The sequence below is a fragment of the Comamonas sp. FG99 genome, assembly GCF_057808605.1.
In genome coordinates this window covers 112,426-169,164 of record NZ_JBMDII010000002.1, presented here as the reverse complement: position 1 = coordinate 169,164, position 56,739 = coordinate 112,426, and the positions used below count along the sequence as shown (strand labels likewise).

At 67.4% G+C, this 56,739-nt stretch carries 50 protein-coding genes (2 of these 50 cut by a window edge); 26 read left to right on the top strand and 24 right to left on the bottom strand.

The features are described from left to right. The 3 genes in view from ACODRX_RS02220 to ACODRX_RS02210 are tightly spaced (at most 11 nt apart) and all read left to right on the top strand, a layout consistent with a single transcriptional unit that may run on beyond the window. A protein-coding gene (locus ACODRX_RS02220; protein WP_488869403.1) for a porin crosses the window boundary here: on the top strand, positions 1–380 show its 3' portion. The gene continues 631 nt to the left of window position 1, outside the view; 380 of the gene's 1,011 nt are visible here — the last part of the coding sequence; the start codon falls outside the window, past its left edge; the stop codon is at positions 378–380. A gap of 11 nt (positions 381–391) precedes the next feature. Beyond that, positions 392–1,366 carry a Bug family tripartite tricarboxylate transporter substrate binding protein gene (locus ACODRX_RS02215; protein ID WP_488869402.1) on the top strand — a complete coding sequence of 325 codons (975 nt, stop codon included), beginning with the start codon at positions 392–394 and terminating at the stop codon, positions 1,364–1,366. Further along, positions 1,363–3,759 (top strand): molybdopterin-dependent oxidoreductase, encoded by a 2,397-nt coding sequence (locus ACODRX_RS02210; protein WP_488869401.1) that lies wholly within the window; start codon positions 1,363–1,365, stop codon positions 3,757–3,759. Before ACODRX_RS02215 ends, ACODRX_RS02210 begins: the two co-directional genes overlap by 4 nt. 16 nt (positions 3,760–3,775) lie before the next feature. On the opposite strand, the gene ACODRX_RS02205 is transcribed toward ACODRX_RS02210, so the two are convergent. Further along, positions 3,776–4,444: a GntR family transcriptional regulator gene (locus tag ACODRX_RS02205; RefSeq protein WP_488869400.1), complete on the bottom strand. Its 669-nt coding sequence runs from the start codon at positions 4,442–4,444 to the stop codon at positions 3,776–3,778. 120 nt (positions 4,445–4,564) lie between these two features. Here ACODRX_RS02205 and ACODRX_RS02200 point away from each other — a divergent pair, with 120 nt between their 5' ends. The 3 genes from ACODRX_RS02200 to ACODRX_RS02190 are packed head-to-tail and all read left to right on the top strand — an operon-like array spanning position 4,565 to position 7,556. Continuing rightward, on the top strand, positions 4,565–5,749 hold the full coding sequence (locus ACODRX_RS02200; protein WP_488869399.1) for an acyl-CoA dehydrogenase family protein: 1,185 nt from the start codon (positions 4,565–4,567) through the stop codon (positions 5,747–5,749). Then, positions 5,746–6,516 (top strand): SDR family NAD(P)-dependent oxidoreductase, encoded by a 771-nt coding sequence (locus ACODRX_RS02195; protein ID WP_488869398.1) that lies wholly within the window; start codon positions 5,746–5,748, stop codon positions 6,514–6,516. Before ACODRX_RS02200 ends, ACODRX_RS02195 begins: the two co-directional genes overlap by 4 nt. Next, positions 6,513–7,556 (top strand): phosphotransferase family protein, encoded by a 1,044-nt coding sequence (locus tag ACODRX_RS02190; protein WP_488869397.1) that lies wholly within the window; start codon positions 6,513–6,515, stop codon positions 7,554–7,556. The genes ACODRX_RS02195 and ACODRX_RS02190 overlap by 4 nt, the downstream gene beginning before the upstream one ends. Before the next feature lie 3 nt (positions 7,557–7,559). Here the strand turns inward: ACODRX_RS02190 and ACODRX_RS02185 are convergent, their stop codons facing one another. The 4 genes from ACODRX_RS02185 to ACODRX_RS02170 all read right to left on the bottom strand — a co-directional run bounded on the left by ACODRX_RS02185 (position 7,560) and on the right by ACODRX_RS02170 (position 13,298). After that, the gene (locus ACODRX_RS02185) at positions 7,560–8,531 is read right to left on the bottom strand and encodes an AEC family transporter (RefSeq protein WP_488869396.1); all 972 of its coding nucleotides are present in this window, start codon (positions 8,529–8,531) and stop codon (positions 7,560–7,562) included. A gap of 63 nt (positions 8,532–8,594) precedes the next feature. Further along, on the bottom strand, positions 8,595–10,331 hold the full coding sequence (locus ACODRX_RS02180; RefSeq protein WP_488869395.1) for a thiamine pyrophosphate-binding protein: 1,737 nt from the start codon (positions 10,329–10,331) through the stop codon (positions 8,595–8,597). A 55-nt stretch (positions 10,332–10,386) separates the two neighbouring features. Next, positions 10,387–12,267, bottom strand: coding sequence for a TRAP transporter large permease (locus ACODRX_RS02175; RefSeq protein ID WP_488869394.1), 1,881 nt, complete (start codon positions 12,265–12,267; stop codon positions 10,387–10,389). 11 nt (positions 12,268–12,278) lie between these two features. Next, complete coding sequence (locus tag ACODRX_RS02170) at positions 12,279–13,298, bottom strand: TRAP transporter substrate-binding protein (protein WP_488869393.1); 1,020 nt, start codon at positions 13,296–13,298, stop codon at positions 12,279–12,281. A 188-nt stretch (positions 13,299–13,486) separates the two neighbouring features. On the opposite strand from ACODRX_RS02170, the gene ACODRX_RS02165 reads away from it, so the two are divergent. From ACODRX_RS02165 to ACODRX_RS02155, 3 genes are all read left to right on the top strand, one after another. Further along, positions 13,487–15,052: a class I adenylate-forming enzyme family protein gene (locus ACODRX_RS02165; protein ID WP_488869392.1), complete on the top strand. Its 1,566-nt coding sequence runs from the start codon at positions 13,487–13,489 to the stop codon at positions 15,050–15,052. A 1-nt stretch (position 15,053) separates the two neighbouring features. Next, positions 15,054–15,737, top strand: coding sequence for a GntR family transcriptional regulator (locus tag ACODRX_RS02160; protein ID WP_488869391.1), 684 nt, complete (start codon positions 15,054–15,056; stop codon positions 15,735–15,737). Positions 15,738–15,815: 78 nt separating this feature from the next. Then, on the top strand, positions 15,816–16,496 hold the full coding sequence (locus ACODRX_RS02155) for a GntR family transcriptional regulator (protein ID WP_488869390.1): 681 nt from the start codon (positions 15,816–15,818) through the stop codon (positions 16,494–16,496). Here ACODRX_RS02155 and ACODRX_RS02150 read toward each other — a convergent pair. The 9 genes from ACODRX_RS02150 to ACODRX_RS02110 form a co-directional block, all read right to left on the bottom strand. Further along, positions 16,444–17,616, bottom strand: a complete 1,173-nt coding sequence (locus tag ACODRX_RS02150) for an SDR family oxidoreductase (RefSeq protein ID WP_488869389.1) — start codon at positions 17,614–17,616, stop codon at positions 16,444–16,446. The two genes, ACODRX_RS02155 and ACODRX_RS02150, sit on opposite strands and share 53 nt — an antisense overlap. Positions 17,617–17,622: 6 nt before the next feature. Next, positions 17,623–18,870, bottom strand: a complete 1,248-nt coding sequence (locus tag ACODRX_RS02145) for an ABC transporter substrate-binding protein (RefSeq protein WP_488869388.1) — start codon at positions 18,868–18,870, stop codon at positions 17,623–17,625. Between the two features lie 59 nt (positions 18,871–18,929). After that, positions 18,930–20,003: a cyclase family protein gene (locus ACODRX_RS02140; RefSeq protein ID WP_488869387.1), complete on the bottom strand. Its 1,074-nt coding sequence runs from the start codon at positions 20,001–20,003 to the stop codon at positions 18,930–18,932. A gap of 69 nt (positions 20,004–20,072) precedes the next feature. After that, positions 20,073–22,202: an acetate--CoA ligase family protein gene (locus tag ACODRX_RS02135; RefSeq protein ID WP_488869386.1), complete on the bottom strand. Its 2,130-nt coding sequence runs from the start codon at positions 22,200–22,202 to the stop codon at positions 20,073–20,075. A gap of 31 nt (positions 22,203–22,233) precedes the next feature. Next, the gene (locus tag ACODRX_RS02130) at positions 22,234–23,238 is read right to left on the bottom strand and encodes a tripartite tricarboxylate transporter substrate binding protein (RefSeq protein ID WP_488869385.1); all 1,005 of its coding nucleotides are present in this window, start codon (positions 23,236–23,238) and stop codon (positions 22,234–22,236) included. Between the two features lie 50 nt (positions 23,239–23,288). Continuing rightward, complete coding sequence (locus ACODRX_RS02125) at positions 23,289–23,663, bottom strand: Zn-ribbon domain-containing OB-fold protein (protein ID WP_488869384.1); 375 nt, start codon at positions 23,661–23,663, stop codon at positions 23,289–23,291. A 7-nt stretch (positions 23,664–23,670) separates the two neighbouring features. Next, on the bottom strand, positions 23,671–24,825 hold the full coding sequence (locus tag ACODRX_RS02120) for a thiolase family protein (protein ID WP_488869383.1): 1,155 nt from the start codon (positions 24,823–24,825) through the stop codon (positions 23,671–23,673). 65 nt (positions 24,826–24,890) lie between these two features. Continuing rightward, entirely contained in the window at positions 24,891–25,751 is an 861-nt protein-coding gene (locus ACODRX_RS02115; protein ID WP_488869382.1) for an IclR family transcriptional regulator, read from the bottom strand. 81 nt (positions 25,752–25,832) lie between these two features. Further along, on the bottom strand, positions 25,833–26,756 hold the full coding sequence (locus ACODRX_RS02110; protein WP_488869381.1) for a LysR family transcriptional regulator: 924 nt from the start codon (positions 26,754–26,756) through the stop codon (positions 25,833–25,835). Positions 26,757–26,941: 185 nt separating this feature from the next. Here ACODRX_RS02110 and ACODRX_RS02105 point away from each other — a divergent pair, with 185 nt between their 5' ends. The 3 genes from ACODRX_RS02105 to ACODRX_RS02095 all read left to right on the top strand — a co-directional run bounded on the left by ACODRX_RS02105 (position 26,942) and on the right by ACODRX_RS02095 (position 29,815). Then, positions 26,942–28,315, top strand: coding sequence for an acyclic terpene utilization AtuA family protein (locus tag ACODRX_RS02105; RefSeq protein ID WP_488869380.1), 1,374 nt, complete (start codon positions 26,942–26,944; stop codon positions 28,313–28,315). Positions 28,316–28,352: 37 nt separating this feature from the next. Next, positions 28,353–28,721 (top strand): AtuA-related protein, encoded by a 369-nt coding sequence (locus tag ACODRX_RS02100; protein ID WP_488869379.1) that lies wholly within the window; start codon positions 28,353–28,355, stop codon positions 28,719–28,721. An 89-nt stretch (positions 28,722–28,810) separates the two neighbouring features. Then, entirely contained in the window at positions 28,811–29,815 is a 1,005-nt protein-coding gene (locus tag ACODRX_RS02095; RefSeq protein WP_488869378.1) for a Bug family tripartite tricarboxylate transporter substrate binding protein, read from the top strand. A 19-nt stretch (positions 29,816–29,834) separates the two neighbouring features. On the opposite strand, the gene ACODRX_RS02090 is transcribed toward ACODRX_RS02095, so the two are convergent. Both ACODRX_RS02090 and ACODRX_RS02085 read right to left on the bottom strand, forming a co-directional pair. Further along, entirely contained in the window at positions 29,835–32,645 is a 2,811-nt protein-coding gene (locus tag ACODRX_RS02090) for a glycoside hydrolase family 19 protein (protein WP_488869377.1), read from the bottom strand. 131 nt (positions 32,646–32,776) lie between these two features. Then, positions 32,777–34,291 carry a beta strand repeat-containing protein gene (locus ACODRX_RS02085; RefSeq protein ID WP_488869376.1) on the bottom strand — a complete coding sequence of 505 codons (1,515 nt, stop codon included), beginning with the start codon at positions 34,289–34,291 and terminating at the stop codon, positions 32,777–32,779. A gap of 237 nt (positions 34,292–34,528) precedes the next feature. On the opposite strand from ACODRX_RS02085, the gene ACODRX_RS02080 reads away from it, so the two are divergent. The 13 genes from ACODRX_RS02080 (at position 34,529) to ACODRX_RS02020 (ending at position 47,219) form a co-directional block, all read left to right on the top strand. Next, positions 34,529–36,103, top strand: coding sequence for a GntT/GntP/DsdX family permease (locus tag ACODRX_RS02080; RefSeq protein ID WP_488869375.1), 1,575 nt, complete (start codon positions 34,529–34,531; stop codon positions 36,101–36,103). Positions 36,104–36,135: 32 nt separating this feature from the next. After that, a complete protein-coding gene (gene dsdA, locus ACODRX_RS02075; RefSeq protein WP_488869374.1) occupies positions 36,136–37,488 on the top strand; it encodes a D-serine ammonia-lyase in 1,353 nt (450 codons plus the stop codon). Positions 37,489–37,509: 21 nt separating this feature from the next. Beyond that, entirely contained in the window at positions 37,510–38,460 is a 951-nt protein-coding gene (gene dsdC, locus ACODRX_RS02070) for a DNA-binding transcriptional regulator DsdC (protein ID WP_488869373.1), read from the top strand. A gap of 216 nt (positions 38,461–38,676) precedes the next feature. Continuing rightward, the gene (locus tag ACODRX_RS02065; RefSeq protein ID WP_488869372.1) at positions 38,677–39,411 is read left to right on the top strand and encodes a succinate dehydrogenase/fumarate reductase iron-sulfur subunit; all 735 of its coding nucleotides are present in this window, start codon (positions 38,677–38,679) and stop codon (positions 39,409–39,411) included. A gap of 1 nt (position 39,412) precedes the next feature. Continuing rightward, entirely contained in the window at positions 39,413–39,748 is a 336-nt protein-coding gene (locus ACODRX_RS02060; protein ID WP_488869371.1) for a succinate dehydrogenase, read from the top strand. Beyond that, positions 39,745–40,089 (top strand): succinate dehydrogenase/fumarate reductase transmembrane subunit, encoded by a 345-nt coding sequence (locus ACODRX_RS02055; RefSeq protein ID WP_488869370.1) that lies wholly within the window; start codon positions 39,745–39,747, stop codon positions 40,087–40,089. Before ACODRX_RS02060 ends, ACODRX_RS02055 begins: the two co-directional genes overlap by 4 nt. 1 nt (position 40,090) lies before the next feature. Continuing rightward, on the top strand, positions 40,091–41,830 hold the full coding sequence (locus tag ACODRX_RS02050; protein WP_488869369.1) for an L-aspartate oxidase: 1,740 nt from the start codon (positions 40,091–40,093) through the stop codon (positions 41,828–41,830). Positions 41,831–41,843: 13 nt separating this feature from the next. After that, complete coding sequence (locus ACODRX_RS02045; RefSeq protein WP_488869368.1) at positions 41,844–42,779, top strand: fumarate hydratase; 936 nt, start codon at positions 41,844–41,846, stop codon at positions 42,777–42,779. Then, on the top strand, positions 42,773–43,462 hold the full coding sequence (locus ACODRX_RS02040; RefSeq protein ID WP_488869367.1) for a fumarate hydratase C-terminal domain-containing protein: 690 nt from the start codon (positions 42,773–42,775) through the stop codon (positions 43,460–43,462). The genes ACODRX_RS02045 and ACODRX_RS02040 overlap by 7 nt, the downstream gene beginning before the upstream one ends. Before the next feature lie 44 nt (positions 43,463–43,506). Beyond that, entirely contained in the window at positions 43,507–44,340 is an 834-nt protein-coding gene (locus ACODRX_RS02035; RefSeq protein WP_488869366.1) for an amidohydrolase family protein, read from the top strand. A gap of 54 nt (positions 44,341–44,394) precedes the next feature. Next, positions 44,395–45,297, top strand: coding sequence for a LysR family transcriptional regulator (locus tag ACODRX_RS02030; protein ID WP_488869505.1), 903 nt, complete (start codon positions 44,395–44,397; stop codon positions 45,295–45,297). Between the two features lie 130 nt (positions 45,298–45,427). Beyond that, positions 45,428–46,465 carry a Bug family tripartite tricarboxylate transporter substrate binding protein gene (locus ACODRX_RS02025; protein ID WP_488869365.1) on the top strand — a complete coding sequence of 346 codons (1,038 nt, stop codon included), beginning with the start codon at positions 45,428–45,430 and terminating at the stop codon, positions 46,463–46,465. Between the two features lie 4 nt (positions 46,466–46,469). Then, on the top strand, positions 46,470–47,219 hold the full coding sequence (locus tag ACODRX_RS02020; RefSeq protein WP_488869364.1) for a sulfite exporter TauE/SafE family protein: 750 nt from the start codon (positions 46,470–46,472) through the stop codon (positions 47,217–47,219). Between the two features lie 22 nt (positions 47,220–47,241). Here ACODRX_RS02020 and ACODRX_RS02015 read toward each other — a convergent pair whose 3' ends face one another. The 8 genes from ACODRX_RS02015 to msuE all read right to left on the bottom strand — a co-directional run bounded on the left by ACODRX_RS02015 (position 47,242) and on the right by msuE (position 55,731). Beyond that, positions 47,242–48,243, bottom strand: coding sequence for a Bug family tripartite tricarboxylate transporter substrate binding protein (locus ACODRX_RS02015; RefSeq protein WP_488869363.1), 1,002 nt, complete (start codon positions 48,241–48,243; stop codon positions 47,242–47,244). A gap of 59 nt (positions 48,244–48,302) precedes the next feature. Beyond that, positions 48,303–49,937, bottom strand: coding sequence for a thiamine pyrophosphate-binding protein (locus ACODRX_RS02010; RefSeq protein ID WP_488869362.1), 1,635 nt, complete (start codon positions 49,935–49,937; stop codon positions 48,303–48,305). 113 nt (positions 49,938–50,050) lie between these two features. After that, complete coding sequence (locus ACODRX_RS02005) at positions 50,051–50,818, bottom strand: ATP-binding cassette domain-containing protein (RefSeq protein WP_488869361.1); 768 nt, start codon at positions 50,816–50,818, stop codon at positions 50,051–50,053. Between the two features lie 22 nt (positions 50,819–50,840). Continuing rightward, positions 50,841–51,677, bottom strand: a complete 837-nt coding sequence (gene ssuC / locus ACODRX_RS02000; RefSeq protein ID WP_488869360.1) for an aliphatic sulfonate ABC transporter permease SsuC — start codon at positions 51,675–51,677, stop codon at positions 50,841–50,843. Continuing rightward, positions 51,674–52,855, bottom strand: a complete 1,182-nt coding sequence (gene ssuD, locus ACODRX_RS01995) for an FMNH2-dependent alkanesulfonate monooxygenase (RefSeq protein WP_488869504.1) — start codon at positions 52,853–52,855, stop codon at positions 51,674–51,676. Before ssuD (ACODRX_RS01995) ends, ssuC begins: the two co-directional genes overlap by 4 nt. A 22-nt stretch (positions 52,856–52,877) precedes the next feature. Next, a complete protein-coding gene (locus ACODRX_RS01990; RefSeq protein WP_488869359.1) occupies positions 52,878–53,912 on the bottom strand; it encodes a sulfonate ABC transporter substrate-binding protein in 1,035 nt (344 codons plus the stop codon). Between the two features lie 53 nt (positions 53,913–53,965). Next, positions 53,966–55,117 carry an FMNH2-dependent alkanesulfonate monooxygenase gene (gene ssuD, locus ACODRX_RS01985; RefSeq protein WP_488869358.1) on the bottom strand — a complete coding sequence of 384 codons (1,152 nt, stop codon included), beginning with the start codon at positions 55,115–55,117 and terminating at the stop codon, positions 53,966–53,968. Positions 55,118–55,140: 23 nt separating this feature from the next. After that, positions 55,141–55,731, bottom strand: coding sequence for an FMN reductase (msuE, locus tag ACODRX_RS01980; RefSeq protein WP_488869357.1), 591 nt, complete (start codon positions 55,729–55,731; stop codon positions 55,141–55,143). Positions 55,732–56,104: 373 nt separating this feature from the next. Between msuE and ACODRX_RS01975 the strand changes: the two genes are divergently transcribed. Further along, positions 56,105–56,739, top strand: the 5' portion of a protein-coding gene (locus tag ACODRX_RS01975) for a MetQ/NlpA family ABC transporter substrate-binding protein (protein ID WP_488869356.1). Its footprint extends 190 nt past the window's final position; the window shows 635 of its 825 coding nt (coding positions 1–635); it begins with the start codon at positions 56,105–56,107; its stop codon lies beyond the right edge, outside the window.

Below are 56,739 nucleotides of genomic sequence, written 5' to 3'. Positions count from 1 at the left end.
AGGATCTGCGCATCCGCAATCTAGGCCTTAGCCACAGTTTTGGCGCTGCCCATCCCATGCTGCTGTGGGCCAGCGAGAAGCGTGGCGGCGTGGAGATCCGGGGGCTGAATCTGGGCGTGAAGCTGTTGCTGGGAGCCGGAGAGATCCGCGCCTCGCTTGGCCGGTACAGCACCTCGGGCAGCGATGCGGATTGGCGCAAGCTCGGGCTCGGCTATGGCCACAACCTCTCCAAGCGCACCCAGCTGTATGCCACCTATGCCCGGCTCAGCAATTCGCCCAGCTCCCAGCGCTCCATTGGCGTGATCGGCGTGGCGCCGCCGGGCACCGCGCCTGGTGGCTTGTCTCAAGGCTATGAAGTCGGCATGCGCCACTTCTTTTGATAAGGGCTGCCATGATGAATAGCATTGATCGACGCGCGGCCATGGGCGCGCTGTTGGCTGCCTGCGCCTGGCGGGGGGCAGCCGCCCAGAGTTGGCCGGCTCGGCCCGTCACGCTGGTGGTGGGTTATCCGCCTGGCGGCGACACCGACGTGATGGCCCGCGTGTTTGGCGAAAAGCTCTCCGTGCTGCTGGGCCAGCCGGTGGTGGTGGACAACCGGCCCGGTGCCAGTGGCACGCTGGGCGCGGGCTTGGTCGCCAAGGCGCTGGCCGATGGCTATACGCTGCTGTTCGCGCCCAATACCTTCGCCATTGCACCGCTGGTGCTCAAGGGCGGGGTGCCCATGGATGTGAACCAGGATTTCAGTCCCATCTTGCAGGTGGGCAGCTCGCCGCTGTTGCTGGTGGCCAGCAAGCAGTCCGGCATCAAGGATGTGCAGAGCCTGGTGGCGCAGGCCAAGAGTGGCCGCAGCATCAGCTATGGCAGCCCTGGCGCGGGCTCGCCCATGCATATCGTGGCCGAGATGTTCAACAAGTCCGCGGGCATCAAGCTGCAGCACATACCGTACAAGGGAACCTCACTGGCATTGGCTGATTTGCTGGGCGGGCATATTGCCACCGCTTACGCAACGCCGGGCAACGCCGCCCCCTATATGCAAGGGGGCAAGCTGGTGCCGCTCGCGGTGACGGGGCAGGGGCGATCGCCGTTGATGCCGCAGACACCTTCGCTGGTGGAGCTGGGATACAAGGACGTCTATGTGACGGCCTGGTGGGGCTTGTTCGGGCCACGCGGCTTGCCCGCCGAGGTGACGAGCAGGCTCAATCGCGCCATGGCGCAAGTCATCCAGCTGGCCGATGTGCGCGCCAAGCTGGCGGCCCTGGGCGTCGAGCCCGAGCTGGACGATGGCATGCGCTTGGGCCGCACCGTGTTCAGCGACCACCGGCGCTTCGGGCTGGTGATCAAGGAATTCGGCATCCAGGCGCAATGAGCGTTGTCAACACGAACCTGGTAGCAGCAATGAGTGCTTCAAAAAGAATCCAGACGGCCTCGCATTGGAGTGTGTACGACGTTGAAGTGGATGCGGCCGGCGCCATCCTGGGCGTGCATCCCTTCGCGCAGGATCCGGCGCCCCCGCCCTTGATGCATGGTTTGCCAGACCTGGTGCGCAGCCCATTGCGCATAGACCAGCCCTATGTGCGCGCCGGCTACCTGCGCCGGCGCGAGGGCAGTGGCGAGACGCGGGGCCGCGACAGCTTCGTGCCGGTCTCCTGGGAGCAGGCGTTGGCGCTGGTCGTCGATGGGCTGCAGCGGATCAAGTCGGAGTTCGGCAACGAGGCGCTGTACGGCGGCTCCTACGGCTGGGCCAGCGCCGGTCGGCTGCACCATTCGCCGAGTGTGCTCAAGCGCTTTCTGGGCCTGTATGGCGGGTACGTGGACAAGCGCGGCAACCACAGCTTTGGTGCGGCCCTGGGCGTGATGCCCTATGTGCTGGGCAAGAGCGATATCACCGGCATGGTCGTGCCTTGGGAGGCGGTGGTGGAGCATGCCGATCTGGTGGTGATGTTCGGCGGGGCGCACTCCAAGAACATGCAACTGGATGCCGGCGGTGCGGTATTGCACGAGAACGCACGGTGGCTGGAGCGTGCCGCCGCCGCGCGCGTGGACTTCGTCAACATCAGCCCATCGCGCGCGGACCTGAGCGCGCAGCTGGGCGCCGAGTGGCTGCCCATACGGCCCAATACTGACACCGCGCTCATGCTGGGCCTGGCCCACACCCTCGTGATCCATGGCCGGCATGATCGCGGCTTTCTTGAGCGCTATTGCCAAGGCTACGAGCGATTCGAGCGCTATCTGCTGGGGCGCGAGGATGGTATTGCCAAGAGTGCCGGCTGGGCTGCCGCGATCACCGGAATCGATGCCGAGCGCATCGAGCAGCTGGCGCTGCGCATGAGCCGGGGCCGCACCTTGGTGACCACCAGCTGGTCGATACAGCGTGCCGATCACGGCGAGCAACCGGTGTGGATGACCGTCACCCTGGCGGCCATGCTGGGCCAGATCGGCTTGCCTGGCGGTGGCTTCAGCCTTGGCTTTGGAGCGGTCAGCGGCATCACCGTGCCCAGGCCGCAGGGCATTCCCCGGCCCACCTTGCCCTTGGGCGCCAACCCCGTCAAGACCTTTGTGCCGGTTGGGCGCGTGGCAGACATGCTGCTGCACCCCGGGGATCAGTTCGAGTATGACGGCCAGCTGCTGCGCTTTCCGCATGTGCGCATGATCTACTCGGTGGGCGGCAACCCCTTCCACCACAATGCCAACCTCAACCGTTTTGCGCAGGCTTGGCGCCAGCCTGACTTGGTGGTGGTGCACGAGCCGTGGTGGACGCCGGCGGCCAAGCAGGCGGACATCGTGCTGCCGGCCACCACCACCATGGAGCGCAACGACATTCTGGCCACCGAGCTGCAGCGGCACTACGTTGCCATGAAGCAGGTGATTGCGCCGGTGGGCGGCGCGCGCAATGATTTCGACATCTTCGCGCAGCTCTCGGCCGAGCTGGGCTTTGGCGCGGCCTATACCGAGGGGCGCGATGAGATGGCCTGGCTGCGGCACATGTACGCCGGCGCCTTGAGCCGCGCGCGTGCGCAAGGCTATGCACCGCCGGAATTCGATGAGTTCTGGGCCAGGGGCCACTACGAGTTTCCCCACTTGCGCAGTCCCGAGTTGCTGCTGGCCGATTTTCGTGCCGACCCGCAGCAGCACCGGCTGAGCACCCCTTCCGGCAAGATCGAGATATTCTCCGCCGAGGTGGCGGGCTATGGCTACGCAGACTGTCCTGGGCACCCATGCTGGATAGAGCCGGCGGAGTGGCTGGGCGCAGCGCAGGCCGAGCGCTTTCCACTGCACCTGCTGTCCAACCAGCCGCGAACCCGGCTGCACAGCCAGCTCGATCCGTCGCCCTTGAGCCGCCAGTCCAAGATCGCCGGCCGCGAACCATTGACCATGAACCGCGAGGATGCGGCGCGGCGCGGTATCGGCGATGGCGATGTCGTGCGCGTGTTCAACGAGCGCGGGGCTTTTCTGGCGGCTGCGGTGCTCAGTGCCGAGCTGCGTGCTGGCGTGGTGCAGATCGCTACCGGTGCCTGGTTCGATCCCGCGCCGGCGGGCGCCGGCGAGGCCCAGCCTTTGGAGAAACATGGCAACCCCAACGTGGTGACCATGGACAAGGGTTCGTCGAGCCTGACGCAATCGTCGGTGGCGCAGACGGCGCTGGTGCAAGTGCGGCTGGAGCGCGATCCACCGCCAGTCTCCGCCTTCGAGCTGCCGCCCAGGGCAAGGCTGCAGCGCGCCGAATGCCACCCGGAGATCGTTTCCGTGCTATTTCCGTGACGAGGCCAGGCGAGCTTCAGGCCCCAGCCTGCTCAAGCTGCTGAACGATCGCGGCACGCACATTCTGCACATGCTGCATGCCGGCCTGGTCCGCCGCGCCGGCATCGCCGCGCAGCACGGCTTCGCCGATGGCCTGGTAGTCGCGCATGCGCATGCGCTGCAGGGTCGCGGGGCGGTGCTGGGCGTAGATGATGGGCATCTGTATCGACGAGAACAAGCGCCGCAGCTCGTGGCTGCCGCTGGTGGCGAGCAGGGCGCGGTACAGCCCGCGCCGCGCGCGGGCAAAGGCATTGGCGTCATGGCTGGCATCCGCCTGGGCGAGTTCGGCCAGGGCCTGCTCGACCGGCTCGCGCGGCCGGCCGGCCGATATGCCTTGCGCCGCGCTCTTGGCGAGCAGGCCCGTCATGCGTTCCGCCACGTCCAGGACATCCAGCGTCTCCTGCGGGCCGAGCGAGCGGATGGCCGCGCCCTTGTTGCGCAGTAGGTCCACGACTCCCTGGGCCGCCAGCTGCTGCAGCGCCTCGCGCACCGAATTGCGGCTGACGCCATATTGCTCCGCCAGGTCGAGCTCCACCAGCCTTTGGCCGGGCACGAACTTCTGTTCGGCCAGGCCGTTCAAGATGCCATGGGAGACGGCGCTGGACGCGCTGCTCTGATCGGATGGTTCAGGTTGGGCTTGCGGCATGGAGCGAAATCGGTTCGACTAGGCTTGCCATTTTAGCAAACAGTGCCCTACAATATTGTTGGACAATATCGTAGAGCAATCTATTTTTGATTGCTTCGCTGCTATGGACGAAGGAACCCCATGGACTTCTCGCTGACCCCCGAGCTGCAGGAGCTGCGCAGGCAGACGCGGCAATTCATTGCCGAGCAGGTGATCCCGCTGGAAAACGACGCGCGCCAGTCGCACCACGGCCCAAGCGATGCGTTGCGCCGTGAATTGGTGGGCCGTGCCAAGGCCGCGGGGCTGCTCACGCCGCATGCGTCCGTGGAGATGGGCGGGCTGGGCCTGAGCCATATTGCCAAGGCGGTCGTCTTCGAGGAAGCCGGCTATTCCCGGCTTGGCCCCACGGCGCTGAACATCCATGCGCCGGACGAGGGCAACATCCATTTGATGGAGGAGGTGGCCACGCCGGCGCAGAAAGAGCGCTGGCTGCGCCCGCAGGTCGAAGGCCGCCTGCGCTCATGCTTTGCGATGACCGAGCCCGCGCCCGGCGCTGGCGCAGACCCTTCGATGCTGGCCACCACCGCGGTGCGCGACGGCGACGACTATGTCATCAACGGAGTCAAGTGGTTCATCACCGGCGCCGAGGGAGCGGACTACGCGATCATCATGGCGCGCATGGAAGACGGCTCGGCCACCATGTTCCTCAGCGACATGGGGCGCCCGGAAATCGTGCTCGAACGCAGCATGGACGCGATGGACGCATGCTTTACCGGCGGCCACGGCGTGCTGCGCTTCAACGACCTGCGCGTGCCGGCCTGCGATGTTCTGGGCGAGGTGGGCAAGGGCTTTCGCTATGCCCAGGTGCGGCTCGCGCCGGCGCGGCTCACCCATTGCATGCGCTGGCTGGGGCAGGCCCGGCGGGCCCACGATACCGCGCTCGACTATGTGCGCAAGCGCCAGGCATTCGGCAAGCCGCTGGCCGAGCACGAGGGCGTGGGCTTCATGCTGGCCGACAACGACATGGACCTGCAGACTGCGCGCCTGCATATCTGGCATACGGCCTGGCTGCTCGACCAGGGCGAGAAGGGCAACTATGAATCCAGCCGCGCCAAGGTGGTCTGCTCCGAAGCGCAATGGCGCGTGGTGGACCGCTGCGTGCAGATGCTGGGCGGGCAGGGCGTGACCGCGGAGACGCCGGTGATGCGCATCTTCATGGACATGCGGGCCTTTCGCATCTACGACGGCCCGAGCGAGGTGCACCGCTGGAGCATGGCGCGCAAGCTGGTCCACATGGCCGACAGGGCCGCGGGAGCCGAGGCATGAAGGCAATCGACAGATTCAGCCTCAAAGGCAAGCTGGTGCTGGTGACCGGCGCATCCAGCGGCCTGGGCATGCATTTCGCCAAGCTGTTGGCCGGCGCCGGGGCGCAGGTGGCCTTGGCGGCGCGGCGCGCGGACAAGCTGCAGGCGGCGGTGGAGGAAATCACCCGGGCCGGCGGCGACGCGCGGGCATTCTCGCTCGATGTGGGCAGCGCGCAGAGCGTGAAGGGCTGCTTTGATGCCGTCTGCGCCTGGGCGGTGCCGGACGTGGTGGTCAACAACGCCGGCGTCACCGTCACGCGTGCGCTGCTCGATCAAACCGAAGCAGACTTCGACCGGGTGCTCGACACCAACCTCAAGGGCAGCTGGCTGGTCGCCACCGAGGGCGCACGCCGCATGGTGGCGGCGAACCAGGGCGGCGCCATCGTCAATGTCGCGTCGATCCTGGGCGAGCGCGTGGGCGGCGGCGTCGCGCCGTATGCGATCTCCAAGGCGGGCGTGATCCAGGCCACCAAGGCCATGGCGCTCGAACTGGCCCGTTACGGCATCCGCGTGAACGCCTTGCTGCCGGGGTATGTGATCACCGAGTTGAACCGCGACTTCCTCACCAGCGAGCTGGGCGACAAGCTGCGCATGCGCATCCCCAGCCGCCGCTTCGGCGAGTTGACGGATCTCGACGGCCCCCTGCTGTTGCTGGCCTCCGACGCGGGGGCCGCCATGTCCGGCGCCACCGTGGCGGTGGACGGCGCCCACCTGGTGAGCGGCCTATGAACCACCCGAATCCAACCCATGGCCCGCAGCTCGATGCCCTGGCCGGCTACCTGCGTGCGCAGGGCCTTGCGGGCCGCGAGCCACTGCAGCTGAGCGTGCTGGCCGGCGGCCAGTCCAACCCCACCTTCCGTGTCCAGGCGGGCGCGGGCCGCGACTATGTGCTGCGCAAGAAGCCGGCGGGCGCGCTGCTGGCCTCGGCGCATGCAATCGACCGCGAATACCGCGTGATGAAGGCGCTTGCCGGCAGCGGCGTTCCCGTGCCGCGCATGCTGGCCTACTGCGAGGACGACAGCCTGCTCGGCACGCCGTTCTATGTCATGGAATTCCTGCAGGGCCGGGTGTTCATGGACCAGGCGCTGCCCGGCATGGGCGGCGCCGAGCGCGAGGCCATCTACCGCGAGATGAATCGCGTGATCGCCGCGCTGCACGCCGTCGACTACGGCGCGGCTGGCCTGGGCGACTATGGCAAGCACGGCAACTACGTCGGCCGCCAGATCGCGCGCTGGACGCGGCAGTGCCGCGAATCCAGCCTGCCGGTGAACGAGGCCATGCACAAGCTCATGGACTGGCTGCCCGAGCACTTGCCGGCGGGCGACGAAACCACGCTGGTGCACGGCGACTACCGGCTCGACAACCTGATCTTCCACCCGAGCGAGGCGCGTGTGACCGGCGTGCTCGACTGGGAGCTGTCCACGCTGGGCGATCCGCTGGCCGACCTGGCCTACCAGTGCATGGGCTGGCGCATACCGCACGATCTGTGGCGCGGCATCGGTGGGCTGGACCTGGCCCGGCTGGGCATCCCGCAGGAAAGCGAGTATGTCGCCTGGTATGCGCAGGCGACCGGGCGCAACGCCACGCAGCACTGGGAGTTCTACATCGCCTACAACCTGTTTCGCATGGCCGCGATCCTGCATGGCATCGCGCAGCGCGCCGCCGACGGCAATGCCGCCGCCGCCGATGCGGTGGAGACCGGCCGCAAGGCCGGCCCGCTGGCCGAGCTGGGCTGGCAGGCCGCGCAGCGCTACCGGCCCGCGGGCTGAACCTCAGTATCCCAGCAGGCGCGCCGCCCCCATGAAGCTTGCGAAGGCAAGCACCGTGGTGGCCATGACCACCCGGGCAATGCGGGCGGCATCGGCGCCGAAGCGCTCGGCCAGCATGGGCACGTTGCTGGCGCTGGGCAGCGCGGCCACCAGCACCAGCACGGTGGCGGTGAGTGGCTCCAGGGGCCTGCCCATGGCGATTGCGGCACGGCCGGCCGCAAAGACCACCAGCGGATGCACGACGAGCTTGAGGGCGGCCAGCAGCGGCACGTCGCTGCGGCGCATGCCGGCCGCCGCCTGGTTGTGGCCGGCCGCTCGCTGCGAGCGTGCCAGCACCGCGCCCAGCGTGAACATGGCCGCGGGCGACGCGGCATCGGCCAGCATGGCTATCGGTTTCATCGCCATCCGGGGTGGCATCCAGCCGCTGGCCGAGAGTAGGCAGCCCGCGCCAATGGCCCAGGGAAGCGGATTCACCAGCATGCCCCTGAGCGCCTTGGCCACGGCAGGGCGCATGCCATGCGCGCCGGTTTCGCCCAGGCGCGACAGCGCAATGCACAGCGACGAGGTGATCACCATGTCGATGGCCAGGGTGACGATGGCCGGCGCCGCGGCGCCGGGGCCCAGCAGCTCCGCCAGCAGCGGCACGCCCATGAAGCCCGAGTTGGCAAAGGCCGCCACCAGCGCACCGAAGGCCGCATTGTTCCAGTCCGTCGACCGGCACCGGGCGCTTGCCACCGCCAACCCCACCATCACCAGGGCGCAGGCCAGCCAGATGCCGAAAACCAGGGGGTCGAACAGCTTGCCGATGGGCGTGGATGCGGCAAAGCGCAGCAGCATGCAGGGCAGCGCAAGGTACAGCACGAACAGGTTCAGCGCCGGGATCGACTCCAGCGGCAGCCAGCCGCCGCGGGCGCAGGCCCAGCCGATGAGCACGAGTGCGAAGAACGGAAAGCTGGCGTCGAGAATGTGGAGCATGGGCGGCAGGCCGGCATTGCGGTTGGTATGTTCCGAGGGGCAGCCATGCCCCCCGGCATGGCCTCAGCGCTGCCGCCAGGCGCGTTCGGCATCGTCCCAGGCGCCCAGGGCCTGCAGATCGGGCACCCAGGCCAGGCCGGACTTGGCATCGGAAGAGGCGGCCTCGGGCGTGACCAGCACGTCCAGCAGCGCCGGCCGGCCGGCGCGCAGCGCGGCCAGGGCGCGCGCGATGGCGGCGGGCAGTTCGTCGGCCTGCTGCACGCGCTCGGCATGCAGGCCGAAGGCGCGTGCCATCGCCGCATGGTCGGCGAACTGCAGCCGCGTGCCCACCACCTTGCCGTGCGTTTCCTGCTGGTCGCGCACCTCGATGGCCCAGCTGCCGTTGTTGGCCACCACGATCAGCACCGGTGCGCGGTGGCGCGCCGCGGTGTCGATCTCCATCGCGTTGAAGCCAAAGGCGCCGTCGCCGGTGGCCACCACCACGGTGCGGCCGGGGCAGGCCAGCGCCGCCGCTACGCCGAAGGGCGTGCCAATGCCGATGCAGCCGAGCGGGCCCGGGTCCAGGTAGCTGGCCGCCGGCAGGCCGACGCGGGCGAAGCTGAGGAAGTCGCCGCCGTCGGCCACCACCACCGCATCGGCCGGCAGCGCGTCGCGCAACGCGGCGAGGACGCGGTTGGGGTGCATCAGCCCGTCGCTGCCGGGGGGCGCCTGGCGCATCGATGCGGCGAGCTTGTCGGCACGGGCCTGGTGCCGCGCGCGGGCATGCTGGGCCCACTCGCGGTCGATGGCGGGGGCGCGTCCATTCGCACATTCGAGCATGGCCTGCAGCGCCGCGGCCGGCGTGGCCAGCAGCTCGGTTGCGCCGCGGCGGTTGTCGCGCAATTCGCTCGCGCAGTCGGCAATGCGCAGAAAGCGCGCCGCGCCGAACACCGCGGGCGAACCGTAGGCGAGCTGGAAGTCGAGCCGGCGGCCGATGGTGACGACCAGATCCGCCTCGGCCATCACCGAGCCGCGCATCGCGGAGACCACCGATGGATGTTCCTCGGGCACCAGGCCGCGGCTTTCGCCGGTGTCCAGGTACAGCGCGCCGGTGGCGTCAAGCAGGCGGCGCAGCGGCTCGCCCGCCCCCCTGGCGCCGCGCCCGGAGATCACCAGCGGGCGCCGGGCGCTCCATAAAAGCTCCGCCGCTGCGCGAACCGAGGCGGCATCGGGCAGCAGCTGGTGCCGCACCTTGGGCGCCAGCAGCTCGGGCAGCTGGACTGCGCGCGAGACTTCGGCGCGCAGCGTGTCGACCGGAAAATCCAGGTAGGCCGGGCCGGGCTCGCCGGCCTCGCCGAGCGCGCATGCCGCCGCCGCGTCCAGCTCCTGCAGCACGAGATCGGGCTCGCGCACGGTGCGCGCATAGCGGGTGAGCGGGCGCACGAAGTCGGTGTGCGCCATGTCCTGCAGCGCGCCGCGGTTCTCCTGCGCGCGTGGCGGCGTGCCCGACAGCAGCAGCACCGGCGCCCGCGCCACGTGGGCGTTGGCAAGCCCGGTCATGGCGTTGGTCACGCCCGGGCCGGCGGTGACCAGGGCCACGCCCAGGCCGCCGGTCAGCTCGGCATGGGCATGCGCCATGTAGACGGCGGCGCGCTCGTCGCGCACGTCGATGATGCGGATGCCCTCGGCATCCAGCCGCATCCAGATCGGCATGATGTGGCCGCCGCACAGCGCGAACACGCGGTCCACGCCGCGCGCCTTCAGAAAGCGCGCCACCAGCGCCGCGGCGCTGTGTTCGGAGATGGAGGGGGTGGGGGTCATGGAGACTTCTTTCTTCAATTCAAGGGTTGCGCGGCCGCCAGGCGCGGGGCGCGCTTCACGACGGCAGGAACACGGTGGAAATCGCCGGCACGGCCGTCACCAGCGCCAGGCCGGCCAGCAGCGCCAGCACATAGCCGAGGATGGGCTTCATGCCGTCCTTGGGATCGACGCGGCCGATGGCGCAGGCGGCGTAGTAGCCCACGCCGAAGGGGGGCGCGAACAAGCCCACGCCCATCGACAGCACCACCACCATCGCGTAGTGCACCTCGTGCACGCCGACCTGCCGGGCAATGGGAAACAGCAGCGGCCCGAACAGCACCACGGCCGGGATGCCCTCCAGCACGCTGCCGAGCACCACGAAGGCCAGCACGGACACCGCCAGGAAGGTGGCGGCGCCGCCGGGCAGCGAGCCCATGGCCTGCGCCAGGCCGTGCGAGAAGCCCGACTGGGTCAGCGACCAGGCCATGCCGGTCGCCGTGCCGATGATGAAGAGAATGGCTCCCGACAATGCGGCGGTCTCGATCAGGATCGGCCGCAGGCGCGACCAGTCCACCGCGCTGCGGCTGCACAGGCCGACGACCAAGGCATAGGCGATGCCCAGCGTGGAGACTTCGGTGGCCGTGGCCACGCCCTCGACCACCGCGGCGCGAATGACGAAGGGCAGCGCGATGGCGGGCAGGGCCGCCAGCAGCGCACGGCCCACCGTGCCCATGCTGGCGCGCCGCACCTGCGACAGGTCTTCATGGCGGTAGCGCCAGCCGATCACCGCGCACAGGGCCACGCCCATCACCAGGCCGGGAAGCATGCCGCTGGCGAACAGCGCGGCGATCGACACGCCGGTGACGGAACCTATGGTGATCAGCACCAGGCTCGGGGGAATGGTCTCGGTCTGTGCGCCGCTGGCTGCCAGCAGCGCGACCAGGTCGCCCCGGCGGGCGCCGCGCTTTTCCATCTCGGGAAACAGCACGGGTGCCACTGCGGCCATGTCGGCCACCTTGGAGCCGCTGATGCCCGAGACCAGGTACATCGCGCCGAGCATCACGTACTGGAGGCCGCCGCGCACATGGCCCAGCAGCGCCGCCAGGAAGGCGACCATGGTGCGCGCCATGCCGGTCATCTCGATCAGCAGGCCGAGAAAGACGAACAACGGCACCGCCAGCAGCGCGATGTGCGACATGCCCTCGTCCATGCGGCCGACGATGACGCCCACCGGCACCTGGGTGGTGAGCGCCAGAAAGCCGAAGGTGGCCAGCCCGAAGCTCACCGCGATCGGCACGCCCATCAAGACGGTGGCGGCGGTGACCCCGACAAAGAAGATCAGCAGGTTCAGATTGCCCAGGTTCTGGAAGAGTGGCTGCGCGGCCACGAATATGCCGCAGGCCGCGGCCACGAAGGCCAGGGCGGCGCCGGCCTGGCCCCAGGTGGCGGTCTTCGCCAGGCGCAGCGCCGACATCAGCGCCATCAACCCCAGGCCCACCGGCAGCGCGGCCACGCGCCAGGCGGCGGAGATATCCAGCGCCGGCGTGGTGACGGCGGCTTCCTCCAGCGCATGCTCGTAGGCGGGCCACAGGTTCAGCAGCAGGAATGCCAGCGCCGCGGCAATGGCCACCGTGTCGAGAAAGGCGCGGGTGCGTGGCGAGGCGCGCGCCACCAGGGCCGTCATGCGCATGTGCTCGCCACGCCGGAATGCCACCACCGCGCCCAGGCTGGCCAGCCACAGGAACAGCAGCGAGGCCACCTCGTCGCTCCACACCAGCGGGGTGTGCAGCCAATAGCGGGCGACCACGCCGGCGAACAGCACGCCGATCTCGGCCACGATGAGCAAGGCGGCGGCGATCTCCACGGCCGAGCCGAGGCGGCGGTCAAGCGACGCGGCCCAGGCCGGGGCCGCGGTGGCGGCCGGCATGGCGGGCGTCGAAGTCATAGCGGCGCTCATGGCTGCGCACCTCAGGCGATCTGGCCGGCGTACCGCTGCAGCAGCGCCCAGGCCTCGGGGCCGAATTTCTCCTTGGCCTGGGCGTAGAAGCCGGCAGCTCCCAGCACCTTCTGGAACGCGGCGTTGTCCACGGTGTTGAAGACCAGTCCCTTGCCTTCGAGCTGCTTTTGCAGCTCGGTGTTGGCCCGCGCGATGTCCTCGCGCTGCTTTTTCGCAGCCGCGTTGATGTGCCTGGCGATGATCTGCTGCAGATCGGGCGGCACGCTCTTCCACAGCTTGCCGCCGGCGACGAACCAGAAGCCATCCCATGCGTGGTTGGTGAGCGAGCAGAATTTCTGGACTTCGTAGAACTTGGCGCTCTCGATCAGCGCCAGCGGGTTCTCCTGGCCGTCGGCCACCTTGGTCTGCAGGGCCTGGTAGGCCTCCGACAGCGGCAGGCTCACCGGCGCGGCGCCCAGTGTCTTGAACATCGAGACCCACAGCGGCACCACGGGCACGCGGATCTTGAAGCCCTTGAGATCCTCCGGCGTGCGGATCGGCCGGCTGCTGCTGGTGATCTGGCGAAAGCCGTTGTCCCACACGGTGGCGAAGGGCACCAGCCCGACCTTGGCGATGGCCGCGCGGATGTGATCGCCCATGGCGCCGTCCATCGCGGCCCATACCTTGTCGTAGCCGCTGAAGGCAAAGCCCACGCCGGTGATGGCGGTGACCGGGATCAGCGTGGACATCACGGTGCCGGGGAAGGTCGCCATCTCCAACGCGCCGGAGCGGATCTGCGACATCATGTCCGAGTCGCTGCCGAGCTGGTTGTTGGGGAACAGATCGATGGCCACGCGGCCCTGCGTCTCGGCCGCGATGGCCGAAATGGCTTCTTTGAGCCGCACATTCACCGAATGCGTCACCGGCAGGTCGTTGCCCAGCTTGAGCTTGAATTGCGCCGGCTTGCCTGCCTGGGCCAGGGCCAGGCCGGGCAGCACGGCCGAGCCGGCCGCCGCGCTGGTTGCCAGAAAGTGTCTGCGGGTCAGTTGCATCGTTGTCTCCTGAAGTGTGTGGAAGAGGGGGTTGGCTTCGATTTCCGGCGAATGGTATTCTGAATTCAGAGTTCAATTTATAGGTGCAATCCCTTAATGAATTCTGAATTCGGAATCCTAAAATCGAGGCCGTTCCAGCCATGGTGAAGCCTATTGCCGCGCCTGGCTGCTTTGCTGGAGAACTTGCGATGAACCACCTGCTCACCGTGGCCGATGCCGTTGCCACCCATGCCCGCCTGTCGCCGCACAAGCCGGGGGCGCGCGATGCGCGCCGCAGCCTCACCTTTGCCCAATGGAACGAGCGTGCCAGCCGGCTTGCCAACGGCCTGTGCGCGCTCGGCCTGGAGCCGGGCGACAGGGTCGCGCTGCTGGCCTACAACTGCGTGGAATGGATGGAGATGTATGTGGCGCTGGCGCGCGCGGGCCTGGTGGCGGTGCCGATCAACTTCCGCCTGGCCGCGCCCGAGATCGCCTACATTGCCCAACACAGCGAGGCAAGGGCCTTCATCGTGCAGGATGAACTGATCGAGCGCGTTGAGCCGGTTCGTGGCGAGCTGGGCGGCGTGCATCCGCGCGGCTGGGTCGCCTTCGGCACCGATGTGCCCGCGGGCTGGCAGGCCTATGAGACGCTGATCGCCGGTGCCAGCGCTGCCTGGGAGGGCCCGGTGGTGAAGCCGTCCGACCCCTGCGCGCTGATGTACACCTCGGGCACCACCGGGCGGCCCAAGGGCGCGATCCGCAGCCACGAGGGCAACACGCTGATCGCGCTGGCCACGGCGCTGGAGATGGGCTTCACGCGCGAGGACAAGGCGCTGCTGGTGATGCCCATGTGCCATGCCAACTCGCTGTACTTCAGCCACACCTTCGTGCATCTGGGCGCCACCTGCGTGATCGACGAGCGCAAGAGCTTCGACCCCGAGGCGCTGCTGCAGACGCTGTCGCGCGAGAAGGTCACTTTCACCTCGCTGGTACCCACCCACTACATCATGATGCTGGGCCTGCCGCAGGCGACCAAGGAGAAATACGACGTCGGCGCGGTCGAGAAGCTGATGATCTCGTCCGCCCCGGCGCGCAAGGAGACCAAGCAGGCGATCCTGCAGCATTTCCGCAATGGCCGGCTCTATGAGCTGTACGGCTCCACCGAGGCCGGCTGGGTCACGCTGCTGCGGCCGGACGAGCAGATCGACAAGCTCGGCTCGGTGGGCCGTGAGTGGGCCGGCTCGGGCGCGATCCGCCTGCTCGACGCCCATGGCCGCGAAGTGCCCGACGGCGAGGTCGGCGAGCTGTATTCGCGCACCCCCTACGTGTTCGACGGCTACTGGCGCAACGCCGAGAAGACGGCCGAGGCCTTTCGCGGCGACTGGTGCTCGGTAGGCGACCTGGCCTACCGCGATGCCGACGGTTTCATCACCCTGGTGGACCGCAAGAGCAACATGATCATCAGCGGCGGGGAGAATGTGTATCCGTCCGAGGTCGAGGGCATCCTGGGCGCCCATCCGCAGATCAAGGATGTCGCGGTGATCGGCGTGCCGCACGACAAATGGGGCGAGGCGGTGCAGGCCGTGGTGGTGCTGCACGAAGGCCAGCAGGCGAGCGAGCGCGAGATCCTGGATTGGTGTCGCCCGCGCATGGCCGGCTTCAAGCGGCCGCAGGCCATCCGCTTCGTGCAGGACCGGCAGATGCCGCGCACGGCCACCGGCAAGATCCTCCATCGCGTGCTGCGCGACAGCCTGCTCTCGCGGCAGGAGCACTGAGATGAAGGCGCTGGACGCTGCGCCCAACCTGGTGGAGCAGGTCACGCAGTCGATGCTCGACGAGATTACCGCCGGCCGCCTGGCGCCAGGCGACCGGGTGATCCAGGAGCAGGTGGCGCAGGCGCTGGGCGTGTCGCGCCAGCCGGTGCAGCAGGCGCTGCTGCTGTTGCGCAGCCAGGGCGTGCTGCGGGATGCGCCGGGCCGCGGCCTGCTGGTGGCGCCCTTGGATCCGGCCTATGTGGGCCATATGTATGCGATGCGCTCGGTGCTGGAGGGCCTGGCCGCGCGCAATGCGGCCGAATGCAGCGCCGAGCGCGCGGCGCGCCAGGGCCCGGCCCTGATCGATGCCGGGCGCCGCGCGATGGCCAGCGGCTCTTTCAACCGCATGATTGCGGCGGACATACGCTTCCATGAATTCCTCTACGGCCTCTCGGGCAACCACCTCGTGGCGCCCGCGCTGGCCACCCACCTGGCCTATACCCAGCGCGTGATGGGCGAGGTGCTGGTGGCCGACGAGCGGCCTGCCGCCATCTGGGCGGAGCATGCCGGCATCCTGGCCGCGGTCTGCGCGGGCGACGGCGCGCGCGCGGAGTTGCTGGCGCGCCGGCACATCACCTCGGCTGCCGACTTCGTGGTGGCGCAGCTGCACGGCACGCATGCCGCGGCGGGCAGGGCGGGCAACTGATTGCCATGGGTAGAATCGGGCTATTTTCCCCCTGCCCGCCATCTCCTGGCGGGTGCCGCAGCGCCCCACAATCCGCTCATGAAGCAACTGTCCTCCCAGCCCAACCTTGTCGATCAGGTCCGCGATGCGATCCTGCAGGAAATCGCGACCGGTGCGCTGGCGCCGGGCGAGCGGGTGGTGCAGGAGCGCATCGCCGAATCGCTGGGCGTGTCGCGCCAGCCGGTGCAGCAGGCGTTGGCGCTGCTGCTGGCCCGGGGGGTGCTGCGCGATGCTCCGGGGAGGCGGCTGATCGTGGCGCCGCTGGATGCGGACTATGTGCGGCAGATGTACGACATGCGCGCGGTGATCGAGGGCCTGGCCTTCGCACAGGCCGCCCAACTGAACGCGGAGCGGGCCGCGCGGCAGGGGCCGGCGCTGATCGAGGCCGGCAGGCGCGCGGTCGAGAGCGGCTCGGTGCCGCGCATGATTGCGGCGGACATGAAATTCCATGCCTTTATCCACGAGCTGTCGGGCAATTCGTTGATCGCGCCCACCCTGGCGCCTCACCTGACCTACATGCAGCGCGTGATGGGCCAGGTGCTGCTGCGCGACCACAAGCCGCGCGACATATGGCAGGAGCACGAGCAGATGCTGCAGGCGGTGGCGGCCGGCGATGCCGCCGGCGCCGAGGCCCTGGCGCGGGCCCACATTACCCGGGCCGCAGACTTCATGATCGCCAACCTGGGGCAGGCCCGGAGCTCGGTGGATCAAGAGGCCTGAGTGCCGCCACGCCGGCCTGCGGCAGCAGCCCTTTTTCCTGCAGCCGCGCCAGCCATTTGCGGAACATGTCCTCGGTGTCGATGCAGCCGTTGAAGCCGGCCTGCCGGATCTTCACCGAACTCATGATCACCGGTGGCAGCGGGCCGATCTTGCCGTGGTTCATCTGGAAGTCCGCATACACGGCCCCCTGGCCGATGAAGGCCTTGAGGTCGCGCGGTGCGCGAAGCCCATACTTGTCGACGATGCCCTCCCAGGCCTGTTGCTGGCCGGGAAGGGTGTCGCCCAATGAGACGGGCTCGGGCGGGCCCATCGCCATCCCGAGCGCATCGGCAATCGCCGGCCAGACGTTCTGCCAGACGAATACGTCGCCGTTGTCGAGGTTGAAGGTCTGGTTGCGCGCGTTCGGCGAGCCGGTGGCCCATGCGCAGGCCTGCGCGATCAGCTCCGCATCGATGGCCTGGTTCACGCGCGGGGGGCCGCCCGGATAGGCGAGCGGCAGGCCTTGCTCATGCCGCAGCCAGGCATAGACGCCGATGGCCGGCAGCGGATTCATGTTGCTGCCCATGGCGTCGCCGAACACGATGCGCGGCCGGAAGATGGTGAAGTGCCAGCGGCCGGAGCTGGCCTGCCGTTCGCGCAGGAAATCCTCCTGCAGCCAGTAGAAGTTCTCGTGCGCGTCGCGCGGCCAGCGCTCGCGCGCCGGCACCGCGATCTGTGGATGGATGTGCACGCCATAGGCCTTGCCGCCCTGCATGATGCTCACATGCTGGAGCGCGCCGCCGGCGCGGTCCAGCGGCTCGAGCACGTTGCGCAGCATGTCCAGGTTGATGCGCATCTGCTCCCGGTCGCGCCATCCACCGACAAGGCCGCCGGGCTGCTCGTACACCGCGGCGTAGACCACATGCGTGATGTCGTCGCGCGAGCCAAGCGCGGCCTCGCAGGCGGCGCGGTCCTGCAGGTCGAGCCGCAGCGATTGCACGCCTGGCGGCATGCCTGCGAGTTCGCGGCGCGCAACGCCGATCGCATTCCAGTCGGCGAGTTCGGCGAAGTGGTGCAGGCAGGCCTGGCCGACCACGCCGCTGGCGCCGACCACAAGCGCTGTCTTTCTTGGGGCTGCCATGCCGGCCTACTTCTTGGTGACCAGGGGGCACTGGGACTGGGCCAGCGGCAGGAAGGCCTTGTCGCCGGGCACGGTGGCGATAAGCTTGTAGTAGTCCCACGGATACTTGGATTCCGCCTGCGACTTCACCTGGAACAGGTACATGTCGTGCACCATGCGGCCATCCTCGCGGATGTGGCCGTTCTTGGCGAAGAAGTCGTTGATGGGCGTGGCCTTCATCTGGGCCATGACCTTGGCGGTGTCGTCGGTCTTGGCGGCCTGCACCGCCTTGAGGTAGTGCATGGTCGACGAGTAGGCTCCGGCCTGGCTCATGTTGGGCATCTTCTTCATCTTCGCGAAGTAGCGCTTGGACCAGGCGCGGGTTTCGTCGCTCATGTCCCAGTAGAAGCCTTCGGTGAGCATGAGGCCGCCGGCGGTGCGCAGGCCGAGTGCATGCACGTCGGTGATGTACATGAGCAGCCCGGCCAGTGTCTGCTTGGAGCCTGCCCCCAGAAGCCCGAACTCGCGCGCCGCCTTCACCGCGTTGACCGTGTCGTTGCCGGCATTCGCCAGCCCGATGATCTGCGCCTTGCTTTGCTGCGCGGTCATCATGAAGGAGGCGAAGTCGGTCGCGGCGATAGGGTGCTTGGCGGCGCCCAGCACCTTGCCGCCGTTGGCGATCACCACCTTGCTGGCCTGCTCCTGCAGGCTGTTGCCGAAGGCATAGTCGGCGGTGAGGAAGAACCAATCCTTGCCGCCGCGCTGCGTGATCGCGCTGGCCGTCACGTTGGCGAGCGAATAGGTGTCGTACACATAGTGCACCGTGCTGGGCATGCAAAGGTCGTTGGTGAGGCGGTCAAGGCCCGGGCCGTTGAAGATGACGACCTTGTTCTTCTGCTTGGCCATCTCCAGCACCGCGAGCGCCGGCGCGGAAACCGCCACATCCATCAGCGCGTCCACCTTGCCGGTATCGAACCATTCGCGCGCCTTGCTCGCGGCGATGTCGGCCTTGTTCTGGTGATCGGCGGTGACCAGTTCGATCTTCCTGCCAAAGATCTTGCCGCCGAAATCGTCGATCGCCATCTGCACCGCAGTCACGGTGCCGGGGCCGGTGATGTCGGCGAACGGGCCCGCCAGGTCGGAGATGACGCCCAGGCGCAGCACGTCGTCGGAGATCGTTCCCTCATCGGCATGGGCACCGCCCATGCCCGCGGCGGTGAACAAGGCGGCGAGACAGGCGCTATGGATGGCGCGTCGGGTGGGGTGCAATGGCATGGTTGAAAGTCTCCGGATATGTTTTGGATGGGAAAGGGGCGGGGCGAAAGGGGAATGCTTCAGATGGTTGCAATTGGCGTGACCGGCGAGCCCACCGCGCCGGGCAGGCGCAGCGGCGGCGCCGTGAGCAGCAGGCGCGTGCGGCCCAGCTCGTGCAGCTTGTCGGCCAGCTCCTTGAGGTACCAGAGCTCGCCCAGCGGAATGCCGAGCTTGAACAGGCAGTGCTCGTGCAGCGGCAGCACCGCATGGCGCGAGCCATCGGCCGGCTGGTTGCGCGGCGGGTGGCGTTCGACGGCGTAGTTGTCGGCAGCCAGCGCGGCGAGCCCGCTGTCGCTGATCCATTGCAGCAGCCGCTTGTCGCTGCCGTCGAGGGCCGCGCAGCTGTGGTGCAGGCGTTCTTCGTCGGGCTGGCGGTCCATCGACAGCACCAGTTCGGCAAAACCGGTGCGCAGCAGCACCATGTCACCGGGCTCGACGGTGGCGCCGGTTTGCTGCATGGCATGCATGAGCTGCTCGAAGCCGATGTCCTGGAACCCGGTGCCGAACACGCGCGCAATGTCGATGAGCACGGCCCGGCCCTGCATGCCCTTGGCGGCGAGATTCTCCACGCCCAGCGCCCTGGCCACGCTGGCGTCGGCAGGCCGGCCCTTGCAGCACACGGGTTGGTAGCGCTGCGTCTTGCTTGGCAGGCCATGGTCGATCGGGCCGAGGATGTGCTCGTGCCCCTGGTATCCGTTGTAGTAGCTGATGCGCTCGCGCCCGTCGCCTTGCGTATCGAACAGCGAACCCACGTGCGCCAGGGAATCCCACTGCGTGGAGTACTGCAGCGAGAGCTGCACCTGGTCGTCGCTCACCACGTCGCTCGCGCCTGGGTAGACGTGGCCCAGCGGGAAATTCAGGTACTCGATGCCGTCGCGCTGGGTCGGCTTGAGGCGCGGTGGATGGCGGCGTGCGTTGAGCGCGTTGCCGCCAGGGAAGTCCAGCGGCAGCGAAAGGCAGAAGCTCAGCCCTTCGCGGACTTCGGCGACGCCCTTGCGCACCTGCTCGGGCCCGATCAGGTTGAGGCGCCCGAGCTGGTCTTCGGTCCCGAAATCTCCCCAATTGGAGCCTTCGGGTCGTTGCTTCCATCGCATGTTCAAGTCTCCTGTGCCGGTTTTCAAGCGGATGCCGGTGCCCAATGTTGTTGCGGGCCGGGGTGTGCGTCAAACTTTGGTGGCTTCGATTTCAGCCAGTGAAACTGCCTGGGCCGCGATCTCCACCAGCGCATCGACCACCAGCGCGCCTTCCCCCTGGGCGTTGAGCATCACCGGATTGAGGTCCAGCGAGGCGATGCGGCCCTGTGCGCCGGCGATCACCTGGCCCACGGCTGTGGCCAGTTGGGCGAGCGCGGCAATGTCCAGCGGCGGCTCGCCGCGCACGCCGTCAAGCAGTGGCGCGATATGCAGTCCGCGCAGCGCGGTCTCCACGTCTGCGGGGCCGAAGGGCGGCAGCACGACCGCGCAGTCCTTCAGCGCCTCCACGTACTTGCCGCCATTGCCGATCACCACGACGGGGCCGAACACCGGGTCCATGCGCGCGCCGATCATGAATTCGTGCCGGCCCTTGCGCATGGCGGCAACGGTCACGCCGTCGCGCGCAACCTGCATCGCGTCCATCCTGCTCCAGAACTGCTCGAAAAGCTCGCCCGCCTGCTCGCGCGACTGCACGTTGAGCGCGACCAACCCGTACTCTGACTTGTGGGGCAGGTCTGCCGAGCAGGCCTTGACGGCAACCGGGCCGCCGATCTCATCGAATGCCTGGCGCGCTTCGTCGGCGCTGCGGCACAGGCGCATGGGCACCGTGGGGATGCCATGCCGCGCGAGCAGCTCCAGGCTCTGCGCCTCGTTGAGAAAGGCCGCCGGGCCCGTGCGCGCTGGCAGCTCGACCTGCGCCAGCGCGCCCGCCGGCATGCGGGGCTGGCGCATCAGGGCGGTGTGGCTGGCCACCTGCGCGAGCACGCTGATGGCCTCGCCTTCATTGGCGAAGGTGGCGATGCCGTGGGCGCGGAAGGCGCTCGCCACCGATTCCTGCCAGGCCGCGACGGCGACGGGCTTGCCGGTGGCGCGTTCGAAGGCGGCGGTGTCGCGCGCAAAGCGCTCCACGTCGTAGCCTGCACCTGCGACCGGGATGTTGATGAAGAACAGGTCTGCGGCGGGGTCGCTTGCCACTGCCGGAAGCACATCGCCGAACAGGCCGCTGTTGGAGAGCAGCGCCGCGGTGATGTCGATGGGGTTTTGCGTGGTCGCAAAGCCGGGCAGCTTGGCGGCGATGGCTTGCTGGGTGGCAGCGCAGAGCTCGGCCAGCGGCAGCTGCGCATCCTCGGCCGCATCCGCGCCCATGACGCAGCTCGCGCCCGAGTTGCTGATCACCACGAGCCGCCGCCCCTGGGGCCGCCAGCCCTTGAGGTAGGCCTGCGCGGCGCGTGCCTGTTCGTGCAGGTCGCGCACGCGCCAGATGCCGTGCTGCCTGAAAAAGGCGTCGACGGTGCGGTCCTCGTTGGCCAGCGAGCCGGTGTGCGACGACGCCGCGCGCTGGCCGCCCGCCGTGCGCCCGGACTTGACCGCGATGACGGGCAGGTCGCGTTCGCGCGCAACGGCGGCGGCTTGCGCGAGCAGGTCCGGGCGGGCAATGTTCTCAAGGTAGAGCAGCAGCAGCTCGACACCGGGATCGTGGGCCACGGCGAGCGCCATTTCTGCCACGGTGACGTCGGCCTCGTTGCCCGTGGCGTGCACATGGCGCACGCCCAGGCCGCGCCCGCGCAGCAGGCCGTAGGCCATGGCGCTCATCCCGCCGCTTTGGCTGATGACGGCGATGGGGCCATCCTGCGGCGGCACCTCGGTGAACATGGTGGAAAAGCCCGCGATCGCGCCGCTGCCGAAGTTCGCCAGGCCGTGCGTGTTCGGGCCATAGAGGCGCATGCCCGCGCTGCGCGCCACGCGCAGCATGTGCGCCTCGATCTCCTTGCCTTGCCCGCCGGTCTCGCCGAAGCCCGAGGCGATGATCACCGCCGACTTGACGCCGCGCGCAGCGCAGTCTTCGATGCTCGCCACGGCCTTGTCGCCGCCCACGACGACGAGCGCAAGCTCGGGCACTTCGGGCAGCTCGGCCAGCGATGCGTAGGCCGCGTGCCCCTGGATCTGCGCATGGCCCGGGTTGATCGGGTAGACCTTGCCCTGGTAGCCGTACTTGTGCATGTAGTGGATGGGGCGGCCGCCGATCCTATGGATGTTGTCCGATGCTCCGATGATCGCCACCGAGCGGGGATGGAGTGCGGATTGAAGAAGGTCTGTCATGTTCTCAGTGCTTCCTGGTTGGGGGCGTTTCTCAATCCACCTTGGCGCCCGATGCCTTCACGACCCGGGCCCACTTGTCGACCTCGGCCTGCAGGAAGCTGCCGAAGTTGGCGGGCGTGTTCCATTCGGCGGCAAAGCCTTGCGCGTCGAAGCGCTGTTTCACCTCGGGGGCTTGCAGCACCTTCTTGAGCTCGGCGTTGAGCTTGTCGATCACCTCGGCGGGCGTGCCGGCCGGCGCGAGCAGGCCGTTCCAGGCGATGGCTTCGTAGCCGCGCAGGCCGGATTCGGCGACGGTGGGAATCTCGGGCGCGCTCGGGGAGCGCTGCGCGCTCGTTACCGCGAGGGCCTTGAGCTTGCCGCTTTTCACGAACGGCATCGAGGACAGCATGGTGTCGAACATCAGGTCGGCCTGGCCGCTCATCACATCGGTGAGTGCGGGCGCGCTGCCCTTGTAGGGGATGTGGTTCATCCTGGTGCCGGCCATCGCGTTGAACAGCTCGGCGCTCAGGTGCGTGGACTGGCCGTTGCCGGAAGACGCGAAGTTGAGCCCGCCGCTCCTGGCCTTCGCCAGTGCAATCAGTTCGCTCACGCTGGCGGCGGGAAGGCCGGGCGTGGCGACAATCACCAGCGGGCCGGCGGTGAGCTGCGAGAGCGGTGCGAAGTCCCGGGTGATCGAGTAGCCGAGCTTGGCGAACAGCGAGGGATTGATCGCATGCGCGGTGGTCGCCACCAGCAGCGTATAGCCGTCCGCCGGACTGCGGGCGACAGCTTCGGCGCCCAGGTTGGCGCCTGCGCCGGGGCGGTTGTCGATGATGATCGACTGGCCCAGGTGTTCCGACAGCTTTTGGGCAACCACCCGCGCCACGATGTCGGTCGGGCCGCCCGGCGGGTAGGGTACGACCATCTTGATGGGCTTGTTTGGATAGTCGCCGGCGGCCTGGGCGAGCGGTGTGGACAGCGCGGCGAAGGCGCTGAGCGCCGCGCAGCCGAGGGCGATGGCGGTGCGGCGCGATGCCTGCGGGGTGGTGGATGGCATGTCTTGTCTCCTTTTTGGATCGGTGTCGGTGGGGATGCAGGCCCGGCGTTTCATGCCAGGGGGGCGAAGCGCAGCAGCGTGCGCTGCTGGTGCCTGAAGAATTCGGCTTGCACGCGCATGCCGATGTGCACGCCGGCTTGCGCATGGCCCATCAGGCGCGGTCCTTCGTCCAGCTCCACGATCACCAGCGTGTAGGCGCCCAGCGCGCGGAAGTCGTCGGAAGGCGCGCGCGACACGGTGGTGGCCGCACGCACGGTGGCGCTGCCGCTCGCTTGCTGCCAGTCGAGCGACTCGGCGCCGCAATGCTGGCAGGCGTAGCGCGCAAGCGTTTGCGCGCGGCCGCACCGGCTGCAGCGCTGGTAGCGCAGCTCATGCGCCTGGAGCCCTTCGGTGAAGGGCGCGGAAAGGGAAGCTATTGCATGCATGGCTTGATCACTCCTCACGTGCCAGAACCAGGCTCACATGCGAAGACATCACGCCGCCGTCCGCATGGATGAAGGCGCGTGACGGCGTTCTCGCCAGCTGGCGCCCGCCCGCCTGGGCGCACATCTGCCGCCAGGCCTCCACCACATGCGCCATGCCGCCGGCAACCCCGCAGTGGCCATAGGACAGCAGGCCGCCGTGCGTGTTGAGCGGCAGGGCCCCGCCCGCAGAGAAATCCCCGGCGCGCAGCCGCGCCGCGGCGCCTGCCCGCGGTGCGAAGCCCAGCTCTTCGAGCAGCATCACCAGCGTGATGGTGAAGGAGTCGTAGATACCGAGGTAGTCGATGTCGGCGGCCGCCATGCCGGCCTGCGCGAGGGCGAGCGCCGCGGCATCCGAGGCGCCGCAGCGCATCACGTCCTCCATCGCGGTGAGGTGCTGGTGCCGGTGCGCCTGGCCCGCGCCGCGCAGGCTGATGCTGGCTTGCGCGCCAGGCGTGCTGGAGACCACCAGGGCCATGGCGCCGTCCGAGATGGGGCAGCAGTCGAGCAGCGACAGTGGCGTGGCGATGGGCTTGCTGGCCAGCACGTCGTGGACGCCGATCGGTGTGCGCAGATGCGCGCCGGGATGCGCGCTGGCGTTGCTGCGCATGAGCACCGCAAACTCTGCGAGATCGGCGCGGCTGACGCCGGTGCGGTGCATGTACTCCGAAGCCATGAGCGCGTAGTACGCTGGCACCGATGCGCCGTTGGGCACCTCGTAGTCCGCATCGCCCACCTGTGCGAGCGTCTGGATCGAGCTGTCCCGCGACTGGCCCGAGAGCCGGTTTTCACCGGCCACCACCAGGACGTTGCGGCAGCGGCCGCAGCGCACCAGCTCGCGTGCGGCCATGATCATCGCCGCGCCGGTGGCACCGCCCAGCTGCATGCTGTGCGCATAGCCGGGCTTGAGCGCAAAGCGCTCGCAAAACAGTGTGGAGAGCATCAGGTGCGGCAGCGTGGTGGCGTAGCCGCACAGCAGGCCGTCGATCTGCGCGCGCTGCAGCTGCGCGCTGTGCAGCGCCTGCGTGGCGGCCTGCGCCATGAGGTCCAGGGCGCTGCGGCCTTCATGGCGTCCGAACGGGGTGCCGCCCGCGCCGCGCAGAAAGGCCTGCGGGTTCGTGGTCATGGAATCAGTCTCCTGTGGTATTGGCTATCGGTTGGCTGGCTGGCCTGCCTGGGAGGCCTATCGGCCTATCTTGGCGGCCCGTGCGCCGCCACACGGTGCGCGGTGCGGGCGCCGCAGTGCATGGCTTCGGCCCAGCGCACCTGGCAGACCATGGCTTCGCGCTGCAGCGCCTGCCCCAGTTCTGCCTCGCGCGCGAGAATGCGCTCGTTGAGTGCGGCGATGCTGATCGCCGCAACCGGCTTGCCGTTGACATCGAGGATGGGCACGCCGATGCCGCCCATGCGCTCGACCACGACGTCGAGCAGCACGGCATAGCCCTTGTCGCGTGCTTCGGCGATGCGCTCGTGCAGCAGGCGGGAGTCGATGCGCGGGTAGCGCTGCAGCTGCGCGAGCAGTATCTCCAGCGCCGCCTCGCGCTCCGCCTCGGGCATCCAGGCCAGCAGGGCGAGGCTGCCGGCGCCCACCCCCAGCGGCCGGCGGCTGCCCACGCGCAGGTAGTTCGCGCGAATGGGGTAGCTGCCTTCCTCAACGTCGATGCACAGCGACTCGATGCCGCTCGGGATCGACAGCACCACGCTGTCCTCGAACTGGCCGACCAGCCGCATCAGGCTGGGCTTGGCCAGCGGCCGGGGATCGAAGCGCCGCAGCGCCGCCGCGCCCAGTACCATGAGCTCGGGGCCCAGCGCATATTGCTTGGTGGCCGCATCGCGCAGCACGAAGCCGTCGCGCACCATCATCTCCAGCAGGCGCAGCGCGGTGGCCTTGTCGAGATCGGCTGCCGCCGCGATGTCGGTAAGCCGCGCGTTGCTGCCCTCGGACATGACGCGCAGCACGCGCATGGCGCGCTCCACGGAGGAGACGCTGCTGCCGGACGGCCGGGTCATGACCGACTTGGCGCGCGGCGGGGCACTTTTCTGCACAGGCATGGGTATTTCTGCTGGTGAAACTGCGATTGCAGAAAAATATAGGGCGGGCGCGGCACCAGGTCAAAATCCTGGCTTGAAGTTTTATGGGGTGAAATTTTTGGACGGCATCGGTGGCGCGGCAAACTGTTCCGCCAGGAAATCCACCACCGCCCGCACGCGCGGAGCCAGCGAGCGCCCGTGCGGGTAGAGCAGGTAGAAGCGGTCTTCCTCGGTACGCTCCTGAAAGCCGCCGAGCAGCGCCACCAGTCGGCCGGCTTCGAGGTCGGCTGCAATATTGAAATGCGCCAGCCGCACCACGCCCAGCCCCAGCAGCGCCAGCGTGCGCAGCAGCTCGCCCTGGTTGGAGCTGATGTGGCTGGGAATATCGATGGTCTTGAGGCCGCCTTCGTCGTGAAAGATCCAGCGGTTCCACTGCGTGCGGATCGAGAAGTTCAGGCAGCGATGGTGCAGCAGATCCTCGGGCTGCGCGGGCGTGCCGTGCCTGGCCAGGTATTGGGGCGCCGCGGCGATCACCCAGGGGCGCAGCATCAGGGGGCGGCCGACCAGGGACAGCTCCGTCGGCCGCCCGCTGTGGATGGCCACGTCGATGCCCTGGCGCGCGAAATCCGCGCGCTCCGTGCCGAGCACGAAATCGAGCCGCAGCCGGGGATGCTTGTCGAGCAGCAGCGGCAGGCGTGGCGCGATCAGGTATTTGGCGGTGGTGAGCGCGGTATTGATGCGCACCACGCCCGAGATGTCGGAGTCTGCGACCCTGATCGCGTTCTCCGCGTCGAGCATGGCCTGCACCACCTGCTCGCCAGCGGCGCGAAAGCGCTCGCCTTCCTGCGTCAGCCGGATCGTGCCACCGATGCGCTCGAAGAGGCGCACATGCAGCCGTGCCTCGAGCCGCGCGATCAGCTTGCTGACCGCCGAGGGTGAAAGCTCCTGCTTGCGCGCGGCGGCGGAGAAGCTGCCTTGCTCGACCACGCTCAGGAAAACCGTGAGCTCGGCGTATTTGTTGTCCATGATCGCGCTCCAGCCATCGTTCGCTCTGTTTGTCGTCGTTTGCAAGTTTAGGGCGTGTCATTGATGGCACACCCTAGCTGTGAATTCAATTCACAGGGGTTTGTCGCGTGGCCGGATTGCCGTGCGCAGCCTTGCTCTCCAGAATGAAAAATAACAGCATCTGAATGCAATAGGAGGCAAGCTGAATGGGTAAAACCGAGAGGAGGAAGAAGACGCTGCGCATCGGCTCGGGCGCGGCCTGGTGGGGCGACCGTGTGGAGCCTGCGGGCCTGAATGCGGAAAAAGGCGATCTCGACTACCTGTGCTTCGAGACCATGGCCGAGGCCACGGTGTCGGCCGCGCAGGTGCGCGCCCGGCGCGACCCCGTATTCCCGGGATACGACACCTATCTCGACGACCGCATGCGCGCCGTGCTGCCGGCCTGCATGCGGCGCGGCACGAAGATCATCTCCAACCAGGGCTGGATCAATCCGCAGGGCGCGGCCCGGCGCATCGTCGAGCTGCTGCGCGAGCTGGGTATTTCGGGCGTGAAGGTCGCGGCGGTCAGCGGCAGCCTGATCACCGAGCGCGTGCTGGCGCTCGCCCCGACCATCCTGGAGAACGGCCAGCCGACCGCGACGCTGGAGGACACGCTGATCTCCGCCGAGGCCTACATGGGGGCCGAGCCCATCGTCCAGGCCCTGGAGGAGGGGGCGCAGATCGTGGTGACCGGCCGCGTGGCCGATCCTTCGCTGTTCGTTGCGCCGATGATGCACGAGTTCGGCTGGGATGCGCTCGACCACGGCAAGGTGGGCGCGGGCAGCGGCATCGGCCATTTGATGGAATGCGGCGCGCAGGTAACGGGCGGCTATTTCAGCGACCCGGGCCTCAAGGATGTGCCCGAGCCATGGAACTTCGCATTCCCGATTGCAGAGGTCGAGCCCGACGGCAGCGTGGTGATCGCCAAGGTCGCCGGCACCGGCGGCGCGATCACGCTGCAGACGGTGAAGGAGCAGATGCTCTACGAGGTGCACGATCCGGCGAACTACATCACGCCCGATGTGGTGGTCGATTTCACGCAGGCCCGGCTGGAGCAGGTCGGGCCCGACCGGGTGCGCATCGCCGGCCTCACCGGCAAGCCGCGCACGGCTACGCTCAAGGTGTCGATGGGCTGCACCGAGGGCTTCATCGGCGAGGACATGTTCTTCTACGCCGGCCCGGGCGCACTGCGCCGCGCCCAGCTGGCGCGCAAGATCCTGGAGGAGCGCTTCAGGATCGTAAAGCTCGAGGCGCAGGAGGTGCGCATCGATTTCCTCGGCCTCAACGCCATCCACGGCGCGGCCACGCCGCCCGATGCGCCCGAGCCCTATGAGGTCGCGGTGCGCGTCGCCGCGCGCACGAAAACACGCGAGCAGGCGCTGAAGGTGGGCCGCGAGGTCGATGGCATGGCCGTCTCCGGCGTGGGCCACACCGGCAAGCGCGTGCCGCACCAGGACCGCAGCCGCGAAGTGATAGGCGTGTGGTCGTCGCTGGTGCCGCGCGAGCAGGTGGGCGCGCAGATCGACTACTTCAGCAGCTGAGCCGCTGAGGGCAAGGCAAGCAAAAGGAGCATCCACCATGACCAGCAAGAAAGTGCCGCTGGAGCGACTGGCGCATACGCGCTGCGGCGACAAGGGCAACACCTCGAACATCGCGGTCTTCGCCTATGAGCCCGAGTTGTACCCGCTGCTCAAGGAACAGCTGAGCGCTGAGCGCTTCAAGGCGTTCCACCGCGAGGCGATCACCGGCGAAGTGCTGCGCTACGAGGTCGACAACCTCCACGCGCTGAACTTCGTCGCGCATGGGGCGCTGGGCGGCGGGGTTTCGCGCAGCCTGTCGCTCGACAACTACGGCAAGGCGCTGTCGGCCGCGATATTGGGCTTCGAGATCGAGGTGCCCGAGGCGCTGCAACCCTATCTGCGCACCCGGCAGCCCGCCTCGGCATAGCGCCGGTTTGAACGCCTGCAAGCTCAGCGCCCGCGATAAGGGCGCAAAGATGCGCTGCGGGTTTCGCAATGACCCAGGAGACAAGACCCATGAAACTGAAATACCGCACGAAGCTGAAAGCCCTGGCGCTGGCAAGCGCGCTTGCTGCGGGCGCGGCGATATCCTCGATCTCCACTGCCGCGCTGGCCCAGGCCGCGTACCCGTCCAAGCCGGTGCGGGTGATCGTTCCCTATCCCGCGGGCGGCACGACGGACATCATCGCGCGCATCGCCGCGAACCAGCTCTCCGAACGCTTGAAACAGCCGTTCATCGTGGAGAACCGCGCGGGCGCAAGCGGCGCCATCGGATCGCAGGCGGTTGCGCAATCGGCGCCCGATGGATACACCTTGGTGATGGGCACGGCCAGCTCGCACGGCATCAATTCGGCGCTGCAGAAAAACCTGCCGTATGACGCGGTGAAGGATTTCGCGCCTGTCACGGTGGTGGCGAACACGCCCAACATCATCATTGCCAATACCGCTACTCCGGTGAAGACGCTGGGCGATCTGGTCAAGCTCGCGAAGGCCGAGCCCGGCAAGATCAACTTCGGCTCGACCAGCCCGGGCGGCTCGCCGCACATGAGCGCGGAACTGCTCAAGATGATGGCCGGCATCGACATGACGCACGTGCCCTACAAGGGTGCCGCGCCCATGCTCACCGACCTGATCGGCGGCCAGGTGCAGATCGGTTTCGACAACCTGCCGTCGAGCATCGGCTTCGTGAAAAGCGGCAAGGTGCGCGCGCTCGCGGTGACCACGGCCAGACGTTGGCCCGGCGCGCCGGATATTCCGACCGTGGCCGAAAGCGGCGTGCCGGGCTACGAGGTGTCGGGCTGGTTCGGCCTGCTCGCTCCAGCGGGTACTCCGAAGGACATCCTGCTCAAGCTGCAGTCCACGGTTGCCGAGGCGGTGCGCACGCCCGAGGTCGCCAAGCAGCTGCGCGACCTGGGGGCGGAGCCGGTGGCCAACACGCCGGACGTGTTCGCCCAGGAGATCAGGGACGACGTCGATAAGTGGCGCAAGGTGGTGAAGAGCACGGGCCTGAAGCTTGAATGAGCGGCAAAGCGCTTGCTGGCTAGAGCGCCTTGGTCCTCAGCTCGATCAGCTGTCTCTGGTCGCGCATGGAGGATTCGGAGCGGTTGAAGACGGGCGCCGTCCTGGGCTGATCGCCGGCCTGACTCTTGGGGGCGCCTGTCCGTCGCTTCGCCGTTGCCGCGGCCGTTGACGCCATTTTTCGTGCACTTGCCTGGGCGATGCGGCGGAAAGTGGCCATCACCGTGCGCTGGTCGTCGTCGAAGTCGCCATGGTGGGTGGCGCTGGAGGCCGAGAGTGAATCCCCGGGCTCGGTGTTGGGCGCCATCACCAGGTCCACGCCCAGCTTTTGCATGAGGTTCCGATCGATGAAGCGCTCCATGCCCAGGATGGGGCGGCCGTCGCGAAACAGGGGAATGCGCGCCTGGTCCTCGAAGGCATTGGAGACCAGGTACAGCAACGACTTGTTGTAGATGCGGCCGCAGTTGTCGTCCTGCTCGGCCTTGTCGGTCAGGGCGAAGATGGCCATGTGTTCGATCTTCTTGTCCTTCAGCGCCGGCACGTAGTGCTGGCTGAACAGCTCGACCCGGCAGGCCGGCGCCCACAAGGTGCAGCTCTTGACGGGGATGCCTCGCGCACCAAGCAGGCCCACCAGCGGCGCCAGCAGGATGGAGCCGGCACTGTGGCCCACCATATGCACTTCCAGTGCGGGCAGGCTTTTGCGCAGGGCCTGAAGCAGGTCTGCCACCTGCTCGGCGGCGCCGCCCTTGTCGCTGGCCGACAGGGCATTGTGCTTCATCTCGCTCCAGGCGGATTTGCCGGTGAGCGTGCGCGCCAGGGGTTCCAGGGCATCGTCCAGTCGGTCCAGCATGAAGTCCTTGGCGGCATCGAGCGCGCCTTCGGGCTTGCGGCGGCTGATGGCATCGCGCAGGATGTTGGTGATGGTGGTCCAATAGTCGGAGTGCCAGATGAAGGCCAGCGGGTAGACCTCGCCCGCCAAGAGCGTGGGCCGGTATTCGGCCAGACGCTGCACGGCGGCCTGCTCGCCCACTAGGCCGCCGTGGGCGTACAGCAGTATCCGCGGCACTCCCCAGCCTTCGGTGACGCGTGGAATATCTTCGCCGAAAACGCGCCGCAGCTCTTCGGGCGTACTGCCGTAGTCGCCGCCGGCCTTGAGCACGCCGTTGTTGCCTACGCTGACGATGTGCGGCCGCAGGTCGGCGTAGGAGTAGCTGGCGGACTGCGCGGCGGTGCTGGCGTGCACCGCCGCAGTGGATTCGGCCCGCCGCAGCGTCACCGGCGCGCCCAGGCGGGCCACCCAAACGTCGGTGCCGTTCTCCAGCCAGTCGTCGTAGCTCAGCAGGCCGAAGCCGCCGTGGCCCCAGTCCGGGCCCCAGGAGTTCTGGATCCAGAAGCCACGCTCGTCGTAGGCGACGATGGCGAATGCATGCCCGCCCAGAACGGCTGAAGACTGCGTGATCACGCCGTCCGCGCCCACGCGGGACCAGCCGTCGTGGACGGTGCAGGTGGCGTATAGCGCGCCCACCTCGGCAATGGCCGAATGCATGGCCACCAGGTCCTTGTGATTGACCCGGAAGTAGGCGCCCAGCGGGCGGCGCAGCGCGTCGGCCACGCGTTCGTCGTTCAGGCCGCCATCGCTGGCTGTACTGCGCGAGGACGGCTTTGCGGCCTTGGCGGTTTTCCTGACCATCTTGGCCGTGTTGCTGGGATAGAGCGATTCGGCGCAGACGCCGTGCTTGTGCCAGCCCTTCATCGCGCCGCGCGCGCTGGAGCCCGAATAGTCCTCGCCCGGCCATTCGTCATAGCGCCTGGCCAGGTCATACATCATGCGCGGGCTTACTGGCGTGGCATCGGGTACCACGCGCCGGCGCAACAGCAGGTAGTGCGCCACCGTGGCCAGGCCATAGCCGGTGCACGCCCCCTCGGCGCCCTGGTCGAGTATGGGTACCTTGCAGTCCAGGTAGTCGCCCAGCGATACGTGCGTGGGCACCTCGATCAGCGTGGGGATATACATCTGGTCGCGAAAATCCAGCGTATCTGGCCGGGCGTCGAGCCGTCGGGCGGGCGCGGCGCCTGTACCCTTGCCCTTTGCCAGGCCACGGCGGGGCGTGCCGCTGGTCTTTGGCTCGGCTGCTAGGGTTTCTGCGATGTCCTCCCAGCCGCGCGGCAGCGCCTCTGCGGCGGGCTCCGCCGCTGGTTCGACTCTCCCAGCTTTGCGCCGGGTGGCTGCCTTGGCGGCAGGCCGCGCGGCCTGTGCTGGGCCGGCAGCCGGGTCGGGCAGGCTTGCGCGCAGAACTTCCAGCGCCAGGGCATGGAGGCGCCGCCGGTCGTCCGCGCCGTTCTGGCCGCCGTTGATGCGGCGCGTAATCTCGTCGAACCGGCCCGCGTCGGCCAGTGCATTGAGCCCATTGCGCTCCCAGAACAGGCCCGCAATCTGAAAGCCCACCTCCGGCTCGGCTGCCTGCTCGGGCCGGGCCAGCAGATCGAGTCCGAGCAATTTGCCGTAGCGTGCATAGTTGTCGCGGCCGGTGATCTGGATCGGCCCACGGCCCTTGAAGCGGCGGCCATCGCCCGGCTGCGTATTGCCAAGCCTGCGCGCCAAGTCTGCGGGCGGCTCGTAGCGCTTTTGTGCGGCGGTCGGGCCCCAGAGCTCTTCCAGAAACTGCAGTTCGCCAGACTCGTGGCCCAGCTGTGCCACGAAGGCCGCCGCGCGCTGCAGGCTGGTGTCGATCTGGTAAGCCTGCATTGCACGGTTCAGCGGCTCCAGGCACTGGGCCCGGCGCCGCTGGGACGCGTGGCGCATGATTTGCGCGAGTTGAAGGTCGGTCAGCATCACGGACTCCTCCCCAACCCCTTTTCGACAGATGGGTTGTCCGGCTATGCTAGCCGGATGCGTGTGTGCCGTATATATCCCCTATGGAGGATCCGCCCGGCCGAATGACTGAGTGCGGGCGGACTTGATTCTCATCCCTTGCGGCGAACCCCGAGGATACCCAGACTCGCAACCAGCAGCCCAAGCAGCCCGATTGCGGTCTCGCTCAACGTGGGCACTGGCTGCGCGGTGGTCCCGGTGGTGGTGCTTGCGGGTGCAGACTGCAAATACCAGTTGCCATCGCTTGCATCCCGAACCAGCGAATAGGTATATCCATTTTTGGTGAAAGGGGCCATCTGGAATGCGCCGGCTGCCGATGCCGCGGAGCCCCCCGTCACCTGTATCACCAAGATGCCCTTGCCCGTCGTCGCGCCGCCGGTATTCACCGAGTTGGCGACGAATGTCACCGGAGTAGACCCCAGGGTGGTGGAGCCCACGGTCATGGCATTGGCGGTCTGGGCGCTCAGGTCCGCGGTCAGCTGCAGGGTGCCGCCGTTGGCAGCGAAGGCGCTGGTGGTGCTCACGGTATTGGCGGGCACTACCACCAGGGTTGCGCTGGAGCCGATATTGACCAAGCCGGGGCCGGAGACGTTTGCGGCGAGTGTGGTGGTTCCGTCGGTTAGATTGATCGCGCCATTGTTGGTGAATGTGGCACTGGTGCTGGTAATCGTGCTGCTCGAAATATCCACAACCCCGCTGGCATTATTGATGAATGTTGCGGCACCCAGATCCACCGTGCCGGTCAGCTGGATGTTGCCAGAGTTGGTGATGGATGAAGTGCCATTCAAGCCCGAAGTCTGGGTGTCGGTGCAGCCTACGGCGGCCGAGCAGTCGCCAACAATCATGGTGGCTCCATTGGCTACGGTTATGGTGGCATCGCTCGCATTGCTGCCATAAATCTTGGTGGTGCCGCCATTCAGCGCAATGGTGGCGCCTTCAGCTTCGCTATGAATGATGGACAGTTCGCTCGAGTCATTGTTGGTGATCGAGGCATTCTTTGCGCTGTTGCCGTCAATGATGGCGGTGCTGCCGCCGCTGTTGGTGATGGTTGCCCCATCAGCCGAGTTGCGAGTCAAGTACAGGGTGGATGCACCGTCATTGCTCAAGATTGCGCCGTCGGCATTGTTGGCGGTGAGGTAGGCTGCACCTCCATTGGTGGTGGTGATCGTGGCGCCGACCGCATAGTTCTTGTATAGCGCAGAAATACCACCTGCACCATCAGTAGCAATGGTGACGGACGACGGCACCACGTTCCCTTCGTAGATGGTGATATTGGGTGCAGTGGTCGTGATGCTATAGCCATTCGGGGCACTTTCTCCAACATAGGAACCATTAATATTGTTTCCCGTGGCAGTGGAGCGCGGATCAACGAAGGTGTCGTTCGTGCCATTGGTGGCTACAAATGGGTCGTCGCTGCAATAGTGGTTATTCGGTGCTAGCCAGCTATTGGGAGTCGTGCAAGTGTAATTGCCCCCGGTTTGGCTGCTTTCCACAACCGTGTTGCCATAGCCGTCGGTTGCTGCAAAGGCCGGACTTGCCAGACCGCTGAATACCAAGGCGGCAAAAAGTGCCGTGCGGCGCATGTTGTAGGGTGAATGTTTTTTCATGAATTATCCAATTGTTGAATGGAGTTAATGAAAGTGAACTAATAATGCGCAATCGATATTTTTCTTGTAAAAATCATTTTCTATGATGTCAGGTTGGGTTCTGCTTGTTCAGAGCATTGTTGACATTTTTTGTTGTTGATGTGCGGTATTTTGTGGCTCATGATTTTGATTAATTATTCAATACTGGATATCTCGCGATTTGATTGAATAAAATATTTAATAAAATGATATTTTCCCATGATTAATAATGTTTGGTTATGTAGTGCATTGGTGATTTCCACTGCCTTTGCTTCCATGCGCCGGGCTGCGAGCAAGCAAATCCTTGGCCGCAAGGCGGCGCTTGCTCACGTGAATTGCAATCATCTATGCAGTGACGATCCATCGTTTGTCATTGGGCAGCACATGCTCTTTAATCCATCGCCAACCAGCACAGTCGCGGTCCGCGGCATAAATAAGGAGATGGAAAAAATGACAGCTACGTCGTCACTCGCTGTTTTGGGGGCTGCAATAGCCCTCATTGTTTTAATGATCGGCAAGCTCCGCGTTCACCCGTTTCTGGCGTTGATGAGTGCCAGTTTGCTGGTCGGCGTAGGCACCGGGATGGAGCCCACCGCCATCATTGCCGCCTTCGAAAAGGGCATGGGCGGCACATTGGGCTTCCTGGCCGGCATCATCGGCCTGGGCAGTATTCTGGGCAAGCTGCTGGAGGAGTCTGGCGGCGCAAGAAGGATCGCAACCACGCTGCTCGGAGCCCTGGGGCCCAAGAACGCTTCCTGGGCCATGATGCTCGTTGGGTTTATTGCCGGCATTCCGGTCTTCTTCGAGGTCGGTTTTGTGCTGCTGATCCCGCTGATTTACGTGGTGGCCCGCCAAACCCGGATCAACATGCTGTTCCTGGGCGTGCCGCTGGCCACTTCGCTGATGGTGGTGCATTGCATCTTGCCGCCGCACCCCGCGGCGACGGCGATCACCGGCATGCTCCATGCCGATATCGGCAAGGTGATCCTGTATGGGTTGATCGTTGGCCTGCCGACGGCCGTGATTTCCGGTCCGCTGTGGGTGAGGCTGTTTTGCAGCCGGATTCCGCCTGCGGCGCAACAGGCCTTCCTCGATGAACGCGAGACTGCGCAAGCAGGTGCGCAGGGCGAACCAGGCTTCATGATCACCATGGCGACGGTGCTGCTGCCGCTGGTGCTGATGGTGGGCAAGACCCTGGCGGCGACGGTTCTGGCGGCAGGCTCCGCCGCCCACCAGTGGGCCTCCTTTTTCGGCAATCCGCTGATCGCGCTGGCCCTGTCGGTGATCTTTGCATACTGGTCCCTGGGGCTGAACCGTGGCCGTACCCTGCCGCAACTGCTTGAGCTGACCAGCCGCAGCTTTCCCCCTCTGGCGGCAATCCTGCTGATCATCGGCGCCGGCGGCGCATTCAACGACATGCTGGTGGGCAGCGGTATCGGCAAGGCGCTGGCCGATGTCTTGAGCAACTCCCGGATCAACCTCATCGTGCTCGCATGGCTCATCGCCGGCCTGATGCACTTCGCCGTCGGATCGGCAACCGTGGCGATGATCAGCGCGGCCGGCATGGTGCTGCCGATGCTGGGTCAGAATCCCCAGTACAGCCGCGAGATTCTCGTGATTGCCATCGGTGCGGGCGCGATTGGCTGGACGCATATCACCGATTCGGCATTCTGGGTCGTCAAGGAGTATCTGGGGATCTCCTTGTCTGAAGCGCTGGCAAAGTTCTCGGGTGCAACGGTGGTTGCGTCGGTGACCGCGCTCGGGCTGGTTCTGCTGCTCGCCAGGTTTGTGTAGGCCAGGCGCATCGAGAGGTACAGGAGATGGAAATGATTCATGGAAAGACCATCGCACAATGGTGCGACAGCCACCCGCTGATCGCGGACTTGATCGGCCTTGAGGAGACTCGCTGGTTCAACCCGGCCATCGCACCTGCGCGCGAGGCGCTAGGCGATGTGGGCCTGGGCGCGGCCGATGTGGCCAGCGCGAGCGCCCGCCTGGCGCGGTTTGCGCCCTATCTGGCAAAGGTGTTCCCGCAGACCGCGGCCCAGCGCGGGATCATCGAGTCGGAAATCCTGCCGCTCCAACGGCTGCACAACGCGCTGGCGGTGGAGAAATCGCTCCAGCCTTTGGGCTCGCTGTGGCTGAAGGCCGACTGCAATCTGCCGATTTCCGGCTCGATCAAGGCCCGGGGCGGTATTCACGAGGTGCTCAAGCGGGCCGAAGACCTGGCGCTGGCTGCCGGGCTGCTCACCCTGGAGTCGGACTATTCCTGCCTGGACAGCAGCCAGGCGCGCGACTTTTTCGGCCAGCACAGGATCGCGGTGGGCTCGACGGGCAACCTGGGCCTGTCGATAGGCATCATGAGCGCCAAGCTCGGTTTCAAGGCCTCGGTGCATATGTCGGCGGATGCGCGGCAGTGGAAGAAGGACAAGCTGCGTGCCAGCGGCGTCGAAGTCGTGGAATATGCCAATGACTACAGCGTCGCGGTGGAGGAGGGGCGCCGCCAGGCGGCTTGCGATCCATCCTGCTACTTCGTCGACGATGAGAATTCGCCGCACCTGTTCCTGGGCTATGCCGTCGCCGCCGAACGCCTGGCGGTTCAGCTGCAGCAGGCAGGCATCGCGGTGAACGAGGATTCCCCCCTGTTTGTCTACCTGCCCTGCGGCGTGGGCGGCGGGCCCGGCGGCGTCGCCTTTGGCCTCAAGCTCGTCTTTGGCGATGCAGTGCACTGCATATTCGCCGAGCCCACCCATTCTCCATGCATGATGCTGGGCGTGTACACGGGCCTGCACGACGAGGTAAGCGTGAATGACTTCGGGATCGACAACATCACCGCGGCCGACGGCCTTGCCGTGGGGCGCCCGTCGGGTTTCGTCGGCAAGGCCATGCAGCGCCTGATCGATGGCTACTACACGGTTGCCGACAGTGAGCTTTATCGGTATCTTGCGCTGATCCATGAGCTGCAGGGGCTGCAGCTTGAGCCCTCGGCGGTGGCGGGCATCCCGGGAATCGGTCATGTACTGCGGGACCAGGACTATCTCGCACGCATCGCCATGACTCCTGCCCGCTTGCGGCAAGCCACGCACCTGGTCTGGGCCACCGGCGGCAGCATGGTTCCGCCCGCAGAGTATTCGGCGTATCTTGCCAAAGGGCGCTCGGCCGCGGGCAGCATGCGCTGACAAGCATCCAAAGGTAGCAAGATGACGATCCAGCCTAAACCGGCTCCTGGAACCAAGCTCAATGGAGCCCATCTGGCCAATCTGCATACCTTTTTGATAGCGGCCCGCTACCTGAGTTTTTCACGGGCCGCGAACGAGCTTTGCCTGACGCCCAGCGCGATCAGCCACCGCATCGCGCGCCTGGAGGATGCGCTGCAGCTCACGCTGTTCGACCGGCTGCCACGGCAGGTCCGGCTGACCGAGGATGGGGAGCGGATCTTCCTGATCATGCAAGAGACGATGGACGGACTCTCCGAAGCCTTGCAGGAGCGCAGCCGTACCACGATTGCCGGGCGCCTGGCGGTGTTCGTGCGGCCGTCGTTTGCCCAGTGTTGGCTGACCCCGCGCCTGGCGCAGTTTTGCGAGCGCTATCCCGAGGTACAGCTCGACATCCGGGTGGGGAATGAGCGGGTCGACTACCGCACCCGGCATATCGACCTGTTCCTCACCTACTCGAACGGCGATTTTCCCGGCCTGGCGAGCGAGAAGCTGATGCCCGAACGCATCGCGCCGGTCTGCAGCCCGGCCTATGCCAGCAAGCACGGGCTGTCCGCAGGCCTGCAGGCGCTTGCCTCATGCACGGCGCTCCATGATGTGCAGGCCTGGGAGGATGCCTCCTTCGATGCCGAGTGGAAGCTTTGGGCGCAGGCCGCAGGGGCCAGCGAGCACCTGCCTGAAAGATTGATCACCTTCGAGCGTTCGGATCTTTGCGTGGTGGCCGCCATCCATGATGCCGGCATCGCCATCGGCAGGGAGCAGCTGGTGCGGCACCGCATTGCCAACGGCGAGCTGGTGCTGCCCTTCGGCGGCTTCATCGATGCCCGCGAGCATGGCTACTACCTTGTGTATCCGCCCCGCACACCGCTGCCAAGGCGCCTGAGCGCCTTCACCGGCTGGCTGCACGAGTGCGCGGCCCAGGCCGGCGAGGCATGAACAGGGCGCGGGCCGGCACCAAGCCGTGCCCGGGCTGCCCGCGTTCTTGCCCTTGCTTGAACATGCATCGATGCCGAATTCAGGCCGTTGCGCCCATACGCTCTGCGGAGGCCTGGATTAGATTCAAAAAATATCAACTTAAATCATATTGCTTCATTTGATTGCAACTTTCAGAATTCTGCCCATGGCGTCCCACATCGCCAGAAGGCAGAAAAAATGGATAGCACAACACCCACGAAGCAGAGACAGCTCACGGTCCGGATTGCCCGCGGGGTAGCGGATGGGAGTTTCTCCACCTACTCGGTTCCCTGGCGCGAGAACCAGACGGTTCTGGACGTCGTGACCGAGGTCCAGCGCACGCAGGAGCCCAGCCTCTCCTACCGCTTCGCCTGCCGGGTCGGCGTCTGCGGATCGTGCGCGATGACGGTCAACGGCAAGCCGCGCTGGACCTGCCGCACCCATGTGAGTCGGGTCGAGGAGGGGGGCGTGATCGTGATCGAGCCGCTGCGCAACATGCCGCGCATCAAGGATTTGGTCGTCGACATGCGCGAGTTCTTCCAGAAGTGGCGGCGCGCGGGCAACACCTTCGTCGGCACCGCCACGCGCAACGATCCGCCGGCGCTGGTCTCGCCCCAGAGCAAGAAGCGCAAGCTCGCCGACGCGGCCATCGAATGCATCAACTGCGGCGTGTGCTACGCAGCCTGCGACGTGGTGTCCTGGGACAAGGAGTACCTCGGGCCCGCCGCCCTCAACAGGGCGTGGACGCTGTTCAACGACGAGCGCCACGCCGATCCCAAGGACGTGCTGCGCAAGGCCACTTCCGGCAGCGGCTGCAATTCCTGCCACACCCAGGGCAGCTGCATGCAGCACTGCCCGGTCAGCCTCAGTCCCACGGGCAGCATCGCCGGATTGAAGCGCAATTCCATCCTGAGCCTGCTCAAGGGGGACTGACATGGAAGCTCGCCTCTTTGCGCTCCAGCGCCTCACGGCAATGGTGATGGCCCCCTTCGTCCTGGTGCACGTCGGGCTCATTCTCTACGCGGTGCGTGGCGGACTGACCGCGGCAGAGATCCTCGCGCGCACCCAGGGCAACTGGTTCTGGATCTTCTTCTACGGCCTGTTCGTGCTGAGCGTGGCCATCCACGTGCCCATAGGCATCCGCAGCATCCTGATCGAATGGCTGCGGCTTGGCCGGGCGGCCGCCTCCGCCGTCGGCTTGGTGTTCGGCGTGGCGCTTCTCATCCTGGGCCTGCGCGCGGTCGCGGCAGTGGGAGGGCTCGCGCAATGAAGTCCGCGCGCAACCACCAGGCCTACTGGGCCTTCCTGGGGCACCGCCTCTCCGGCCTCGCATTGGCGCTGTTCCTGCCCGCGCACTTCTACGTGCTCGCGCTGGCGCTGGAGCAGGCCCGGCTCGATGGCTTCCTGAAGCTCGCCGAGATGCCGGCGATGAAGTTCGGCGAATGGGGCCTGGTGCTGCTGCTCACGCTGCACATGTTTTTCGGCCTGCGCCTGCTGGCGCTCGAACTGCTGCCGTGGAGTTCGACGCGCAACGCGCGCATCGCGTGGATCGGATGGGGTTTCGCCGCGTCGATGGCGATCGGCCTGGTTTTCATTGCGGGAGTGATCTGATATGCAGATCGACAATCACAAGACAGACATCCTGGTGCTCGGCACCGGCGGCGCCGGCCTGTTCGCGGCCCTGCACGCCAAGAAGGCCAACCCCTTGCTGCGGGTGACCGTGACCGTCAAGGGCCTGCTCGGCAAGTGCGGCTGCACCCGCATGGTCCAGGGCGGCTACAACGTCGCCCTGGCCGCGGGCGACTCGGTGGAGCGCCACTTCATGGACACCATCGAGGGCGGCAAGTGGCTGCCGCGCCAGGATCTGGCCTGGCGGCTGGTCGAAGGCGCGGTCGAGCGGGTGCGGGAGCTGGAAAACGAGATCGGCTGCTTCTTCGACCGCAACCCCGATGGCTCGCTGCACTCGAAAGCCTTTGCCGGCCAAAGCTTCGACCGCACGGTGCATAAGGCCGACCTGACCGGCATCGAGATCATCAACCGCCTGATGGAGCAGGTGCGGGCGCTGGATGTCGAGGAGCTCGAAGAGCACCGCGCCATCGAGTTGATTCCCGCGGCCGACGGCTCGGGCATCGCCGGCGTGCTGTTCATCGACATGCGCACCGGTACCTACCGGTTCATCCAGGCCAAGGCGGTGTTGCTCGCCACCGGCGCCGGCCCCACGATGTACCGCTACCACACGCCCTCGGGCGACAAGACCTGCGACGGCCTGGCAATGGCGCTGCGCTACGGCCTGAAGCTGCGCGACATGGAGATGGTGCAGTTCCATCCGACCGGCCTGCTCGGCGGCCCGGACACCCGGATGACGGGTACGGTGCTCGAAGAAGGGCTGCGCGGGGCCGGGGGCTACCTGCTCAATGGCGCCGGCGAGCGCTTCATGGCCAACTACGACAAGCGCGGCGAGCGCGCCACGCGCGACGTGGTCAGCCGCGGCATCTACGCGGAGATGCGCGCCGGCCGCACCGGACCGATGGGCGGGGTCTACATCCAGATGAGCCACCTGGGCCCGGAGAAAGTCGCCAAGACCTTTCCCGGCATGGTCAACCGCTGCAAGGACTGCGGCTTCGATCTGGCGGGCGGCAGGGTCGAGGTGGTGCCGACGGCGCATTACCTGATGGGCGGTGTTGAGTTCAACGTCGATGGCTCGACCGCATCGCCAGGCCTCTTCGCGGCCGGCGAGGACTGTGGCGGCGTGCACGGCGCCAACCGCCTGGGGGGCAACGGCGTGGCCAACTCCACCGTGTTTGGCGGGATTGCCGGAGATTCGATGGCCGCCTACGTCGCGAAGGAGGGCCGTTGGCGCGACCCGGACCAGCGGATCATCACGCGCGGCATCGAGCGCGCCGAATACCCGTTCGCCAAGGCGCCTGGGCGCATCCACGAGCTGCGCGACGCGCTGGCCCAAACCATGTGGGATGACGTGGGCGTGCTGCGCCGCCGTGAGGCGATGGAGCATGGGCTGCAGGCCGTCGCCGGCCACCGCGCCGCGCTGCGCGAGATCGGCGTCGCCGATGGCGACCGGCGCTTCAACCTCACCTGGCACGACTGGCTCAACCTCGAAAGCCTGGTCGACATCTCCAAGGTCATCACCGTCTCGGCGCTGGCGCGCGAGAACAGCCGCGGCGCGCATTTCCGCGAAGACTTCCCGGAGCCCGGGGAGCTGCACACCAGCTGCTACACGCGTGTGAGCGCACCGGATGGCGAAGTGCAGCTGGAGATGGTTCCGGTTTCCTTCGACATCGTGAAGCCCGGCGAATCGCTCATCGAAGGCGAAGCCGGCATCCCCCAGAACTGAGGCCTGTCCCACCATGAAGATTCCCATCCAGAAAGTTGAAGAGGCGGCGCTGGAGATCATGCGCCGCGCCGCGATCGAGATCCCTACCGACTACAAGCAAGGCATCCAGGAGCTGCAGAAAAAGGAAACCGGCAAGCTGCCGCGCTTCGTGATCCATGCCATGGTCGACAACTGGGAGGCCGCCGACCAGGATCGGCGCCCCATGTGCGCCGACACCGGCCTGCCGCGCTACTACGTCAAGGTCGGCAACAACGCCTTGGTCGAGAACGGCTTCGTCGCTGTGGAACGCGCGCTGCGCCACGCAACGGCAGAAGCCACGGTCACCATCCCGCTGCGCCCCAATCGGGTGCATCCGCTGTGGCGCACCGACCACAACAACAACGTCGGCCTCAACGCGCCCGAGGTCGAATGGTCCTTCGAGCCCGATGCCGACTGGATCGACATCACCACCGTGCACAAGGGCGGCCTGTTCGGCACCGACTACCGCATGCTGTTCCCGGGCGACGGCATCGACGGCATCAAGCGTTTCGTGCTCGACACGCTGATCGCCTTCGGCAAGCGCGGCCTGGCCTGCCAGCCGGCCATCGTCGGCATCGGCCTGGGCGGCTCCAAGGACACTTGCATGCAGCTGGGCAAGCAGGCCGCCTGCCTGCGCACCGTGGGCGAGCGCAACCCCGACCCCAAGGTGGCCGAGCTGGAGCTGGAGCTGATGCAGCTGGGCAACTCCATCGGCATGGGCGCGATGGGCTTCGTGGGCTCCGGCATGGTGGTGGACTGCCATATCGAGTGCGGCTACACGCACACCGGCGGCATGCCCATCAGCCTGCATACCTTCTGCCTGTCTTCGCGCCGCGCCACCGCGCGGATCCATGCCAACGGGGCCATCGAGTACCGCACCGATCCCCGGTGGTTCACCCCCTACATGCGCCGGGAGACGGTCGAATGGTAAGCAGCGACAACAACAGCGACGGCATCAAGGTGTTCCACCTCGACCTGCCCGCCAAGCGCGAGGACATTGCCAGGCTCGAACTGGGCTCGGCCGTCTACCTCAATGGCGTGGTCTATACGGCCCGCGAGGGCGTCTATGGGAAGGTGCTGGACCAGGGGCTGCCGCTGCCGGTGGACCTGCGCTCCATCAGCAACGTCAACTTCCACTGCTCGCCGGCCGCGGCGCCGGATGGCCGGGGCGGCTACAAGGTGGGCGCGGTCACCGCCACTGCGTCGTTCCGCTTCTCCAAGTGGATCCCGCGCTGGCTGGAGCAGACCGACTGCCGCATCCTGATCGGCAAGGGCGGCATGCCGGCCGACGACTACCAGCGGGTGCTGGCGCCGGGCGGCGCGATCTACCTGACGACCGTGGGCTACGGCACCGGCGCCTTGCTGGGCCGGGGCATCAAGCGCGTGCGCGCGGTGCACTGGCTGGACGAGCTCGGTATTGCCCAGGCCATGTGGCTGTTCGACGTCGAGAACTTCGGCCCGTTCATTGTGGAAAGCGACCTGGAAGGCAACTCGCTCTTCGCGCAGCATGCCGAGACCATCAATGCGGGCATCGAAAAGCTGTACGCAGGACTCAAGCCGCCCGCGCTGCACCGCTATGGCGAAACCGACAACCGCAAGGACGAGGTGATGTAGGTGCAAGCCGGCGCCAGCACCTGCACAACCGAGGAGACATGCCAATGATCATCGACTTTAGGCTCAGGCCGCCGGTGGGCGGATTCCTGGACACGCTGATGTACGCGGCCGGCGAACGCCGCGACGGCTTCACCCGCACCGTGGGCTTCGAGCCCTCGCCGGCGGCGCAGCAGCAATCGATGGAGCTGCTGCTGCGCGAGATGGACGCCGCGAAGATCGACCGCGGCGTGGTCGTGGGCCGGCTGGCCGGGGTGCTCGGGAGCGTGCCCAACGAAGACGTGCGCGGCATCGTGGCGGCGCACCCGGGCCGCTTCATCGGCGCGGCCTCGATCGATCCGACCGACCGGCGCAAGGCCTGCCAGACCATCAACCAGGCGATCGAGGACGGATTCAGGCTGATCAACATCGAGCCGGGTTCCTACCCGGTGCCGATGCATGCGGACGACCGGCGCCTGTACCCCATCTACGGCCACTGCGAGGACATCGGCGTGCCGGTGATCATGATGGTCGGTGGCACGGCGGGCCCGGATCTGAGCTACTCGGATCCGATTCGCACCGATCGGGTCCTCACGGACTTCCCGAAGCTGAACGTCGTCGTCGCGCACGGCGGCTGGCCCTGGGTCAACGAGATCCTGCACCTGGGCTTTCGGCGGCAGAACCTCTGGCTCTCGCCGGACATGTACTTCTCGCGCATGCCCGGCTGGCAGGAGTACGTGAAGGCGGCCGACGGTTTTCTCTCGGACCGCATGCTCTATGCCAGCTCCTTCCCGTTCTGTCCGGTGCGGGGCTACAAGGAATGGTTCGAGCAGCTGCCGATCAGCGCTGAAAACCTGAGGAAGGTCATGGGAGGCAATGCGCAAAGACTGCTGGGCATCTAGGCGAAGAGGCTACATTTCCTCTCCAATGACTTTCAAGAAGGCAAGCCTCGCATGATGGACATCCGGACGCTGTATACGCTGATAGCGATTGCCGATTGCGGCAGCTTTGCCGAAGCCGGCAACCGGATCGGCTTGTCGCTTTCCGCGGTCAGCATGCAGGTGCGCGCCCTCGAAGAAGAGCTGGAGATCACGATCTTCGATAGAAGCCGCCGCCCGCCGGTGCTCACCGATGCGGGCCTGGCGCTGGTGCATAGGGCGCGGGATCTGATCACGCACTGGGAGAGCATGAGCGCCTCGCTCAAGCGCGGCACCGCGGCCGGCCTGCTCAAGCTGGGCAGCGTGCACACCTGCGCATCGGGCGTGCTGCCGCTGGCGCTGCGCCACCTGCAAAGGCAAGGCCACGGGCTGGAGGTGCATGTCACGACCGGGCTGACGCACGATCTGGAGCGCGCGGTCTGCCACCGGCAGCTGGACGTGGCGATCGTGACCGAGCCGGACTTGCTCCGGTCGGACCTGGATTTCCTGCCCTTCGTCGAGGAGGAGCTGGTCGTCATCGCGCATCGCTCGGTCAAGGGCGGCAGCGACCAGGAGGTGCTGGAGCAGACGCCGTACGTCCGCTTCAACCGCTCGGCTCGCGTGGGGCATCTGGTGCAGGAGGAGATGGTGCGCCGGCAGATCACGGTGCGCTCGACCATGGAAATCGACAACCTGGAAGGCGTCATCGCCATGGTCGCCAACGGCCTGGGTGCATCCGTCGTGCCGGCCCGCGGGGTGAGGAATGAATTCCCTGCGACGATCCGCGTCATCCCGTTCGGCTCGCCGACCGTGACGCGCCGCCTGGGCATTCTGGTGCCCAGGGAGAACCCCAGGGCGCATCTGTCGCGGCTGTTGCTGCAGGCGCTGCAGGCCGTGTGCGCCGACAAGGGCGAGCCCATGAAGAACAGCGCCTCGGGCTGACAGCCCGCCACGTTCCGCAACCCCAAAAAAGGAATCAGGCCGCAGAGCCTGAGGGACGTCTGTTGCCCGACTGCAGGCCATGAGGCCTGCATTGGCGGGCGCCACCATCCACGAACCGAAGGAGACAGTTTTGAAAGATGCAAACCCACGATCCGATACCCGCCGCGTGTTCCGCCGCGTGTTCTGCCACATGCTCCACCGCCTATTGGCACAGGCGCTTGCGTGCAGCCTGCTGCTTGCGCCGTTTTTCACCACTTCCGCCCACGCGGACTGGCCCTCGGACAAGGTCATCCGCATCATCGTTCCCTTTGCGGCCGGCGGTGCGACCGACCTGCTGGGCCGCGCCCTGGCGGCGGAACTCGGCAAGGGCCTGAAGCAAGGCGTGATCGTCGAGAACCGCGCCGGCGCGGGCGGCAGCCTCGGTGCCCAGGCCGTGGCCGCTGCGCCCGCCGACGGCTATACCTTGCTGCTGGCCTCGGGCAGCATGTTCACCGTCAACCAGTTCATCTATGGCAAGCTGCCGTATTCGCTGGAGAATTTCAGCCCGGTCGGCAAGGTCGCCAGCGGGCCCATGGTGGTCACGGTCAATGCCGGGCTGCCGGTGAAAACCACCCGCGAGCTGATCGCCTACGCCAAGGAGCATCCGGGAAAGCTCAGCTTTTCCTCGGCCGGCGTCGGCAGCCAGACCCATATTGCGGGCGAGGCGTTTGCCGATGCCGCGGGGATTGCGCTGGTGCACGTGCCCTACAAGGGCGAGGGGCCCGCCTATGCCGACCTCATGGCGGGTGTCGTCGAAGTCGCGGTGGCCAACATCAATGCCATTTCTCCTTTGCTCAAGGGCGGGCGCCTGCGGGCGCTGTCGGTCACGGGCAAGGAGCGCTCGCCCTTGCTGCCCCATGTTCCGACTACGGCGGAAGACGGCCTGCCCGGCTTTGAGTACACCGGCTGGTTTGCATTGATGGCTCCGGCGGGAACGCCCAGGCCGGCCATGGACAGGCTGCTGGCCGAGCTCAAGTCGGCGCTCGCGCAGCCGGGCATGCAGCGCTACCTGGAGGAGCAGGGCATGTACCCGACCATCGTGCCGGCCGCGGCGCTCAAGGACGAGATCGCCAGGGAGTCGGTCACGTGGAAGGCCCTGGTGGAGAAAAAGAAGATCAGTGCGAATTGAAGCCATGCCCATCGAATCCGCCGCGCTTGCCGCGCCCGTCATCTTCGTTGCCTACGCGGTATTCGGCATGACGGGGTTCGGCGCCGCCATGGTTGCCATGCCGGCGCTGGTGCAGTTCATGCCGCTGCAGTTCGCGGTGCCGCTGGTCGTGCTGTTTGACCTGGTCTGCACCTCTTTGGTTGGCGGGCGCAACCGCCGCCAGGTATCCCGGCCGGAGCTCAAGCGGCTGTTTCCGGGCCTGTTGCTCGGCATCGGCCTGGGCGCCACCTTGCTCAGCACCGCGGGCGCACGGTGGCCGCTGATCGGGCTCGGCTGCTTCGTGCTGCTGGTCTGCGCCAGGGGGCTGCGCGGCGGGCAGTCCGGCCCGGCCGCCGCGCTGGCGGGGTGGTGGGCATTTCCATTCAGCGTCTTCGGCGGGATATTCAGCGCGCTGTTCGGCACGGGCGGGCCGATCTACACCATCTATCTCGCGCGCAGGCTGGCCGCGCCAGACGAATTCCGCGCCACCATCTCGGTCGTCATCCTGCTGAGCGGGGCCATCCGGGCTATCGCATTCGGCGCGGCCGGCCTGTATGCGCAAGCCGCCATCCTTCAGGTCGCCGCGCTCTTGCTGCCGGTTGCGCTGGCCGGGCTGCTGGCGGGCTCCAGGCTCAGGGCGCGCGTCTCGGCGCAGCTTCTGCGGCGCGCCATCCTGGTGCTGCTGGCTGTCGCCGGTGCCGGCGCCATCTACCGCGGATGGGTGTCGCCGCCGTGATCCGCAAGGGGCCGCGCCGGCGCTACTTGATCTCCAGCCCCGCCTTGGCCACCAGATCGGCATAGACGGCGTAGCCATCACTGATGTAGCGCTCGGTTTCCGCTGGCGACAGCACATGGGGGATGCCGCCGAAGCTGGCGTTTCCGGCGATCCACTTGGGATCGCGGGCCACTTGCTGGAGGGCGGATGCCCACTTGGCGACGGCCTCGGGATTCATCCCGGGCGGCCCGAACAGCCCGCTCCAGCCGATGACGGCCTCCAGCTGCGGAAAGCCCGATTCGCGCGCCGTGGGTATGCCGGGAAACTGCGCAAGGCGCTGCGGCGTGGTCGTCATCAGCGCCCGCAGCTTGCCGCCCGCGAGCAGCCCGGTCATCGAGCTCAGGTTGTTGCAGGCGAAGTCGACGTCCTTGGCCAGCACGGCAAGGGCGACCTCGTTGCCCCCTTTGTAGGGAATATTCACGGCCGCATCCGGCTTCAGGCCCAGATTGCTGAGCAGCAGCTGGGGCGCGAGATTCTGCACCGTGGCGAGGCCCGAATGGCTGTAGGTGAGCTTGCCGGGCTGCGCCTTGAGCGCCTCCGTCAGGTCGTGGAGGCTCTTGTAGCCGCTGTCCGGGTGGACCACGCAGATCACCGGGTTCAGCTCCAGGATTCCAATGAAGCTGAAGTCCTTCCAGCCATACGGCGTTGTCTTGGGCTGCAGCGCGGGCAGCAGCACCTGCGAGCCGATCCGGCCGACCAGCAGGGTATAGCCGTCCGGCGCCGCGTTCTTCACCGCAGCGGAGCCGATCGCGCCGTTGGCGCCCGCCTTGTTGATGACCACGAGCGATTGCCCGAGGATGCCTTGCGCGGCTGCCGACAGATTGCGGGCCGCCATGTCCGCGTCGCCCCCCACGCTGAAGGGAACCACCAGCTGGATGGGCTTGCTGGGGTAGCCTTGCGCACTGGCAAGGCCTGAAACCGCGGCCAGCACGCAGACCGCGGCGCGCGCGGCTGCTGCCGGGCGCATGCCGGAAAGCTTGATCATGGGGCGTCTCCTGTAGTTCTACAAAAAAATGGAACTTGCCTGGGCCCGGTTCAGCTGCATCAATGGCCGCTTGCCGATGGGCCCAAGGTGCCGAAAACGGGGGCGGGCTCGCCCGCCAGCGCGACATTGATGCAGGCCGGCAGCCCGCTGCTTGCCGCGCGGCCGAGCGCCGCGGCGAGGGTGCCGGCGCTGTGGGCGCTCTCGCCGTGGCCGCCCAGTGCCGACACCACATCGTGGTAGCGCGCCGCCGCCGACAATTCGCAGCCGATCAGCCGCCCGGGCCCGTAGCTGCGCAGCTGGATCAGATGCTCCGCATTCCAGCGCAGGTCGTTCCCGATCACCGCGATGAACGCTGCCTGCTCGCGCGCGGCCGTGTCGAACTCCATCATGTGAAAGCCGGCGGTGCCGTCGCCCATGAGGGCCACCACCGTCGCCTGCGGCCGCGCGATCTTCGCGGCGATCGCATAGCAGATGCCGGCGCCAATCGCGCCGGACATTCCGTTGATGATGCGCACCGGCGCCTGGCAGAATGCCTGCGCCCATTGGCCGAACTCGCCGCCGTCGCAGACCAGGATCGGCTCGTGCGCGCGCGCCAGAAATGCCTGCACCGTCTCGCACAGCGCCCGTGGGCCGAGAGCCTCGCCGGCGGGCTGGGCGGCGCCTTGCGTCGCGCGGGCCTGGAGCGCCTCGTCCACCCGCGCCCGCCAGGATGCGCGTTCGCCGGGCTGTGGCGTGGCCGGCAGCGCACCCAGCAGCGCACCCGGCTCGGCCTGGATGGCAAGTGCCAGGCGCTCGCCCAGCAGGCGCCGGGCGCGCTCCAGCATGGCGGCATCCGGGTCCACCACCGCGACCTGCGCGCTTGGCCCGATGGCCGCCGCCTGGCCGAACCCGAGTGTGAAATCGAGGCATTTGCCGGCCAGCAGGATCAAATCCGCCTGGGGCATCAAGGCCGCCAGGGTGCCAAGCGACGGGTCCTTGAGGCCCCGCGGGCTTTCCATCGCAACGATGCGCAGCCCCAGCGATGCTTCAAGTTTCCTGTAGCTCTCGCGCAGGGGGGCGCGCGCAGCGCTGGGGCCGGCCAGCACCAGGGGGCGGGCGGATTGCGCGAGCAGCGCGGCCAGCTGCCGTAGCTGGCCCTGGTCCACGGTTGTGGATGGGGTTGGCGGCGCGGCTGTGTCCGGCAGCGCGCCTTGCCCGGTTTCGGCGGTCAGCAGGTCGGCGGGGAGCGCCAGGTGGACCGGTCCGCGGCGCGGAGCAAGGGCCAGGTCCATCGCCCGGGTGATGCAGGCGTGCAGCTCCTGCACCGCCAGGGGCCGCAGCGACAGCTTCGTCAGCGGGCGGGTGATGCTGGTCTGGTCCAGCTCCTGGAAAGCGCCCGAGCCGTCTTCAGCCACCGGGGAGTCGCCCGAGATGAGCAGCACCGGGCTCTCGGCCTGCGCCGCCGAATACAGCGGCGCGATGCCGTTGGCGATGCCCGGCGCCGCGGTGAGCATCGCAACGCCAAGCTCGCCCGTCACCTGCGCCCAGGCGTCGGCCATGAAGACGGCGGCCGCCTCATGCCGCACATGGACGATGCGCATGCCCGCGTCCAGGCATGCGTCGTACAGCGGCATGATCTGGTTGCCCGACAGGCTGAAGATTGTTCTGACGCCGCGCTGCTGCAGCGCGCGGATGATCAACTGAGAACCAAGCACATATGCCTCCGCTCGTATGCCTGCGCAGTGGGCGCGCCGGGCATATTCAGCTTATCGCCACTTCCCCAATGTTTGCTTGATGATTTCTGAAGTTGAGCGGCGGCGGCAAGGCCCTATGCCTGCGCATCCGTGTTGCGCAACACCCGCTCGAGAATGCGCTGTTCCAGCGCGGCAAAGGCCGCATCGCCCAGCGACCGGGGGCGGGGCAGGTCGATGGCCAGGTCCAGTGCGATCCGGCCCGCCTCGATCAGCACGACGCGGTCGGCCAGCGCCACGGCTTCGTGCACGTCGTGCGTGACCAGCAGCGCGGTGAAGCGGTGGCGCCGCCACAGCTGCTCTATGAGCCGGTGCATCTCGATGCGGGTGAGCGCGTCGAGCGCGCCCAGCGGTTCGTCGAGCAGCAGCAGGCGCGGCTGGTGCACCAGCGCGCGCGCCAGGGCCACGCGCTGGCGCTGCCCGCCGGACAGGCGCGCGGGCCACTCCCCGGCGCGCTCGGCCAGCCCCACCTGGGCCAGCATTTGCCTGCCCAGCTCGTCGCGCTCGCGCCCGCCCTGGCTTGTGGGCAAGCCCAGCGTCACATTGCCGAGCACGCTCTTCCAGGGCAGCAGGCGTGCCTCCTGGAACATGATGCGCGTGTCGGCATGCAGCCCATGGATTTCATGGCCGTCGACGGCCAGGCTGCCTGAAGAGGCCTGCTCCAGCCCGGCGACCAGCCGCAGCAGCGTGCTTTTGCCGCAGCCGCTGCGCCCGACGATGGCGACGAATTCGCCGGGCGCGATCTGCAGCCGCAGCTGGCGCAGGACTTCGCGCGGGCCGTATTGCTTGCTCAGCTGGCGGGCCTGCAGCGCGACGCCGGCAGGGATGCGTTCGGGAGCATTCATGTTGCTTCTCGCTTTGTGCTTCTTACTGGTAGCCCGGGTGCCAGCGCAGCCACCAGCGCTCCAGCCCGCGCGCCGACAGGTCGGCCAGCTTGCCCAGCAACGCATACAGCAAGATGCCGACCAGCACCACGTCGGTCTGCAGGAACTCGCGCGCGTTCATCGTCAGGTAGCCGATGCCCGATTGCGCCGAGATGGTTTCGGCCACGATCAGGATCACCCACATCAGCCCGAGCGAAAAGCGCAGGCCGACCAGGATGGAGGGCAGCGCCCCGGGCAGGATCACCTGCCAATACAGCTGCCAGCGCGTGAGGCCGTAGGTGCGGCCCATCTCCACCAGCTGCGGGTCGACGCCGCGGATGCCGTGGAAGGTGTTGAGGTAGATCGGGAAGAACACCGACACGGCGATCAGGAACAGCTTGGCCGACTCGTCGATGCCGAACCACAGGATCACCAGCGGAATCAGCGCCAGCGCCGGGATGTTGCGCACCATCTGGATGCTCGAGTCCAGCAGCGTCTCGAACAGCCGCAGCGAGCCGGTCAGCAGGCCCAGCAGCAGCCCCAGGCCGCCGCCGATCGCCAGCCCGAGCAGCGCGCGCCAGGCGCTGATGCGCACATGGGTCCACAGTTCGCCCGAGACGGCAAGCTGCCAAGCGGCGCGCACCACCTCGACCGGCGCGGGCAGCACGCGGGTGGACAGCCAGCCCAGCGACGATGCGGCCTGCCACAGCACGAGCAGCGCCATGGGCAGCAGCCAGGGCGCGAGCCACGGCAGCAGGCCGGCGGCCCATGCGCGCAGCGCGGCGGATGCGGGGCGCGCTGCCGCCTGCGCGGCAGGCAGGGACTGGGCTTGCTGGCTCATGGCGCAAGCTCCACCAGGCGCGAGGGCGCGTCCACATTCGCCACCACCTCGCCCAGCGGACCGCTCAGCCCGGTGAGCGCGGGGGGGCCCAGGTGCCGCTGGGTGCGCCGCGGCAGCAGCGGGAACACCAGCTCCGCAAAGCGGTGCGCCTCCTCCAGGTGCGGGTAGCCCGAGAAGATGAAGGCGCCGATGCCCAGGTCGGCATACTCCTGGATGCGGTCGGCCACCTGCCGCGGGCTGCCCACCAGCGCCGTGCCGGCGCCGCTGCGCACCAGGCCCACGCCGGCCCACAGGTTGGGGCTGATCTCCAGCGCCTCGCGGCTGCGACTGGCGCCCTTGGCATGCAGCGCCGCCATGCGGCGCTGGCCTTCGGAGTCCATGTGCGCGAAGGCCTGCTGCGCGCGCTGCACCGTGGCGTCGTCCACGCGGCTGATGAGGGCATCGGCGGCGCGCCAGGCTTCTTCCTCGGTCTCGCGCACGATCACATGCAGGCGGATGCCGAATTCGAGCTTGCGGCCCAGGGCCTCGGCGCGCTGGCGTACGTCGGCAATCTTCTGCGCGACCGCGGCGGGGGGCTCGCCCCAGCTCAGGTAGCGCTCGGTCTGCCCGGCGGCCAGCGCATGCGCCGCCTCGGACGAGCCGCCGAACCACACCGGCGGATGGGGGCGCTGCACCGGGGGAAAGAGCAGTTTTGCGCCCTTGACCTGCAGGTGCCTGCCGCTGTAGTCGAAGGGCTGGCCCGTGTGGCTGCGCGCCAGTATCTCGCGCCAGATGCGGATGAATTCCTGGGACTGCTCGTAGCGCGCCGTATGGTCGAGGAACACGCCATCGCCTTCGAGCTCTGAGCGGTCGCCGCCGGTGACCAGGTTGACCAGCAGCCGCCCGCCCGAAAGCCGGTCGAACGTGGCCGCCATGCGCGCCGCCAGCGCCGGCTGGTGCAGGCCGGGCCGCACCGCGACGAGGAATTTCAGCTGCCGGGTCGCGCCGATCAGGCTCGACGCGACCACCCACGGGTCTTCGCACGAGCGGCCGGTGGGGATCAGCACGCCTTCATAGCCGAGCGCGTCGGCGGCGCCGGCGATCTGCTGGAGATAGGCCAGATCCACGGTGCGCGCGCCGTCGGCGCTGCCAAGGTAGCGGCTGTCGCCGTGCGTGGGGAGGAACCAGAACGCCTGGATGGTCATGATGGGCTACCTTTTCTCAATGCAGTGTGGCGTTCTTCACCACGACCTTTTTCGGGATCAGCTTGAATTCATGGAAGGTGTCGGCCACGCGCTGCTGGTCGGCCAGCACGGCGTCGCTGATCGGCTGGATGCCATAGGCCAGGCGCGATGCGGCCAGCTCGGCGGTGGCGAGGTCCAGGCCGACCTCCTTGGCCAGGAAGGCGCCGACCTCCTTGGGGTTCTGTGCGCCCCAGGCATCGATCCTGGCGGTTTCCTCGAGCACCGCCTGGATGATTTCGGGATTCTTCTGCGCATAGCTGCGCGCGGCCAGGAAATACTGGTAGTTGTTGGCGACGCCGGTGGCATCGGCCAGCGTACGCGCGGCGAGCTGGGTTTGCGTGGCGGCCAGGTACGGGTCCCAGATCGACCAGGCATCGACCGCGCCGGACTCGAACGCGGCGCGTGCATCCGCCGGCGCCAGATAGACCGGCTGGATGTCGGAGAACTTCAGGCCGGCCTTCTCCAGCACCTTCACCAGCAGGTAGTTGGCATTCGAGCCCTTGGCGACCGCGACCTTCTTGCCCTTGAGCCCGGCGGGCGACTGGATGGGCGAGTCCTTGCGCACCAGCACGGCCTCGGCCTTGAGCGCGGCTGGCTCGTTGGCGATGTAGACCAGATCGGCCCCGGCCGCCAGCGCGAAGATGGGCGGCGCCTCGCCGACGGTGCCGTAGTCGATGGAGCCGACGTTGATGGCTTCGAGCAGCGGCGGGCCGAAGGCGAACTCGACCCACTTGACGTTCACGCCCAGCGGCGCCAGGCGCTTTTCCAGCGTGCCGCGCGCCTTCAGGATGATGAGTGTGCCGTACTTCTGGTAGCCGATGCGCAGCTCCTTGGCATGCTGGGCCCGGGCCGGGCTGGCAAACAGCGTGATGGCGGCCACGAGCAGCAGCGCTGCGGCCACCGCGGCCAGGTCGCACAGCCATTGCCGGCGGCGGGCCGCGGCCGCCTCGGGCGGTGGCGCGGAGGTGGCGGTGAAGGGGGGCGGCGAGGGTTGCGCGGCGGGGTGGGTCATGGAAGAAGTCCTTGGAGGTGGTGGTAGATGCATGGCGGCGGCGCCAGCCGGGATCACGATGCCGACACCCTGGGCTGCTGCACGCCGCGCACGTCGAATGCGCCGCCGGTCTGCGCCCGGCTGGTGGTGACATGGCGCTTGCCCAGCAAGGGGAAGACCAGCTCGGCGAAGCGGATGGACTCCTCCAGGTGCGGGTAGCCCGAGAGCACGAAGGTGTCGGCGCCCAGCTCGGCATATTCCTGCAGGCGTGCCGCCACCGTGGCCGCATCGCCCACCAGCGCGGTGCCGGCGCCGCCGCGCACCAGGCCCACGCCGGCCCAGAGGTTGGGTGCCACCTCCAGCCGGTCGCGCCGGCCGCCGTGCAGCGCCGCCATGCGCGCCTGGCCGACGGAATCCATGCCCGCCTGGCTCTGCTGCGCCTTGGCGATGTCTTCATCGCTGAGCTTGCTGATCAGGCGCTCGGCATCGGCCCAGGCCTCGTCGCTGGTTTCGCGCACGATCACGTGCAGGCGCACGCCCAGCCGCAGCTTGCGGCCTTGCGCGGCGGCCCGGCGGCGGATGTCGGCAAATTTCTCCGCCACCGCCGCGGGCGGCTCGCCCCAGCTCAGGTAGCCGTCGATGTGCCTGGCCGCCAGATCGTGCGCCGCGTCGGACGAGCCGCCGAAGTACAGCGGCGGGTAGGGCTGCTGCACCGGCGGGAAGAAGTTGCGCCCTCCGCGCACCTGGAAGTACTTGCCATTGAAATCCACCGTCTCGCCGGCCAGCAGGCGGCGCCAGATGGCGAGGAATTCGTCGGCATAGGCATAGCGCTCGTCGTGGGCCAGATGCACGCCGTCGGCGGCCAGCTCGGTCGCATCGCCGCCGGGCACCACGTTGAGCAGCAGGCGGCCCTTGAGCGCCTGGTCGAGCGTGGCCGCCTGGCGCGCGCTCGATACCGGCGCACCGAGCGAAGTGCGCAGCGCCACCAGCAGCTTGATGCGCTGCGTGACCGGCACCAGGCTGGAGGCCACGACCCAGGGGTCGAGGCAGGAGCTGCCGGTGGGGATCAGCAGGCCGTCGTAGCCCAGGTTCTCGCTGGTGGTGGCGATGCTGCGCAGGTAGTCGATGCTCGGCGCGCGGCCGAAATCGGAGCTGCCCAGGTAGCGGGTATCGCCCGAGGTGGGCAGGAACCAGAAGATGTCTGGCGTGCAAGAGGTCGTCGTCATCGCGGAAAAAATCCTTCTCGGTTTCAGGCGGCCTCGGCCAGGAGGCTCAGGGCATCTGCCTGCTCCAGCCGCTGCCGCACGCCTTGCAGCACCGGGGTGGCCAGCCCCACGGCCAGCTCGATGTGCTGGCGCAGTGCGTCGCTGGCGATCTCGCCGTCCTGGATGTCCTGCGGCGTGGCGTACACGCCGAGCGGCAGCGGCAGGGCGCAGAAAAAGCCGAACAGCGGGCGCAGCTGGTGGTCCAGAACCAGCGAGTGGCGCTGGCTGCCGCCGGTGGCCGCCAGCAGCACTGGCGTGCCTTGCAGCGCATGCTGGCCAACCAGGTCGAACAGGTGCTTGAGCAGGCCGGGCAGGCTGGCGCGGAACACCGGCGAGCCGACCACCAGGAAATCCGCCTGCTCGATGGCCTGCACCGCCTGCAGCGCCTTGGGCGAGAGCGCGTCCTGCGACAGCGCGGCGCCCACGTCGGGCAGCAGGTCCACCAGGTCGATGGTCTGCACCTTCAGCGGCAGCTGCTCGGCGAGGCGCTCGTGCAGGGCGTCGAGCAGCACGCGGGTGCGGGACGGGCGGCTCAGGCTGCCGTTGACGATGACGGTGTTGAGAATGCGGCTCATGGCGTGGCTTTCAGCGGTGATGTGAATCCGGCCCATTACAAGCACTGCGCGGCAAATGGGGAACGAAAGAAAGCGCATGTGCTTATGCGTTTTGCGTTTTTGCCTGTCAAAAACATGAGCTTCCAGCGCTTTATTCATGGCTTTTCAATGCGATAAGTCTTTGAATCCGTTGAGGATAGAGCGCTGACAGCTATGGTTTTTGAGCCGCCTTGGGCGTGTTAGTCCAGGTCAATCTGCCGGCCTGCGCGCAAAAATCTTCATATCCATATCTGAAATCCTTTGTGGCGCCGTGTAGGTGGCGCTGGTGCAATCCAGGTATCGCAAGGCCGGTGTGCGGCCTGCGGATTCACTCAGGAAAACCCAAGGAAAAGGAATGGACCCGATGTTCTTCAAGCGCTTCAAGACGCTCATGGCCGCAGGCGCCGTCGTGCTGGCGGTGCTGCCCGCGGCCGCGGCCGACAAACTCAAGATCGCGGTCGTGCCCGGCGCCTACGCGGATTCGATCAGCGCCGCCGCCAAGGACGCCAAGGCGCAGGGCATCGAGGTCGAGACGGTCGAGTTCACCGACTGGACGACGCCCAACGTGGCGGTGAACAGCGGCGATGTGGACATCAACTACTTCCAGCACCAGCCCTTCCTGAGCAACGCCATCCAGAAGAACGGCTATGCGCTGGCCAGCGCGGGCACCGGCATCCTGGCGAACGTGGGGCTGTACTCGCTCAAGCACAAGAGCGTGGCCGAGGTGCCCAAGGGCGGCAAGGTCGGCATCGCCAGCGACCCGGTGAACCAGGGGCGCGGCCTGCTGCTGCTGCAAAAGGCCGGCCTCATCAAGCTCAAGGGTGGCGTGGGCTACCTGGGCAGCATCAACGACATCGCCGAGAACCCGAAGGCGCTGCAGTTCGTCGAGGTCGAGGGCCCGCAACTGGTGCGCATCACCGGCGACGTGGACATCGCCCAGGGCTACCCGCACTTCATCGTCGCGGCCAAGGCCTTCGACCCCTCCGGCGG

Coding starts and splice junctions, on each gene's coding strand:
- ACODRX_RS02215 (WP_488869402.1), top strand. CDS start 392: ATGATGAATAGCATTGATCGACGCGCGGCCATGGGCGCGCTGTTGGCT.
- ACODRX_RS02210 (WP_488869401.1), top strand. CDS start 1,363: ATGAGCGTTGTCAACACGAACCTGGTAGCAGCAATGAGTGCTTCAAAA.
- ACODRX_RS02205 (WP_488869400.1), bottom strand. CDS start 4,444: ATGCCGCAAGCCCAACCTGAACCATCCGATCAGAGCAGCGCGTCCAGC.
- ACODRX_RS02200 (WP_488869399.1), top strand. CDS start 4,565: ATGGACTTCTCGCTGACCCCCGAGCTGCAGGAGCTGCGCAGGCAGACG.
- ACODRX_RS02195 (WP_488869398.1), top strand. CDS start 5,746: ATGAAGGCAATCGACAGATTCAGCCTCAAAGGCAAGCTGGTGCTGGTG.
- ACODRX_RS02190 (WP_488869397.1), top strand. CDS start 6,513: ATGAACCACCCGAATCCAACCCATGGCCCGCAGCTCGATGCCCTGGCC.
- ACODRX_RS02185 (WP_488869396.1), bottom strand. CDS start 8,531: ATGCTCCACATTCTCGACGCCAGCTTTCCGTTCTTCGCACTCGTGCTC.
- ACODRX_RS02180 (WP_488869395.1), bottom strand. CDS start 10,331: ATGACCCCCACCCCCTCCATCTCCGAACACAGCGCCGCGGCGCTGGTG.
- ACODRX_RS02175 (WP_488869394.1), bottom strand. CDS start 12,267: ATGAGCGCCGCTATGACTTCGACGCCCGCCATGCCGGCCGCCACCGCG.
- ACODRX_RS02170 (WP_488869393.1), bottom strand. CDS start 13,298: ATGCAACTGACCCGCAGACACTTTCTGGCAACCAGCGCGGCGGCCGGC.
- ACODRX_RS02165 (WP_488869392.1), top strand. CDS start 13,487: ATGAACCACCTGCTCACCGTGGCCGATGCCGTTGCCACCCATGCCCGC.
- ACODRX_RS02160 (WP_488869391.1), top strand. CDS start 15,054: ATGAAGGCGCTGGACGCTGCGCCCAACCTGGTGGAGCAGGTCACGCAG.
- ACODRX_RS02155 (WP_488869390.1), top strand. CDS start 15,816: ATGAAGCAACTGTCCTCCCAGCCCAACCTTGTCGATCAGGTCCGCGAT.
- ACODRX_RS02150 (WP_488869389.1), bottom strand. CDS start 17,616: ATGGCAGCCCCAAGAAAGACAGCGCTTGTGGTCGGCGCCAGCGGCGTG.
- ACODRX_RS02145 (WP_488869388.1), bottom strand. CDS start 18,870: ATGCCATTGCACCCCACCCGACGCGCCATCCATAGCGCCTGTCTCGCC.
- ACODRX_RS02140 (WP_488869387.1), bottom strand. CDS start 20,003: ATGCGATGGAAGCAACGACCCGAAGGCTCCAATTGGGGAGATTTCGGG.
- ACODRX_RS02135 (WP_488869386.1), bottom strand. CDS start 22,202: ATGACAGACCTTCTTCAATCCGCACTCCATCCCCGCTCGGTGGCGATC.
- ACODRX_RS02130 (WP_488869385.1), bottom strand. CDS start 23,238: ATGCCATCCACCACCCCGCAGGCATCGCGCCGCACCGCCATCGCCCTC.
- ACODRX_RS02125 (WP_488869384.1), bottom strand. CDS start 23,663: ATGCATGCAATAGCTTCCCTTTCCGCGCCCTTCACCGAAGGGCTCCAG.
- ACODRX_RS02120 (WP_488869383.1), bottom strand. CDS start 24,825: ATGACCACGAACCCGCAGGCCTTTCTGCGCGGCGCGGGCGGCACCCCG.
- ACODRX_RS02115 (WP_488869382.1), bottom strand. CDS start 25,751: ATGCCTGTGCAGAAAAGTGCCCCGCCGCGCGCCAAGTCGGTCATGACC.
- ACODRX_RS02110 (WP_488869381.1), bottom strand. CDS start 26,756: ATGGACAACAAATACGCCGAGCTCACGGTTTTCCTGAGCGTGGTCGAG.
- ACODRX_RS02105 (WP_488869380.1), top strand. CDS start 26,942: ATGGGTAAAACCGAGAGGAGGAAGAAGACGCTGCGCATCGGCTCGGGC.
- ACODRX_RS02100 (WP_488869379.1), top strand. CDS start 28,353: ATGACCAGCAAGAAAGTGCCGCTGGAGCGACTGGCGCATACGCGCTGC.
- ACODRX_RS02095 (WP_488869378.1), top strand. CDS start 28,811: ATGAAACTGAAATACCGCACGAAGCTGAAAGCCCTGGCGCTGGCAAGC.
- ACODRX_RS02090 (WP_488869377.1), bottom strand. CDS start 32,645: ATGCTGACCGACCTTCAACTCGCGCAAATCATGCGCCACGCGTCCCAG.
- ACODRX_RS02085 (WP_488869376.1), bottom strand. CDS start 34,291: ATGAAAAAACATTCACCCTACAACATGCGCCGCACGGCACTTTTTGCC.
- ACODRX_RS02080 (WP_488869375.1), top strand. CDS start 34,529: ATGATTAATAATGTTTGGTTATGTAGTGCATTGGTGATTTCCACTGCC.
- dsdA (WP_488869374.1), top strand. CDS start 36,136: ATGATTCATGGAAAGACCATCGCACAATGGTGCGACAGCCACCCGCTG.
- dsdC (WP_488869373.1), top strand. CDS start 37,510: ATGACGATCCAGCCTAAACCGGCTCCTGGAACCAAGCTCAATGGAGCC.
- ACODRX_RS02065 (WP_488869372.1), top strand. CDS start 38,677: ATGGATAGCACAACACCCACGAAGCAGAGACAGCTCACGGTCCGGATT.
- ACODRX_RS02060 (WP_488869371.1), top strand. CDS start 39,413: ATGGAAGCTCGCCTCTTTGCGCTCCAGCGCCTCACGGCAATGGTGATG.
- ACODRX_RS02055 (WP_488869370.1), top strand. CDS start 39,745: ATGAAGTCCGCGCGCAACCACCAGGCCTACTGGGCCTTCCTGGGGCAC.
- ACODRX_RS02050 (WP_488869369.1), top strand. CDS start 40,091: ATGCAGATCGACAATCACAAGACAGACATCCTGGTGCTCGGCACCGGC.
- ACODRX_RS02045 (WP_488869368.1), top strand. CDS start 41,844: ATGAAGATTCCCATCCAGAAAGTTGAAGAGGCGGCGCTGGAGATCATG.
- ACODRX_RS02040 (WP_488869367.1), top strand. CDS start 42,773: ATGGTAAGCAGCGACAACAACAGCGACGGCATCAAGGTGTTCCACCTC.
- ACODRX_RS02035 (WP_488869366.1), top strand. CDS start 43,507: ATGATCATCGACTTTAGGCTCAGGCCGCCGGTGGGCGGATTCCTGGAC.
- ACODRX_RS02030 (WP_488869505.1), top strand. CDS start 44,395: ATGGACATCCGGACGCTGTATACGCTGATAGCGATTGCCGATTGCGGC.
- ACODRX_RS02020 (WP_488869364.1), top strand. CDS start 46,470: ATGCCCATCGAATCCGCCGCGCTTGCCGCGCCCGTCATCTTCGTTGCC.
- ACODRX_RS02015 (WP_488869363.1), bottom strand. CDS start 48,243: ATGATCAAGCTTTCCGGCATGCGCCCGGCAGCAGCCGCGCGCGCCGCG.
- ACODRX_RS02005 (WP_488869361.1), bottom strand. CDS start 50,818: ATGAATGCTCCCGAACGCATCCCTGCCGGCGTCGCGCTGCAGGCCCGC.
- ssuC (WP_488869360.1), bottom strand. CDS start 51,677: ATGAGCCAGCAAGCCCAGTCCCTGCCTGCCGCGCAGGCGGCAGCGCGC.
- ACODRX_RS01990 (WP_488869359.1), bottom strand. CDS start 53,912: ATGACCCACCCCGCCGCGCAACCCTCGCCGCCCCCCTTCACCGCCACC.
- ssuD (WP_488869358.1), bottom strand. CDS start 55,117: ATGACGACGACCTCTTGCACGCCAGACATCTTCTGGTTCCTGCCCACC.
- msuE (WP_488869357.1), bottom strand. CDS start 55,731: ATGAGCCGCATTCTCAACACCGTCATCGTCAACGGCAGCCTGAGCCGC.